General features: G+C 39.8%; 50 protein-coding genes and 1 pseudogene. 41 read left to right on the top strand and 10 right to left on the bottom strand.

The genetic code is table 11. The features are described 5' to 3' along the window. The 32 genes from PVV64_RS08260 to alaS form a co-directional block, all read left to right on the top strand. A partial coding sequence (locus tag PVV64_RS08260) for an elongation factor Tu (protein WP_208436598.1) occupies window positions 1-119 on the top strand: 119 nt, incomplete at its 5' end. Window positions 120-184: 65 nt separating this feature from the next. Further along, complete coding sequence (gene rpsJ / locus PVV64_RS08255; RefSeq protein ID WP_004855744.1) at window positions 185-493, top strand: 30S ribosomal protein S10; 309 nt, start codon at window positions 185-187, stop codon at window positions 491-493. Window positions 494-520: 27 nt separating this feature from the next. Next, on the top strand, window positions 521-1,261 hold the full coding sequence (gene rplC, locus PVV64_RS08250) for a 50S ribosomal protein L3 (RefSeq protein WP_273760569.1): 741 nt from the start codon (window positions 521-523) through the stop codon (window positions 1,259-1,261). Beyond that, entirely contained in the window at window positions 1,261-1,881 is a 621-nt protein-coding gene (gene rplD / locus PVV64_RS08245) for a 50S ribosomal protein L4 (protein ID WP_273760568.1), read from the top strand. The genes rplC and rplD overlap by 1 nt, the downstream gene beginning before the upstream one ends. After that, a complete protein-coding gene (locus tag PVV64_RS08240) occupies window positions 1,878-2,171 on the top strand; it encodes a 50S ribosomal protein L23 (protein WP_273760567.1) in 294 nt (97 codons plus the stop codon). The genes rplD and PVV64_RS08240 overlap by 4 nt, the downstream gene beginning before the upstream one ends. A 21-nt stretch (window positions 2,172-2,192) precedes the next feature. After that, window positions 2,193-3,026, top strand: coding sequence for a 50S ribosomal protein L2 (gene rplB / locus PVV64_RS08235; RefSeq protein ID WP_273760566.1), 834 nt, complete (start codon window positions 2,193-2,195; stop codon window positions 3,024-3,026). Window positions 3,027-3,041: 15 nt separating this feature from the next. Next, window positions 3,042-3,320, top strand: coding sequence for a 30S ribosomal protein S19 (rpsS, locus tag PVV64_RS08230; RefSeq protein WP_004855734.1), 279 nt, complete (start codon window positions 3,042-3,044; stop codon window positions 3,318-3,320). A 3-nt stretch (window positions 3,321-3,323) separates the two neighbouring features. Then, window positions 3,324-3,713 carry a 50S ribosomal protein L22 gene (gene rplV, locus PVV64_RS08225; RefSeq protein WP_273760565.1) on the top strand — a complete coding sequence of 130 codons (390 nt, stop codon included), beginning with the start codon at window positions 3,324-3,326 and terminating at the stop codon, window positions 3,711-3,713. Then, window positions 3,713-4,423 (top strand): 30S ribosomal protein S3, encoded by a 711-nt coding sequence (rpsC, locus tag PVV64_RS08220; RefSeq protein WP_208441847.1) that lies wholly within the window; start codon window positions 3,713-3,715, stop codon window positions 4,421-4,423. Before rplV ends, rpsC begins: the two co-directional genes overlap by 1 nt. A gap of 36 nt (window positions 4,424-4,459) precedes the next feature. Further along, on the top strand, window positions 4,460-4,873 hold the full coding sequence (gene rplP / locus PVV64_RS08215; protein ID WP_273760564.1) for a 50S ribosomal protein L16: 414 nt from the start codon (window positions 4,460-4,462) through the stop codon (window positions 4,871-4,873). Window positions 4,874-4,885: 12 nt separating this feature from the next. After that, window positions 4,886-5,086, top strand: a complete 201-nt coding sequence (gene rpmC, locus PVV64_RS08210; protein WP_010705113.1) for a 50S ribosomal protein L29 — start codon at window positions 4,886-4,888, stop codon at window positions 5,084-5,086. Between the two features lie 11 nt (window positions 5,087-5,097). Beyond that, window positions 5,098-5,337, top strand: coding sequence for a 30S ribosomal protein S17 (gene rpsQ, locus PVV64_RS08205; RefSeq protein ID WP_273760563.1), 240 nt, complete (start codon window positions 5,098-5,100; stop codon window positions 5,335-5,337). A 145-nt stretch (window positions 5,338-5,482) separates the two neighbouring features. After that, complete coding sequence (gene rplN / locus PVV64_RS08200) at window positions 5,483-5,851, top strand: 50S ribosomal protein L14 (protein ID WP_004859184.1); 369 nt, start codon at window positions 5,483-5,485, stop codon at window positions 5,849-5,851. 12 nt (window positions 5,852-5,863) lie between these two features. After that, entirely contained in the window at window positions 5,864-6,178 is a 315-nt protein-coding gene (gene rplX, locus PVV64_RS08195) for a 50S ribosomal protein L24 (protein WP_273760562.1), read from the top strand. Beyond that, window positions 6,171-6,728, top strand: coding sequence for a 50S ribosomal protein L5 (gene rplE / locus PVV64_RS08190; protein ID WP_273760561.1), 558 nt, complete (start codon window positions 6,171-6,173; stop codon window positions 6,726-6,728). Before rplX ends, rplE begins: the two co-directional genes overlap by 8 nt. Before the next feature lie 24 nt (window positions 6,729-6,752). Continuing rightward, entirely contained in the window at window positions 6,753-7,058 is a 306-nt protein-coding gene (gene rpsN / locus PVV64_RS08185) for a 30S ribosomal protein S14 (RefSeq protein WP_273720861.1), read from the top strand. A gap of 14 nt (window positions 7,059-7,072) precedes the next feature. Then, on the top strand, window positions 7,073-7,471 hold the full coding sequence (gene rpsH / locus PVV64_RS08180; protein ID WP_273760560.1) for a 30S ribosomal protein S8: 399 nt from the start codon (window positions 7,073-7,075) through the stop codon (window positions 7,469-7,471). A 39-nt stretch (window positions 7,472-7,510) separates the two neighbouring features. Further along, entirely contained in the window at window positions 7,511-8,044 is a 534-nt protein-coding gene (gene rplF / locus PVV64_RS08175; RefSeq protein ID WP_273760559.1) for a 50S ribosomal protein L6, read from the top strand. A gap of 12 nt (window positions 8,045-8,056) precedes the next feature. Beyond that, window positions 8,057-8,419: a 50S ribosomal protein L18 gene (gene rplR / locus PVV64_RS08170; RefSeq protein WP_273760558.1), complete on the top strand. Its 363-nt coding sequence runs from the start codon at window positions 8,057-8,059 to the stop codon at window positions 8,417-8,419. A 114-nt stretch (window positions 8,420-8,533) separates the two neighbouring features. Beyond that, window positions 8,534-9,082 carry a 30S ribosomal protein S5 gene (gene rpsE / locus PVV64_RS08165; protein WP_273756814.1) on the top strand — a complete coding sequence of 183 codons (549 nt, stop codon included), beginning with the start codon at window positions 8,534-8,536 and terminating at the stop codon, window positions 9,080-9,082. A gap of 32 nt (window positions 9,083-9,114) precedes the next feature. Further along, window positions 9,115-9,321 carry a 50S ribosomal protein L30 gene (gene rpmD / locus PVV64_RS08160; RefSeq protein WP_208441836.1) on the top strand — a complete coding sequence of 69 codons (207 nt, stop codon included), beginning with the start codon at window positions 9,115-9,117 and terminating at the stop codon, window positions 9,319-9,321. A 20-nt stretch (window positions 9,322-9,341) separates the two neighbouring features. Beyond that, window positions 9,342-9,809: a 50S ribosomal protein L15 gene (rplO, locus tag PVV64_RS08155; RefSeq protein WP_273760557.1), complete on the top strand. Its 468-nt coding sequence runs from the start codon at window positions 9,342-9,344 to the stop codon at window positions 9,807-9,809. Between the two features lie 158 nt (window positions 9,810-9,967). After that, the gene (gene secY, locus PVV64_RS08150; protein ID WP_273760556.1) at window positions 9,968-11,314 is read left to right on the top strand and encodes a preprotein translocase subunit SecY; all 1,347 of its coding nucleotides are present in this window, start codon (window positions 9,968-9,970) and stop codon (window positions 11,312-11,314) included. Then, a complete protein-coding gene (locus PVV64_RS08145) occupies window positions 11,311-11,889 on the top strand; it encodes an adenylate kinase (RefSeq protein WP_273760555.1) in 579 nt (192 codons plus the stop codon). The genes secY and PVV64_RS08145 overlap by 4 nt, the downstream gene beginning before the upstream one ends. A gap of 181 nt (window positions 11,890-12,070) precedes the next feature. Then, the gene (rpsM, locus tag PVV64_RS08140) at window positions 12,071-12,439 is read left to right on the top strand and encodes a 30S ribosomal protein S13 (protein WP_273760554.1); all 369 of its coding nucleotides are present in this window, start codon (window positions 12,071-12,073) and stop codon (window positions 12,437-12,439) included. A 118-nt stretch (window positions 12,440-12,557) separates the two neighbouring features. After that, window positions 12,558-12,947: a 30S ribosomal protein S11 gene (gene rpsK / locus PVV64_RS08135; RefSeq protein WP_005865097.1), complete on the top strand. Its 390-nt coding sequence runs from the start codon at window positions 12,558-12,560 to the stop codon at window positions 12,945-12,947. A 94-nt stretch (window positions 12,948-13,041) separates the two neighbouring features. Beyond that, the gene (locus tag PVV64_RS08130; protein ID WP_273760553.1) at window positions 13,042-14,055 is read left to right on the top strand and encodes a DNA-directed RNA polymerase subunit alpha; all 1,014 of its coding nucleotides are present in this window, start codon (window positions 13,042-13,044) and stop codon (window positions 14,053-14,055) included. An 18-nt stretch (window positions 14,056-14,073) separates the two neighbouring features. After that, entirely contained in the window at window positions 14,074-14,502 is a 429-nt protein-coding gene (gene rplQ, locus PVV64_RS08125) for a 50S ribosomal protein L17 (RefSeq protein WP_273760552.1), read from the top strand. Window positions 14,503-14,776: 274 nt separating this feature from the next. Continuing rightward, window positions 14,777-16,171 carry a DegQ family serine endoprotease gene (locus PVV64_RS08120; RefSeq protein WP_273760551.1) on the top strand — a complete coding sequence of 465 codons (1,395 nt, stop codon included), beginning with the start codon at window positions 14,777-14,779 and terminating at the stop codon, window positions 16,169-16,171. 8 nt (window positions 16,172-16,179) lie between these two features. Beyond that, entirely contained in the window at window positions 16,180-17,499 is a 1,320-nt protein-coding gene (locus PVV64_RS08115; protein WP_273760550.1) for a replication-associated recombination protein A, read from the top strand. Window positions 17,500-18,113: 614 nt separating this feature from the next. After that, window positions 18,114-19,157: a recombinase RecA gene (gene recA, locus PVV64_RS08110; RefSeq protein WP_273760549.1), complete on the top strand. Its 1,044-nt coding sequence runs from the start codon at window positions 18,114-18,116 to the stop codon at window positions 19,155-19,157. 206 nt (window positions 19,158-19,363) lie between these two features. After that, a complete protein-coding gene (gene alaS, locus PVV64_RS08105; RefSeq protein ID WP_273760548.1) occupies window positions 19,364-22,027 on the top strand; it encodes an alanine--tRNA ligase in 2,664 nt (887 codons plus the stop codon). 90 nt (window positions 22,028-22,117) lie between these two features. On the opposite strand, the gene PVV64_RS08100 is transcribed toward alaS, so the two are convergent. Next, window positions 22,118-23,905 carry a glucan ABC transporter ATP-binding protein/ permease gene (locus PVV64_RS08100; protein ID WP_273760547.1) on the bottom strand — a complete coding sequence of 596 codons (1,788 nt, stop codon included), beginning with the start codon at window positions 23,903-23,905 and terminating at the stop codon, window positions 22,118-22,120. A 230-nt stretch (window positions 23,906-24,135) separates the two neighbouring features. Between PVV64_RS08100 and PVV64_RS08095 the strand changes: the two genes are divergently transcribed. Beyond that, window positions 24,136-25,119 (top strand): RluA family pseudouridine synthase, encoded by a 984-nt coding sequence (locus tag PVV64_RS08095; protein ID WP_273760546.1) that lies wholly within the window; start codon window positions 24,136-24,138, stop codon window positions 25,117-25,119. Window positions 25,120-25,808: 689 nt separating this feature from the next. Next, complete coding sequence (locus PVV64_RS08090; protein WP_273760545.1) at window positions 25,809-26,591, top strand: ATP12 family chaperone protein; 783 nt, start codon at window positions 25,809-25,811, stop codon at window positions 26,589-26,591. 38 nt (window positions 26,592-26,629) lie between these two features. Here PVV64_RS08090 and PVV64_RS08085 read toward each other — a convergent pair whose 3' ends face one another. From PVV64_RS08085 to uvrA, 4 genes and pseudogenes are all read right to left on the bottom strand, one after another. Next, window positions 26,630-27,175: a hypothetical protein gene (locus tag PVV64_RS08085; RefSeq protein WP_273760544.1), complete on the bottom strand. Its 546-nt coding sequence runs from the start codon at window positions 27,173-27,175 to the stop codon at window positions 26,630-26,632. A gap of 155 nt (window positions 27,176-27,330) precedes the next feature. Then, a complete protein-coding gene (gene glnA, locus PVV64_RS08080; RefSeq protein ID WP_273760543.1) occupies window positions 27,331-28,740 on the bottom strand; it encodes a type I glutamate--ammonia ligase in 1,410 nt (469 codons plus the stop codon). Window positions 28,741-28,792: 52 nt separating this feature from the next. Beyond that, a pseudogene (locus tag PVV64_RS08075) lies at window positions 28,793-29,019 on the bottom strand (P-II family nitrogen regulator); the annotation flags it as partial. 292 nt (window positions 29,020-29,311) lie between these two features. Beyond that, window positions 29,312-32,224 (bottom strand): excinuclease ABC subunit UvrA, encoded by a 2,913-nt coding sequence (uvrA, locus tag PVV64_RS08070; protein WP_273760541.1) that lies wholly within the window; start codon window positions 32,222-32,224, stop codon window positions 29,312-29,314. Between the two features lie 331 nt (window positions 32,225-32,555). On the opposite strand from uvrA, the gene ssb reads away from it, so the two are divergent. From ssb to PVV64_RS08035, 7 genes are all read left to right on the top strand, one after another. Beyond that, window positions 32,556-33,068 carry a single-stranded DNA-binding protein gene (gene ssb / locus PVV64_RS08065; RefSeq protein WP_273760540.1) on the top strand — a complete coding sequence of 171 codons (513 nt, stop codon included), beginning with the start codon at window positions 32,556-32,558 and terminating at the stop codon, window positions 33,066-33,068. Window positions 33,069-33,298: 230 nt separating this feature from the next. Further along, window positions 33,299-36,085 carry a DNA gyrase subunit A gene (gene gyrA, locus PVV64_RS08060; protein WP_273760539.1) on the top strand — a complete coding sequence of 929 codons (2,787 nt, stop codon included), beginning with the start codon at window positions 33,299-33,301 and terminating at the stop codon, window positions 36,083-36,085. Window positions 36,086-36,106: 21 nt separating this feature from the next. Beyond that, window positions 36,107-36,628, top strand: coding sequence for a pantetheine-phosphate adenylyltransferase (gene coaD, locus PVV64_RS08055; RefSeq protein WP_273760538.1), 522 nt, complete (start codon window positions 36,107-36,109; stop codon window positions 36,626-36,628). Then, window positions 36,618-37,211, top strand: a complete 594-nt coding sequence (locus PVV64_RS08050; protein ID WP_273760570.1) for a peptidylprolyl isomerase — start codon at window positions 36,618-36,620, stop codon at window positions 37,209-37,211. The genes coaD and PVV64_RS08050 overlap by 11 nt, the downstream gene beginning before the upstream one ends. 17 nt (window positions 37,212-37,228) lie before the next feature. After that, the gene (locus PVV64_RS08045; protein WP_273760537.1) at window positions 37,229-37,741 is read left to right on the top strand and encodes a peptidylprolyl isomerase; all 513 of its coding nucleotides are present in this window, start codon (window positions 37,229-37,231) and stop codon (window positions 37,739-37,741) included. 1,145 nt (window positions 37,742-38,886) lie between these two features. Then, on the top strand, window positions 38,887-40,005 hold the full coding sequence (gene tgt / locus PVV64_RS08040) for a tRNA guanosine(34) transglycosylase Tgt (protein ID WP_273760535.1): 1,119 nt from the start codon (window positions 38,887-38,889) through the stop codon (window positions 40,003-40,005). 701 nt (window positions 40,006-40,706) lie between these two features. After that, window positions 40,707-41,915, top strand: a complete 1,209-nt coding sequence (locus PVV64_RS08035; RefSeq protein WP_273760533.1) for an MFS transporter — start codon at window positions 40,707-40,709, stop codon at window positions 41,913-41,915. A gap of 14 nt (window positions 41,916-41,929) precedes the next feature. On the opposite strand, the gene PVV64_RS08030 is transcribed toward PVV64_RS08035, so the two are convergent. The 5 genes from PVV64_RS08030 to PVV64_RS08010 form a co-directional block, all read right to left on the bottom strand. Next, window positions 41,930-43,357 carry an MFS transporter gene (locus tag PVV64_RS08030; RefSeq protein WP_273760532.1) on the bottom strand — a complete coding sequence of 476 codons (1,428 nt, stop codon included), beginning with the start codon at window positions 43,355-43,357 and terminating at the stop codon, window positions 41,930-41,932. Between the two features lie 121 nt (window positions 43,358-43,478). Further along, window positions 43,479-44,693 (bottom strand): NADP-dependent isocitrate dehydrogenase, encoded by a 1,215-nt coding sequence (locus PVV64_RS08025; RefSeq protein WP_273760531.1) that lies wholly within the window; start codon window positions 44,691-44,693, stop codon window positions 43,479-43,481. A gap of 934 nt (window positions 44,694-45,627) precedes the next feature. Further along, window positions 45,628-46,665 (bottom strand): tyrosine-type recombinase/integrase, encoded by a 1,038-nt coding sequence (locus tag PVV64_RS08020; RefSeq protein WP_273760530.1) that lies wholly within the window; start codon window positions 46,663-46,665, stop codon window positions 45,628-45,630. Window positions 46,666-46,673: 8 nt separating this feature from the next. Then, on the bottom strand, window positions 46,674-46,880 hold the full coding sequence (locus PVV64_RS08015) for a hypothetical protein (RefSeq protein ID WP_273760529.1): 207 nt from the start codon (window positions 46,878-46,880) through the stop codon (window positions 46,674-46,676). Between the two features lie 121 nt (window positions 46,881-47,001). Next, window positions 47,002-47,618 (bottom strand): lambda exonuclease family protein (locus PVV64_RS08010; protein WP_273760528.1); only part of this gene is annotated, 617 nt, incomplete at its 5' end.

Here is a 47,618-nt window from a genome sequence, read left to right as displayed (position 1 = left end):
ATGTTGCGATGGATGTTTCATTGATTGTGCCTATTGCCATGGAAGAGAAACTTCGCTTTGCTATTCGTGAAGGTGGTCGTACTGTTGGTGCCGGTATCGTTTCTAAGATCATTGAGTAAGGATTGGTTATTGAAAAACGCCTTTATTGTTAAAGGCGTTTTGCGTGACAGGGAAATAAAAGAGCATGAACAGTCAAAATATCCGCATTCGCTTGAAAGCATTTGATCACAGAATTCTTGATGCATCGACACGTGAGATTGTGTCGACTGCTAAGCGTACTGGTGCGAATGTCCGTGGTCCTATTCCGCTTCCAACGCGGATTGAGAAGTTTACGGTCAATCGTGGACCGCACATCGATAAGAAGAGTCGTGAGCAATTTGAAATGCGTACACATAAGCGTCTTCTTGATATTGTTGATCCAACACCGCAAACAGTAGATGCTCTTATGAAGCTCGATCTTTCTGCTGGTGTGGATGTAGAGATTAAGCTCTGAGGTTTGAGGACAGAAGGAACAGACCCGATGCGTTCAGGTGTAATAGCACAGAAGCTGGGCATGACCCGTATTTATAATGAAGCTGGTGAACATGTGCCGGTAACGGTGCTTCGTTTGGAGAATTGTCAAGTCGTGGCTCAGCGTACAATTGAGAAGAATGGTTATACTGCTGTTCAATTAGGTGTAGGCTTTGCCAAGGTAAAAAATACTTCGCGGGCTCTTCGTGGGCATTTTGCTAAGGCTTCTGTTGAGCCTAAAGCTAAAATAGCAGAATTTCGTGTGAGCCCCGATAATCTTCTTGAGGTCGGCACTGAAATTACCGTGGAACATTTTGTTCCAGGACAAAGAGTTGATGTGACAGGTACGAGTATTGGTAAAGGCTTTGCCGGTGTTATGAAACGTCATAATTTTGGTGGGCATCGTGCTTCGCATGGTAACTCAATTACGCATCGTGCGCATGGTTCAACAGGACAGTGTCAAGATCCTGGTAAAGTGTTTAAAGGTAAAAAAATGGCTGGCCATATGGGGCAGGTCCGTGTAACAACGCAGAATATAGAGGTTGTTTCTACAGATATTGAGCGTGGCTTGATTTTAGTGCGCGGTGCTGTTTCTGGCTGTAAAGGTGCTTGGATTTTGGTTCGAGATGCTGTAAAGAAACCTCTTCCTGATAATGTGCCAAAGCCTGCTGGTATTCGTCGTCTTGCGAAGGAGAAAACGGAAATGGTTACTCCGGTGGTGGAAACCTCTGAAGTTGAGGGAGCCGAATAATGGATCTTGTAATGAAAACCCTTGATGGGGATGAAGCTGGTAAGTTAAAAGTTTCTGAGGCTATTTTTGGTCTTGTTCCACGGGAAGATATTTTACAGCGCGTTGTTCGTTGGCAGTTGGCGCGTCGCCAACAGGGGACACATCAAGCACAAGGGCGCTCTGATGTGTCACGAACAGGGGCAAAGATGTTTAAACAAAAAGGAACTGGACGTGCTCGACACTCGTCGGCTCGTGCGCCGCAGTTTCGTGGTGGTGGTAAAGCGCATGGTCCGGTGGTTCGTAGTCATGCGCATGATCTTCCTAAAAAAATTCGTGCGCTTGGATTGCGACTTGCTCTCTCAGCAAAATTAAAAGCAAAAGATTTAATTGTTGTTGATGAGATGAGTGTTAAAGATGCTAAAACCAAGATGCTTATTTCTCGTTTTTCCAAGCTTGGGTTAGATAATGCCCTTTTAATTGGCGGCAAAGAGATTGATATTCAATTTTCTCGGGCAGCATCTAATATTCCTAATATTGATATTTTACCAATTCAGGGAATTAATGTTTACGATATTTTGCGTCGCAGCAAACTTGTTTTATCAAAAGCAGCTGTCGAGGCTCTTGAGGAGCGTTTTAAATGACAGATCTTCGCCATTATGATATAATTGTTAGTCCAGTTATTACTGAAAAGTCGACTATGATTTCTGAATATAATCAAGTTGCTTTTAATGTTGCGCCGAAAGCGACAAAGTCTGAAATTAAAGCTGCTGTGGAAGCACTTTTTAACGTAAAAGTGAAAGCAGTTAACACGATAGTCCGTAAGGGCAAAGTGAAGCGTTTTAAAGGCATTGTTGGTCGGCAGAGTGATGTCAAAAAAGCGATCGTGACACTGACTGCTGGTCAGTCTATCGACGTTTCGACAGGTCTTTAAAGAGGCTCGGAGATAAAGATAATGGCACTTAAGCAGTTTAATCCTACTACGCCCGGGCAGCGTCAACTTGTTATTGTAGATCGTTCTTGTCTTTATAAGGGTAAGGCTGTAAAGACGCTGACCGAAGGTTTATCGTCAAAAGGTGGTCGTAATAACCGTGGTCGTGTTACAGCTCGTTTTCAGGGTGGTGGTCATAAGCGTAGCTATCGGTTTGTTGATTTTAAGCGTCTTAAACGCGATATTTCTGCTAAAGTTGAGCGTTTAGAGTATGATCCAAATCGCACGGCTTTTATTGCACTTATTCGCTATGAAGATGGACAATTAAGTTATATCCTTGCACCACAGCGTCTTGGTGTTGGTGATTCTATTATTGCTGGTTCGAATGTTGATGTTAAGCCCGGTAATGCTATGCCGCTTGGTAATATGCCAGTGGGAACAATTATTCATAATGTTGAGATGAAGCCTGGAAAAGGTGGTCAGATCGCGCGTTCGGCAGGAACTTATGCGCAGCTTGTTGGGCGAGACCAAGGAATGGCTATTCTTCGTCTTAATTCTGGAGAGCAGCGTTTGGTATCTAGCAGTTGTTTTGCGACCGTTGGTGCTGTTTCTAATCCCGATCATGGGAATATTAATGATGGCAAGGCAGGTCGGTCACGTTGGCGTGGTAAACGTCCACATGTTCGTGGTGTTGCTATGAACCCCGTTGATCATCCGCATGGTGGTGGTGAAGGACGTACATCAGGGGGGCGTCATCCGGTGTCTCCTTGGGGTAAGCCTACAAAGGGTAAGCGTACGCGCTCCAATAAGTCCACCGATAAGTTTATTATGCGTACGCGTCATCAGCGCAAGAAATGAGAAAGGTAGTCTGAAGTGGTTCGTTCAGTTTGGAAAGGTCCGTTTGTTGACGGCTATCTTCTTGGAAAAGCAGAGAAGGTTCGTGCGAGTGGACGCAATGAAGTTATTAAAATATGGAGTCGTCGCTCTACTATTTTACCACAATTTGTTGGTTTGACTTTTGGTGTTTACAACGGCAATAAGCATATTCCTGTTTCTGTTTCTGAAGAGATGGTTGGGCATAAGTTTGGTGAATTCGCTCCCACCCGGACTTATTATGGGCATGGTGCAGATAAGAAAGCGAAGAGGAAATAGGTGATGGGAAAAGCTAAAGTTCCGCGCCAGCTTAAAGAAAATGAAGCGAAAGCTGTCGCTCGGACAATTCGTGTTAGTCCGCAAAAACTTAATTTGGTTGCTGCGATGATTCGTGGTAAGAGAGTTAATGTGGCACTTGCTGATTTGACGTTTTCACGTAAACGTATTGCTGGAACTGTGAAAAAAACTCTTGAATCAGCTATTGCAAATGCAGAAAATAACCATGATCTTGATATTGATTCGCTCATTGTTGCAGAAGCCTATGTCGGTAAGTCGATAGTGATGAAGCGTTTTCATGTTCGCGGTCGGGGGCGTGCTAGTCGGATTGAACGTCCGTTTTCGCATCTTACTATTATTGTTCGTGAAGTTACCGAAAAAGTGGAGGCTGCATAATGGGTCAGAAGATCAATCCAATAGGACTTCGTCTTGGAGTTAATCGGACTTGGGATTCCCGTTGGTATGCTGATAGTGGTGAATATGGTCGTCTTCTCCATGAGGATTTAAAAATCCGTTTATATGTGTTGGAAGAGTTGAAGCAAGCGGCTATTTCTAAAGTTGTTATTGAGCGTCCCCATAAGAAATGTCGTGTAACGATTCATTCGGCCCGTCCTGGTCTCATTATTGGTAAAAAAGGTGCTGATATCGAAAAGCTTCGTCGTAAGCTTTCAGAAATGACAAATGCTGAGACTTCATTAAATATTGTGGAGATTCGTAAACCAGAAACTGATGCTACAATTATTGCGCAATCAATTGCTCAGCAGTTAGAACGTCGTGTTGCTTTTCGGCGTGCCATGAAACGTGCGGTTCAGTCAGCTATGCGTCTTGGAGCAGAAGGGATTCGTATCAATTGTTCGGGTCGTCTTGGTGGTGCTGAAATTGCTCGTATGGAATGGTATCGTGAGGGGCGTGTTCCACTTCATACCTTGCGTTCTGATGTTGATTACGGTACAGCAGAAGCTAAGACTGCTTATGGTATTTGTGGTGTTAAAGTTTGGGTCTTTAAGGGTGAGATTCTTGAGCATGATCCAATGGCTTCGGAGCGTCGTGCTACGGAGGCTGATCACTCTGGTTCTTCATCGAATCGTCGCCGCGAAAATGCTTAGTTTTTGTGATTGAACTAGAATTTGGAGTAGAGAGCAATGTTGCAGCCAAAGCGCACAAAGTTCCGTAAGCAGTTCAAGGGCCGTATTCACGGTGTTTCGAAGGGTGGTACGGATTTGAATTTCGGTGCTTACGGTCTGAAGGCTGTTGAGCCAGAGCGGATTACTGCGCGCCAAATTGAAGCGGCGCGTCGTGCGATTACACGTTATATGAAGCGTTCTGGTCGTGTGTGGATTCGTATTTTTCCGGATCTTCCAGTTACGTCTAAGCCTACAGAAGTTCGTATGGGTAAGGGTAAGGGAAGTGTAGATTATTGGGCTGTGCGTGTTGCGCCGGGGCGTATCATGTTTGAGCTTGATGGGATTCCTGAAGATGTGGCACGTGAAGCACTGAGACTTGGTGCTGCAAAGTTGCCTATAAAGACGCGTTTCATCCAGCGTATTGCTGAATAAAGAGGTTAAGCGATGAGAGCCACAGAACTACGGGCGCAAACGCTCGACCAAATGAAAGATGAATTGGCTAAGTTAAAGAAAGAGCAGTTTAATTTGCGCTTTCAAAAGGCTACAGGTCAATTGGAAAAGACTGCACGTGTTAGGCAGGTTCGCCGTGATATTGCGCGTGTTAAAACTTTTCTTCGTCAGAAGATAAACGAAAGTAAGGTTTAAGGAAATTAGAGATGCCTAAACGCATTTTGCAGGGTGTTGTCGTTAGTGACAAAAGTGATAAGACTGTGGTCGTGAAAGTGGAGCGTCGTTACTCTCATCCACTTCTTAAAAAGACCGTTCGGCAGTCTAAAAAATATAAGGCGCATGACGAGAACAACCAGTTTAAGATTGGGGATCAAATTTCGATTCAGGAATCTAGACCAATTTCGAAAGATAAACGTTGGATTGTTGTTAAAGGCAATGTAGCGTAGTGAGTTGAGTTCATTGTTTTAAAGTTAACAGTGGTTTGGTTTCCATTGGTGGATTTAAGGCAATAACTTTATCGTTATTTGGCAGGCAAATCCGGATGTGTTAAAAACACGACCGGATATAAATGTTAAGAGAAGGTGGCCAGTCATGATTCAGATGCAAACAAACCTCGACGTTGCCGACAATTCCGGTGCTCGTCGTGTCATGTGCATCAAGGTGTTAGGCGGTTCAAAGCGGAAATATGCTTCGGTCGGTGACATTATTGTTGTTTCGGTCAAGGATGCTATTCCTCGTGGCCGTGTTAAAAAAGGTGATGTGATGAAAGCTGTGGTGGTTCGCACTGCTAAGGATATTCGTCGCGCAGACGGTAGTGTTATTCGTTTTGATGGTAATGCTGCTGTTTTAGTGGATAATAAAAAAGAGCCGATCGGTACACGTATCTTTGGACCAGTTCCCCGCGAACTTCGTGGTAGGAATCATATGAAGATCATCTCGCTCGCTCCTGAAGTGTTATAAGGAGTGAATATTATGCAAAAGATTCGAAAAGGTGATAAAGTTGTTGTTTTATCCGGTAAGGATAAAGGATGTAGTGGTGAAGTCATTAAGGTGAATCCTAAGGACAATAAAGCTTTTGTGCGTGGTGTTAATATGATTAAACGTCACCAACGTCAGACACAAAAGCAAGAGGCAGGAATTATTTCTAAAGAAGCTCCGATTCATCTATCTAATTTGGCAATTGCTGATCCTAAGGATGGTAAGCCTACACGTGTAGGTTTTCGTATGAATGCAGATGGTAATAAGGTTCGTTTTGCCAAGCGTTCGGGAGAGTTGATTAATGGCTGAAGAAAAACAAACACCGCGCATGAAGACTCATTATTTTGAAGTGGTTCGTAAAGCGCTTCAAGAGAAGTTTCATTACAAAAATGCGATGCAAATTCCGCGGGTTGATAAAATTGTAATTAATATGGGGATTGGTGAGGCTACTGCTGATTCCAAGAAACCATCTCTTGCTGCTGAGGATTTAGGGCTCATAACCGGTCAAAAGGCTGTTGTTACTCGTGCGCGTAATTCTATTGCAACCTTTAAGGTTCGTGAAGGAATGCCACTTGGGGCTAAAGTCACATTGCGTAAAGATCGTATGTTTGAGTTTTTAGATCGTCTTGTTACGATCGCGCTTCCGCGGGTTCGTGACTTTCGTGGTTTAAACCCAAAAAGCTTTGATGGCCGTGGTAATTTTGCTATGGGTATTAAAGAGCACATTGTGTTTCCAGAAATCAACTATGATAAAGTTGATCAAATTTGGGGCATGGATATTATCGTTTGTACGACAGCGAAAACGGATGATGAGGCACGTGAATTGTTGCGTGCTTTTAATTTTCCTTTTCGTTCGTAACGGCAAATGTAGCGAGGTAAGATTATGGCCAAAGTAAGTGCCGTTGAGAAAAATAAACGTCGTGAGGTGATGGTAAAGCGTTATGCTGCACGTCGTGCGCGTTTGAAAGCAATTGTTATGGATCAGAAGATTTCTCTTGAAGAGCGTTTTAAGGCTTCTGTTCAATTGGCAGGATTGCCACGTAATTCTGCAAAAGTTCGTGTTCGTAATCGCTGTGAGGTTTCGGGGCGTCCGCGAGCTTATTATCGTAAATTAAAAATGTCGCGGATTGCATTGCGGGAACTTGGTTCTATCGGGCATATTCCCGGCATTGTTAAATCTAGTTGGTAAGAGGAGATTGTTCTATGTCTATGTCGGATCCTCTTGGTGATATGTTAACGCGCATTCGTAATGCGCTTGGTCGTAAAAAGGGCAAAGTGGTTACGCCTGCTTCCAAACTTCGTGCGCGTGTTCTCGATGTTCTCCAGTCGGAAGGCTATATTCGCGGGTATAATCAGATCGACTCAGGTGATGGAAAGTCTGAAATTGAAATCGAATTAAAATATTTTGAAGGCTTGGCAGCTATTCGTGAGATTTCACGTGTTTCAAAACCTGGTCGTCGTGTATATGTTTCTGCTAAATCACTTCCTCAAGTGGCAAATGGTCTTGGTATTTCTATTTTATCAACTCCTAAAGGGGTAATGGCCGATCATGAGGCACGTGAGCAGAATGTCGGTGGAGAGCTCCTTTGTCGTGTTTTCTAAGTTATGTCCAAGAAAACAGAAAAAAAGTAGGTTAGAACAATGTCTCGTATTGGAAAAAAGCCCATTTCAATTCCTTCTGGAGTTACCGCAACTGTTGAAGGACAGCTAGTTAAAGCAAAAGGTCCGAAAGGTGAACTGAGTTACGTCGTGAATGATGAAGTCTTAGTAACACTTGAGGATAATGTTATATCGGTTTCCCCACGGGATCAATCAAAGGATGCGCGTTCTAAATGGGGGATGTCTCGTTCAATGATTGAGAATATTTTTTGTGGCGTGAAGGATGGTTTTGAAAAGAGATTGGAAATCAATGGTGTTGGTTATCGTGCTGCTTTGCAGGGTAAGGATGTTCAATTATCACTAGGCTTTTCACATGATGTGGTTTATAAAGTACCGTCAGGTGTGACTGTAACGGTTCCTAAGCCTACAGAAATTGTTATTTCTGGAATTGATAAACAGCAAGTTGGACAAGTTGCAGCTGAAATTCGTGAATATCGTAGACCTGAGCCTTATAAAGGTAAAGGTGTTAAGCATGCAGATGAGCGTATCTTCCGCAAAGAAGGTAAAAAGAAGTAAGGATTTTGTATTATGGCGTCATCTAAGGATATTATCCAGCGTCGTGCTCAGCGTGTTCGTCGTAGAATTAAAATGGTTTCTAGCGATCGTCCACGGCTTAGTGTTTACCGTTCAAATCAGAATATCTATGCTCAAATTATCGATGATTTGCGTGGGTGTACGCTTGTTTCGGCATCTACCCTTGATAATGATTTAAAGAAATCATTGAAAAGTGGTGCTGATAAAGAAGCAGCTTTTGCTGTTGGTAAGTTAATTGCTGAACGAGCAAAGAAAGCTGGTGTTCATGAGGTGGTTTTTGATCGTGGAGCTTATGTTTACCATGGTAGAGTAAAAGCTTTGGCTGAGGCAGCACGTGAGGGTGGTTTAAGCTTTTAAAGTGTTTTGTTTGAAGGTTATGGTAAGAAAGTTTTAGGGTGTTTCGTGTGAGTTCCTCTCGTTTTGTGATGGAACTTTGTTAGCGTGCTTCCGGAAAAGAAAAAGGAATGAGGAATGGCACAGAAAGAACGTGGTGAGCGCGATGAACGTGAGAATGAATTTGTCGATAGACTTGTTCATATCAATCGTGTTGCTAAAGTTGTAAAGGGTGGTCGGCGTTTTGGTTTTGCTGCTCTTGTTGTTGTTGGAGATCAGAAAGGGCGTGTAGGCTTTGGTCATGGTAAAGCACGTGAAGTGCCAGAAGCTGTTCGGAAAGCTACAGAAGCTGCAAAGCGGGGAATGATTTATGTCCCACTTCGCTCTGGGCGTACATTGCATCATGATCTTGAAGGTCGTCATGGAGCTGGTCGTGTTTTGTTACGTTCTGCTTCTGCTGGTACGGGTATTATTGCTGGTGGACCAATGCGTGCGATTTTTGAAACTCTTGGTATGCAGGATGTGGTGGCAAAGTCATTGGGATCATCTAATCCTTATAATATGGTTCGTGCAACGTTTGATGCGTTAAAACGTCAGATGCATCCTAGGGATATAGCAGCTCAACGTGGTATTAAATATTCGACTTTGCAAGCGCGTCGTCGGCATTTAGTTGATGCAGAAGGATAGTTTTCTGAGATTGTCAGAAAAGGAATTAGGAAATGGTTCAGAAAAAATCTCAGAGTGGTAAAACTGTGACGGTAGAACAAATTGGAAGTCCAATTCGGAATTCACAGATTCAGCGTGCAACCTTGAAAGGGCTTGGATTAAATAAAATGCGGAGACGTCGCGTTTTAGAAGATACCCTTTGTGTACGGGGTATGATCGCTAAGGTTCGTCATCTTGTTCGTATTGTAGATGAAGGTTAAAGATTGCGGGAGTATGAAATATGAAACTCAATGAACTACGTGATCGTGAAGGCGCAACAAGAAATCGTAAACGTGTTGGCCGTGGTATTGGTTCTGGTATCGGTAAAACTGGTGGTCGTGGTGTAAAAGGACAAAGATCACGTTCTGGTGTTTCGCTTAATGGTTTTGAAGGTGGGCAGATGCCTATTTATCGCCGCTTACCAAAGCGTGGATTTAGAAACTTTTTTTCTAAAACGTATAATGAAGTTTCGCTGGGACGTATTCAGTTGGCAGTTGATGCGGGTAAGTTGAATACTGAAAAGCCTATTGATATTATTGCTCTGAAAGAGGCTGGTATTATTCGTCGTGTGAAGGATGGAGTGCGTCTTCTTTCTGGTGGTGAATTAAAAGCGAAGATTGTCGTTCACGTTTCTGGTGCTTCTAAAGCTGCTTGTGTTAAAGTTGAAAAAGTAGGTGGTCAGGTTGTTTTTCCTGAGCCAGTCCATTAATTTGGGGATATAAATGATAATTCTATGGGGGGATTCATTTAAGGAAATCTTCGGTGGAGGATTATTTAGGTTTTGCATTTATTTGTGTATAACGATGTGAATTTTTAGAATTATGCTTCTGTGATTTTAAGAACTGGAGTGTGGACTGGAGACTTTTTATGGCATCAGCAGCAGAGCAATTTGCTTCCAATATGAACTTTGGTACTTTTTCACGTGCAACCGAATTGAAAAGGCGCATTTGGTTTACTCTATCTGCGCTTCTTGTTTATCGCTTTGGTACTTATATCTCTCTTCCTGGTATTAATATTGATGCTTTGCGCCAGACATTTGAACATCATGCCTCTGGTGTTTTGGGATTATTTAATATGTTTGCTGGGGGGGCTGTCGGGCGTATGGCAATTTTTGCCTTAGGAATCATGCCTTATATATCAGCATCAATTATTGTGCAGTTGCTTACCTCAGTTATTCCTTCTTTGGAGACTCTAAAAAAAGAGGGTGAAGTAGGTCGTAAGGTTATTAATCAGTATACTCGATACGTAACAGTTATATTGGCGATTCTACAAGCGTTTGGTATCGCAGTTGCACTTGAAACTGGTATAGGGTCAGGGTTGCAGATTGTTGTAGAACCTGGGCTGATGTTCCGTATTTCTTCCGTTATTACCCTTGTTGGTGGGACGATGTTTCTCATGTGGCTTGGTGAGCAAATTACGTCACGTGGTGTGGGGAATGGGGTCTCACTCATTATTTTTACAGGTATTGTGGCTAATCTCCCTTCCACTTTTGCTCAACTTTTAACTGCTCATAGTCAAGCTGATTTATCAACTTTTTTGTTAATAGGAATCGTGCTTATTGCGATTTGTGTGATAGCTGTTATTGTTTTTATAGAGCGTGCGCAGCGAAGAATTCTTATTCAATATCCAAAACGTCAAGTTGGTAATCAGATTTTTCAAGGCGATATGTCACATCTTCCTTTAAAGTTGAATACTGCAGGTGTTATTCCACCTATTTTCGCTTCGTCTTTGTTATTATTGCCTGCAACGATCAATAACTTTTCTGACAAAATGCCACAATGGATGCAGACTGTTTCTTATTCTCTTAGCCATGGACAGCCACTTTATATGATTGTTTATGCACTTTTGATGGCGTTTTTTTGCTTTTTTTATACGGCTATTGTGTTTAATCCAAGTGATACGGCAGATCAGTTGAAAAAACATTCTGGTTTTATTCCAGGAATTCGTCCTGGAGAACGTACGGCTGAATATATTGATTATGTTTTAACACGTATTACTGTTGTGGGGGCAATTTATATTATTTTAGTTTGTTTGCTCCCTGAATTTATGATATCCACTCTACAGGTTCCTTTCTATCTTGGCGGAACTTCTTTGTTGATTGTTGTTACTGTTACGCTTGACACGGTTGCTCAAATTCAGGGACATCTCATTGCGCACCAATATGAAGGGTTGATTAAAAAGTCAAAACTTCGTGGAGGAAAAAAGAATCGATGAGAGTTATTCTTTTAGGTCCTCCTGGAGCTGGCAAAGGTACACAAGCTAAAATGCTGACTGAAACGTATAATATCCCTCAATTATCGACGGGTGATATGTTGCGTGAGGTTATTTCTAAAGAGACAGAAATTGGTAAAAAAGCTAAAGCGGTCATGAGCTCTGGTGCTTTGGTGTCTGATGCTATTGTTAATCAAATTGTCTCGGAACGAATTGATGAAAGTGATTGTGTAAACGGTTTTGTTTTGGACGGGTATCCACGGACTGTAGGGCAGGCAGAAGCATTGCAACAGATTTTGCAATCAAAAAATATGCAACTTGATGCTGTTATCGAACTGCGTGTTGATGAAGATGCGTTGATTGAGCGAATGAAAAGACGCGTTGAAGAAACAATAGCTGCCGGTGGGCTGGTTCGTTCAGATGATAATCCTGTTGCTTTTGCAAAGCGATTAGTAGAGTATCGTGAAAAAACAACTCCTCTTTCGAAATTTTATTTAGAAAAGGGATTGTTGAAAGTGGTTGATGGAATGGTGGATATCGCCAAGGTATCATGTATCATTAGAGGTTTTCTACAATAAAGAGTTTTTTATGAGAAATAAATGAAAAGTGTTGACTTTTTTAGTGAAATCTATCAAAAACAATATTAATTTATTTCAAATAAAATAACGGGATTCGGGGTATATTTATGCCGGATCTTTTTTCTATAAGGTACTTCGAGTATTTTATGATTAATTGTTAACATAATTAAGGAGAGTAGGCGTGGCTCGTATTGCTGGCGTCAATATCCCGACAAATAAGCGTGTCATTATTGCGCTTCAGTATATCCACGGGATTGGACCAAAATTTGCTCAAGAAATTACTAAAAAGGTTGGTATTCCTGTCGGGCGTCGTGTGCATGAGCTTTCGGATGCAGAAGTGTTGCAAATTCGTGAGGCAATAGATCAGGGCTATCAGGTTGAAGGTGATCTTCGCCGTGAGGTTGCTATGAATGTTAAACGTTTGATGGACCTTGGTTGTTACCGTGGTTTGCGTCATCGTCGTTCTTTGCCTGTTCGTGGGCAACGTACACATACAAATGCGCGTACGCGTAAAGGTCCGGCTAAGGCAATTGCTGGTAAGAAAAAGTAGCTTTCTTTTTTAAGAGTTTACTTTTTTATATTCTGTTTCTTGTTGAGTTTTTTAACAAGAGCGAGGTGGGTGGAGCTGCTGGTGTTACGGCAGTGAAGAGATCATTGAAAGGAAGACTATGGCCAAAGAAGCCACGCGTGTTCGTCGCCGCGAACGCAAAAATATATCATCAGGTGTTGTGCATATCAATTCAACATTTAACAATACAATGATTACCATTACGGATGCTCAAGGAAATACAATCGCTTGGTCATCTGCTGGGGCTCAAGGGTTTAAGGGTTCGCGAAAATCTACGCCTTTTGCTGCTCAGGTTGCCGCAGAAGATTGTGCTAGAAAAGCCCAAGAACATGGTATGCGTTCGTTGGAAGTTGAGGTTTGTGGTCCTGGGTCAGGTCGTGAATCTGCTTTACGTGCGTTGCAGTCTGTTGGTTTTGTCATTACATCCATTCGTGATGTAACACCAATTCCTCATAATGGATGTCGTCCGCGAAAAAGACGGCGCGTTTAATTGGGTGTTGTTTTTTGTTGTCAGAGGCTTCTCTGATGTTCACATTGACCGTTACGATTGAATGGTAGCGGAAGTAGAGAACGGGAATAAAAATATGATCCAGAAAAACTGGCAGGAACTGATTAAACCCAATAAGGTTGAGTTTTATGCGCATGATACTCCAAATGTTTGGAGTTTGGTGGCTGAACCTCTTGAGCGTGGTTTTGGCTTAACGTTGGGGAATGCGCTTCGTCGCGTATTATTATCATCGCTTCGTGGTGCCGCAATTACTGCTGTACAGATTGATGGTGTGTTACACGAATTTTCATCAATTCCAGGTGTTCGTGAAGATGTTACAGATATTATTCTTAACATTAAAGAAATTGCCCTTCGTATGGAAGAGGAGGGGCCTAAACGGGTCGTCATTTGTAAAGAAGGTCCTGGTATCGTGAAAGCTGGTGATATCAGCACCGTTGGGGATATGGAAATTCTTAATCCAGAGCATGTTATTTGCACTCTTGATGAGGATGCTGAGATTCGTATGGAGTTTATCGTCAATACAGGGAAGGGCTATGTTCCCTCTGATCGCAATTGTGCTGATGATGGGCGAATTGGTCTTATTCCAGTTGACAGTCTTTATTCACCAATTCGTAAAGTCTCTTATAAGGTAGAGAATACACGTGAGGGTCAAGTTCTGGATTATGATAAATTAACACTCACAATTGAAACAAATGGTGCTGTTAATGGGGAGGATGCTGTTGCTTTTGCCGCGCGTATTCTTCAGGATCAATTATCATTGTTTGTTAATTTTGAAGAGCCACAAAAGGAAACTGTTGAAGAATCTGATTCAGAGCTTGCTTTTAATCCTGCTCTTCTCAAGAAAGTGGATGAGTTAGAACTTTCAGTTCGTTCGGCAAATTGTCTTAAGAATGATAATATTGTCTATATTGGTGATCTTATCCAGAAGACAGAAGCGGAAATGCTTCGGACACCGAACTTTGGACGCAAGTCGTTAAATGAAATTAAAGAAGTTTTGGCATGTATGGGGTTGCATCTTGGTATGGAAGTTTCTGCATGGCCACCTGAAAACATTGATGATCTTGCAAAACGCTATGAAGATCAATATTAGAATTTAAGGAGAAGGTTCATGCGCCATAGTAAGTCAGGTCGTAAGTTGAATCGGACGGCTAGTCACCGTAAAGCGATGTTTGCTAATATGGCGGTTTCGCTCATCGAGCATGAGCAAATTGTGACAACGCTTCCAAAGGCTAAAGAAATTCGTCCTATCGTTGAGAAATTAGTGACGCTTGGTAAACGTGGAGGTTTGCACGCACGTCGACAAGCAATTTCAGCACTTCGTGATGCGGGGAAAGTTGCTAAGTTATTTGATACGCTTGCACCCCGTTATGCAGCACGCAATGGTGGGTATTTGCGCATTATGAAAGCGGGCTTTCGTACCGGTGATAATGCTCCCATGGCTGTTATAGAGTTTGTTGATCGTGATATTGATGCGAAGGGGGCTGTAGATCGTATGCGTACAGAGGATACTGCAAATCAGAAAGAGACTTCTTCATAAAGATAGAGTATTTTCTTTTATTGGATTGTCAGAAGACCGCCTTTTCTAGGCGGTTTTTTTTATGAGCATTTGCGAGTTAATTTCGTTTAATAGATCAATATGAGAGAGCGTTACAACATATTGAATTGGTTGTTTTTTATAATATTTATGACTCAAATAGTTGTTTTTCTTTTTCATTATAAATATTAATAAAGAAATCTCGAGTTTATGGAGGATGAGAAAGTGTCTTATCCTATTAATATTTAAAGAGTGAATTATTTTTTAGGAGTGAATAATGAGGTATTCTCTTTTCGCGTGGCTTTTTTTTGTTATTATAACACAATTATCATTTCATTGTGCTTATGCTCAAATTCCACAAACACAAAAAGAAATTACACTTTCGTTTGCTCCTTTAGTAAAAAAAACGATTCCATCTGTCGTCAATATTTATGCAGCTCGACAAATCAGAGCACGTTCACCTTTTGCCGGTGATCCATTTTTTGAGCAATTTTTTAGTCGTTTTCAAAATAATCTGCCTGTACGTAAGCAATCTTCGTTAGGATCTGGAGTGATTGTTGATGCACGCGGTTTGATCGTTACGAATTACCATGTCATTAAGGATGCAAGTGAAATTAAAGTTGCTCTTTCTGATGGACGGGAATTTGAAAGTAAGGTTATGTTAAAAGATGAAGCAACGGATATTGCTGTGCTTGAAATTGATGCAAAGAATGCACAATTTCCTGTTCTTTCTTTGGGAGATTCTGATGCAGTTGAAGTTGGCGATCTTGTTTTAGCAATTGGTAATCCTTTTGGTGTTGGTCAGACGGTTACAAGTGGTATTGTTTCAGCACAAGCGCGTACGCGTGTTGGTATTTCTGATTTTGATTTTTTTATTCAAACGGATGCTGCCATTAATCCAGGGAATTCTGGTGGAGCGCTGATTGATATGAAAGGGCAGTTAATTGGGATTAATACGGCTATTTATTCGCGTTCTGGTGGTTCTGTGGGGATTGGTTTTGCTATTCCAGTAAATCTTGTAAAAGTGATGCTTGATACTGTTAAACGTGGCGGGAAGTATTTTGTGCCACCTTATATTGGTGCATCTTTTCAAAATGTTACAGCTGATATTGCTGGTGGTTTAGGTTTGGAGCGTCCTTATGGTGCTCTTGTTATCGAAGTTTTCAAAGATAGTCCTGCTGCAAAAGCTGGTTTAAAAGTCGGTGATGTTATTTTGAATGTGCAAGGGATGCGCGTTGAAAGTCCAGATGCTCTTGGATATCGTTTAATGACATCTGGTATTGGGCATAGTCTTGTTTTAGAATATTTGCGAAGTGGAAAAATCTTGAAGACACAAATAATTGTTTCATCAATACCGGAAACTGCATTTTCAAAATCTGAAAAGATTACGGGTGATGGTCCTTTGTCTGGTGCTGAAGTCTTAGATTTAACACCGCAAAATAGTCGACATTTTCGTCTTCCTCTCTCTGCAAAAGGTGTTGTGATTACCAATCTTGATGAGGCGAGTAATGCTGCTGGAATTTTTCGTCAAGGAGATATCATACGTGCTGTTAATGGTCATAAAATTCAAACGGTTAGTCAGTTGAAAAAAATTCTGATGCAAAGTCGCGCTAATATGTGGCAATTGGAATATGAACGTGATGGTATGTATATTCGTCAATTTATTCGCTGAGGTTTTTTTTGAATAAAGATTTTTTTACTCCATCTTCTCATCTTCAAGTTCATAAAAATCGGCCGCTTGCAGAAAGAATGCGTCCGCGTTCTCTTAAGGATGTCGTAGGACAAAATCATTTACTTGGAGAGAAGGGAGTACTGTCACGTATGGTGGCAGCCGGTTCCATGAGTTCGATGATTTTTTTTGGGCCTCCAGGGACAGGGAAGACAACGGTTGCACGTTTGTTAGCACTTGAAACAAATTTCGCTTTTGAGCAGGTTTCTGCTATTTTTACTGGAGTTTCGGAGCTTAAGAAAATTTTTGAAGTTGCACAGACGCGTTTTATGTCCGGATGTCAAACACTTCTTTTTGTTGATGAGATTCATCGGTTTAATCGTGCACAGCAGGATAGTTTTCTTCCTGTTATGGAAGATGGTACTGTCATTCTTATAGGGGCAACCACACAGAATCCTTCCTTTGAACTGAATGCTGCTCTTCTTTCCCGTGCTCGTGTTTTGACATTTCTTGCACATGATCATGAAACTTTGGGCATGCTTTTAAAACGTGCTGAAGAGGTGGAAGGAAAGCTTCTTCCTGTGAGCGATGATGCGAGGGATATTTTGATAAGAATGTCTGATGGTGATGCACGAGCAGCTCTCACATTGGCGGAGGAAGTTTGGTCTGTTGGACGAGAGGGGGAGATATTTGATGCTGTTGCTTTGCAAGAAATGATTCAGCGTCGTGCACCGATTTATGATAAAGGGCAAGAAGGACACTATAATCTCATTTCAGCATTGCACAAATCCGTTCGTGGATCTGATCCTGATGCTGCACTTTATTATTTAGCACGTATGTTTGATGCCGGTGAAGATCCTCTCTATATTGGGCGCAGATTGGTTCGTATGGCTGTAGAAGATGTTGGTTTGGCGGATCCACAAGCTCTTGTCATTTGTAATGCAGCAAAAGATGCTTATGATTATCTAGGTTCACCAGAGGGAGAGCTCGCTTTAGCGCAAGCATGTCTTTATGTTGCAACTGCACCAAAATCAAATGCAACATATCTTGCTTATAAAGCAGCGATGCAGTGTGCACGCAAAAATGGTTCTTTGCCTCCCCCTAAATATATCCTTAATGCGCCTACAAAATTTATGAAGGAAGAAGGATATGGGCGTGGTTATCGTTATGATCATGATGAACCAGATGCTTTTTCAGGACAGGAGTATTTTCCTGAAAAACTTGGGCGCCAGAGCTATTATCACCCCGTTGAGCGTGGTTTTGAGCGTGAGATTGCTAAGCGTCTTGAATGGTGGAAGAAATTGCGTCAAAAACGAGCAGATCAAAAATGAAATTTTATTTGAGATAGGGGCTTTACGACGAGTGGGTTTATTTATATTCGTGATGTAATGCTCATTCTATTAACAGTTGAGATTATGCTTTAAACAGTTATTATTTTTTCAAACGAGAGTAAAAACTTTCTTTTTTGGATAAAAATTCATATACGCTTAGAACTTAAGTTTAAGAAATATTTTATCTCGCTTTCATTCATGAGTTGTTTTGTATTGAGAATTTCAGTGATATGGATATACAGCTGTTTTGATCGATCATGCATTTTCTAGTTGTTAGAGTGGAAAATTGGTGAAGAGGCATGGTCTTTTGAAGTGTTTGTATAAGAAGCATGAGAGTGGCTGTGTATACGCACTGTCTTTAAATTTTTTCTTTTCTCTTAGAGAAGATATAAATCTACTGGGTTTTGCTCCTTTATGGGAGGTATTTTATTGGAGAGTATTTTGTGTCATAAGATAAGGGATAGCAAATTTTTTCATGTTGGTCATGGGATGTTGTCGATACAATGTGGGGAGTGGAATGAAATAGTCTGTGAACATCTAAACTCAAGACTTTAGTTAAGTTAAAATAACAGTGTACACTTTTTGGGTTATTATGAATCGTCAAGGATATAATCGTGGATAAAACAAAAGCTCTCGATGCTGCTCTCGCTCAAATTGAACGTTCTTTCGGTAAAGGCTCCATTATGCGTCTTGGGCAAAAGGAGCAGGTTGTTGAAATTGAAACAATCCCAACGGGTTCTTTGTCCTTGGATATTGCTTTAGGAGTTGGTGGATTACCGAAAGGGCGTATTGTTGAGATTTATGGACCAGAAAGTTCTGGAAAAACAACATTGGCTCTTCATGCTATTGCTGAGGCACAAAAAATTGGTGGAATTTGTGCTTTTATTGATGCGGAGCACGCTCTTGATCCTATTTATGCACGCAAGCTTGGCGTTGATTTAGAAAACTTGTTTATTTCTCAGCCTGATACGGGTGAACAGGCGTTGGAAATTACAGAAACATTGGTACGTTCTGGCGCTGTTGATGTGCTTGTCGTTGATTCTGTGGCAGCTTTAACACCACGTGCAGAAATTGATGGTGAAATGGGTGATGCTTTACCTGGATTGCAAGCTCGCTTAATGAGTAAAGCTTTGCGGAAACTTACAGCGTCAATTTTCCGCTCTAACTGTATGGTGATCTTTATTAATCAAATTCGCATGAAAATTGGTGTGATGTTTGGCTCTCCTGAAACAACAACAGGTGGGAATGCCTTAAAGTTTTATGCTTCTGTTCGTTTGGATATTCGCCGTATTGGTTCCATTAAAGATAGAGATGTGATTGTTGGCAATCAAACCCGTGTTAAAGTGGTCAAAAATAAATTGGCACCTCCATTCAAACAAGTTGAGTTTGATATTATTTATGGTGAAGGTATTTCTAAATTAGGTGAGTTGATTGATTTAGGAGTTAAAGTTGGTATTGTAGAGAAATCTGGTTCGTGGTTCTCTTATAATTCTCAGCGTTTAGGACAGGGACGAGAAAATGCGAAGCAGTTTTTGCGTGAGAACGTGGAAATCGCTGCAGAAATTGAGACAGCTTTGCGTCAAAATGCTGGTTTGATTGCCATTGAATTGCTAGAAAATGCAGGGTCAGATACGACAGAAAGCGATGAAGTCATTTGATGGGGCGTTTTTTTACTGTCATTGCTTCATTTTAAATTTTTCTATTTTTATTTGTTCAAGTTTTTAACTATAAGATCGCTTATTTCTCATTTTTTAAGCAAATATTTCACTCTTTGATTAAATTGACTCCAAGCTTGGCAAAGAGGATATTTAATAAGGGTGCTTTTTGCTTTTAGTATTTTGTGCTGTATTTTGCAGGTGTTGATATGAATAGCGTTAAGAACATACGATCAACTTTCTTAGATTATTTTCGTCTTCAAGGGCATGAGGTTCTTTCTTCTAGCCCACTTGTTCCACGGAATGATCCCACACTTATGTTTACAAATGCAGGAATGGTACAGTTTAAGAATGTTTTTACTGGACTTGAACAGCGTTCTTATAAAAAAGCAGCAACGGCGCAAAAATGTGTTCGTGCGGGTGGAAAGCATAATGATCTTGATAATGTTGGCTATACAGCACGCCATCATACATTTTTTGAGATGCTGGGCAATTTTTCTTTTGGTGATTATTTCAAAGAAGAGGCCATTTTTTTATCATGGAATCTTTTAACAAGAGAATTTTGTCTTCCCAAAGATAAATTGTTGGTGACCGTTTATCAGAGTGATGATGTTGCGGCACAGTTATGGCGTAAAATCTCCGGTCTTCCAGACAAAAAAATTATCCGTATTGCAACGGCAGATAATTTTTGGTCGATGGGCGAAACTGGTCCCTGTGGTCCTTGTTCAGAGATTTTTTATGATCATGGTGATGAAATTTGGGGAGGTCCTCCTGGAAGTGCAAGTGAAGAGGGGGATCGCTTTATTGAGATTTGGAATCTTGTCTTTATGCAATATGAACAGCTTGACAAGGAACAGCGTATTGAATTGCCTCATCCTTCTATTGATACAGGTATGGGATTAGAACGTATCGCTGCTGTTTTACAGGGGGTGCATGATAATTATGATATTGACCTTTTTCGTGCATTGATTGCTGCATCAGTGGAAATTACAGGAGTTGAGGAAACGGGTGACTTTATGGTGAGCCACCGTGTTATTGCGGATCATCTGCGTTCATGCGCATTTTTGATTGCCGATGGTGTTCTTCCTTCCAATGAGGGAAGGGGATATGTTTTACGGCGTATTATGCGTCGTGCTATGCGGCATGCGCATCTTCTTGGTGCTAAAGAGCCCTTAATGTGGCGTCTTTTGCCTGCTTTAATTCGTGAAATGGGACAAGCTTATCCTGAGTTGGTGCGTGCTGAATCTTTGATTTCGGAAACTTTGAAATTAGAAGAAATGCGCTTTCGTAAGACTCTTGAACGAGGACTTGGATTGTTAAATGAAGCAAGTACCCATCTTAAAGAAGGAGATGATTTAAATGGTGAAGTTGCTTTCAAACTTTATGATACCTATGGTTTTCCACTAGATTTGACGCAAGATGTTCTTCGGCGTCGTGGAATATCTGTTGATGTTGAAGCCTTTGATAAAGCGATGGAACGCCAGAAAGAGGAAGCGCGTGCCAATTGGTCTGGTTCTGGTGAAGCTCAAACAGAGGCAATTTGGTTTTCTGTTCGTGATCAGGTAGGAGCGACAGAATTTTTGGGTTATGAAACAGAAAAAGCCAAAGGTATTGTTACGGCTCTTGTGCGTGATGGTAAGATTGTTGATGATATTTCTGCAGGACAGAAGGCTATTCTTGTTGTGAATCAGACACCTTTTTATGGTGAAGCTGGTGGGCAGATCGGTGATAGTGGTATCATTGCTGGTGAGAACTTTGTTTTTGAAGTGCATGATACCCAGAAAAAGGCTGATGGGGTTGTTATCCATATTGGAGAGGTTCAAACTGGTCAGGCGGTGCGGTCTGATTGTGTAGATTTAACCGTTGATGGTGTTCGGCGTAAAAAAATCCGTGCGAATCATTCTGCTACTCATTTATTGCACGAAGCTTTACGTCAAGTATTGGGATCTCATGTGACCCAGAAGGGCTCTCTTGTTTCGCCGGAGCGGTTGCGTTTTGATTTTTCTCATCCAAAATCTGTTTCTGCAGAAGAATTAAAAAAAATAGAAGATTTAGCAAATGACATTGTTTTGCAAAATAGCGAGGTCACAACCCGCCTCATGCTGGTGGATGATGCAATTTCTGAAGGGGCAATGGCACTGTTTGGTGAGAAATATGGTGATGAAGTGCGTGTTGTTGCTATGGGAAACCAGTGTGAGCAGGGAAAATTAAAAAACAATTGGTCCATTGAACTTTGTGGAGGGACACATGTGGAGAGAACAGGGGATATTGGTTTAATTCATATTGTTTCTGAAAGTTCTGTAGCATCCGGAGTGCGTCGTATTGAAGCTTTGACAGGTACCGCAGCGCGTCTTTATCTGAGCCGCCAAGATGCGCGTCTCCATGAAATGGCTGATCTTTTAAAAACTTCTGCTATTGGAGTGGAAGAGCGGATACAAATCTTGCTTGAAGATCGTCGTAAACTTGAAAAAGAATTGAATAATGTGCGCAAAAAAATGCTGCTGAGTGGTGCGACAAGACAAGGTGGTCAAGAAGATGTTGCTGTCATCAATGGTATTCCTTTTATGGGACGTGTTGTGAACAAGATTTCACCACGAGATCTTAAGGCGCTCGTTGATTCTGGTAAAAAACAGATTGGATCAGGGGTTGTTGCTTTTATTGCTGTTTCAGAGGATGGCAAGGGGAGTGCTGTTGTTGGCGTTACGGATAATTTGACGGATAAGTTAAATGCTGTTGATTTGGTGCGTATTCTTTCAGCTGTCCTTGGTGGACAAGGTGGTGGGGGGCGTCCTGATATGGCACAAGCTGGCGGTCCTGAGGGAAGCAAGGCTGAGGAGGCACTTGCGGCATTAAAAGCTGCTCTGGAAGGATAACTCTTCTCCTTTGTGTTGCTTCGTTTTGCGATCTGTTAGAAGTACCTTGTGTTTTAGATACGCTTCTTTCTTAAAGCTGGAGATGTTGTTTTATGATGCCATGGCTTCGTGCAAAGGAAATATGGTTTCATCCTTTTCTTCTATTTTGGGTTGATTGATTGACAAGCCACTGGCTTTTAAGAGTTCATAAAAACGACCTCTTTTATTGATCAATTCTTGAAAGCTTCCTTTTTCAATTAAATGCCCTTGTTCTAGAAAAAGCACAACATCCGCATTGCGTATTGTTGAGAGACGATGAGCTATAATAAAAGTGGTGCGGTTGTAGCTTATACAGTCAAGAGCATCCTTGACGCGCGCTTCCGTTTCAACATCAAGAGCACTGGTTGCTTCATCGAGTATGAGAATGGGCGCATCTTTTAAAACAGCGCGTGCGATTGCTAATCGTTGTTTTTCTCCACCTGACAATTGAGAACCTTGCTCGCCGATTATTGTGTTGTAACAATCCGCTTTTTTGAGAATAAAATCATGCGCAGCGGCTATTTTTGCTGCTTCATAAAGCTCTTTATATGTTGCAGTTTCTTTTCCTATCGCAATGTTGTCGTGAATAGTACGGTTGAAAAGACCAGCATCTTGAAATACTGTTGCTAGAGATTTTCGTAAGGATTCACGATTCACAGAGCGTATATTGATTCCATCAATGGAGATATGCCCAAAGGTAGGTTCATATATGCGCTGTAAGAGATTCATTAATGTTGTCTTACCAGCACCTGTTGGTCCTACAATCGCAACGGTTTGTCCTTTTTTAATTTCAAAAGAGATATTAAAAACACCTTGAGAAGAATTGGGAAACTTATAGGTTACCTGATGAAATTGTATCGCCCCCTTAACATTTTTCAGAGAGGGGAGATTTTCAGGTTCTTTGCTCTGAAGGGTTGAGTCTTCCATTGCAAAAAATTCCTGTAGTTTTGCTTGTGAGGAGACGGTTAAATTAATAAAACCGCTCATTTGATCAAGACGACCAATCATTAATTGTGCGAATCCGACAAAAGCAACGACTTCACCGACACGTAATTGATCTGTTATGACAAAAAAAGCTCCAAGCAAAAGGACACAAACGATTGAAATGGTTGAAGCCATTCGATTTAAGCCACTGGCAAGAGCCCACCAATTGAGAACAGGATTTTGTGCTTTAAGAAGCTCTCGCGTATGCTGATGCAATATGGAAGTTTCTTCCTTTATTCGGTTATAGCTTTGTACGATGGAAACGTTAGTGATTGAATCCGTGACATGTTGAAAAAGGTTATGATGATAACGCTCGACAGCGGCTTGCCCATCTTTTGTTTTTTGCATTACTAAACGTGCAATCAAGACATAAATGATAGCAAGCACAACCAAGACTGTTGAGAGACGCCAATTCATGTTAAATGCTATGGGAAGGAGAATGAATAATGCGACAAGAGTTGAGAGATGTTGACGCATAAAATCAAGCCATATGGTTGACATGGAGTCTACAGCACGCAAAAGTGTATGAAGAGCGTTAGAGGTTCCACGCTGTTGATGCCAGATGAGAGGCATAGCGATAATACGTTCGAAAGATTCTGTTAAAACAGCTAAGCGGCGTCTATGTGCTAAGCGGTCCGCACTGCGTGCAACAAGTACATAAGCGATAATATGAAAAAGACCAAAGCATACCCAAATTGTAAGGGTAACAATAATATCTGTTTTTTCTGTAATAGCGTCAATGACGCGTCCAAATAAAATAGGTTCCGCAATGGTGATAAGAGCCAACATAACATTAGCACTACAGATTAAAAAAGATGAATTTTTTTCTCTGTTTAAATAAGTGAGGACACGCACATAGGTTTTGAATAATGACATAGGTGATGATCTCCACTCGCTACCGCAAGCATAAAGCTTATCGATTCTTATAAGCACTCGATCTTGAGCTAATAAAATTTGCCCGTGAAGAAAAGGCAATTTTAGATACTTACTGTAATATGGTGTGATAAAGTGGCTCTATGGGATAGAGATTTTTGCGTTTATACAAGCCGAGGCGTAAAACGGGTTAATCAAATTATTGGGAAAAATTACTTGGTAAGGGAACTTTCATGGCAGGCGTAGAAATAAAAAAAGTTGAAGCAGAAGAAAATGGAATGCGCTTAGATCGTTGGTTTAAGGTACATTATCCAGGACTTGGATTTGGGCATTTACAAAAATTGCTGCGTTCTGGCCAGATACGCATTGATGGTGGGCGTGTGAAAACCGATACGCGCCTTCTCATGGGGCAATCTGTTCGTGTGCCGCCTTTGTCTGTTGATAACAAGGAAAGCTTTTCTGTAACGGATAAAACAATTCGGGGACGGGATGATGGAGCTGTTTTGAAAAAAATGTTGCTTTATGAAGATCCAAAGATTTTTGTTTTTAATAAACCCGCTGGTCTAGCCGTACAGGGTGGTTCTGGTTTGACACGTCATGTGGATAGTATGCTTGAGGCATGGCGTAATAAAAAAGGTGAAAAACCGCGGTTGGTTCATCGTCTTGATCGTGAGACATCAGGGGTGCTTGTCGTTGCGCGATCAAGGGGGGCGGCACAGGCTTTAACGGCAGCTTTTCGAACACGCGAAACGAAAAAGACTTATTGGGCATTGGTTCGCGGTGTGCCTAAAAAAAAGCAAGATAAGATTTCAACTTGGATGGTTAAAGATAGTATTTCCCAAGGGGATAAAATGCGCGTTTGTGAACATGGGGAGCCAGACTCTTATCATGCGGTTTCCTATTATCGTGTTTTAGATACGCGAGGGCGTACTCTTTCATGGCTTGAAATGGAACCTTATACGGGGAGAACACACCAGTTGCGTGTTCATGCTGCTTATATGGATCATCCTATTATCGGTGATGCAAAATATTTTTTTTCCGATAGTAATTGGGAGTTACCAGGGGGAATACAAAATCGCCTTCATCTCCATGCACGCCGAATTCGCATTCCTCATCCTTCAGGGGGGATATTGGATATTATCGCCCCCTTACCACCTCATATGATCCAAAGCTTTAATCTTTTGGCTTTTAATGAGAATGATGGTGATAGAGAATAAAAAAAGAGAAGTTTTTGTTGTTTGTTTTTTCAGCTGTGCAGTTTTTAGCAGATTTGATGAGACCTCTCTTACTTATTCTGAAGAGAGGTCAAGTCATTGTTATAAAATAGTTTATTTTTCGTACTGAATTTGTAGGTATTGTTTACAGATTTTTGTCTACATTTTTCTTTATCCTATTGTGTCCTAAAATATTGTTTTTTAGGGCGGGAATATAAGGCAGGGAGAATTTTACGCGAGAGGGGGATGAGTTGGATATGTGAAACGAGATGGATGCGGGAAGCTGTTAAGCAAGATGGATGAAAAGTAAAACGCACTGCTCTCTATTTGGGGAAATGTGCGTTTTTCTGCTTTAAAATTTTGTGAGAAACATTTTAAAAGCTGCAGTGTAGATGTCCTCTTGTAGATAAATAATTTGCAAGGTGATGAATGCACTTTCTTCAGCAAATTCAGAACGTTTAGGTTTTTAAATCAAGATAAATTCTTTTTGAAAATTATTCTAACGGTTGCTGCTAATATATGAATAAAACCATTGTCTTGTTTGTAAAAGAGATATGAAATATAGTTTTAATCAGATTGGGGCTGGTAAGATTTTTTCCTTCTTTAAAGACAGGAGGGAGATAGCCTCAAACCTTCATAAAGGGAATCTTAAAAAACAGTTGATTTTTTGAAAATATCAGAGGTGAAACAATATGCGCGAAATTTTGAATCATTTTGATAGATCATTAAATGAAAATCATGCTGTTCAGGAGATTCAAAATCTTTCTCGCCAACCACTACCACAACGATTTTATAAGGAAGTCAAGGTTGTTTGTGAGGAGGGGGGATTTTCTCTGTTGTTGGATGGACGTCCAGTTAAAACACCGGCAAAGCGCCATTTCCTTGTACCAACGGAAGTGTTTGCTGCATTTGTGGCGAAGGAATTTGAAAAGCAAAAGCAAGTTATTGATCCAGCAAAAATGCCAATGACGCGTCTTGTGAATACTGTGATTGATGGCATTGCTGATGATATGCAGGTTGTTTTTGAAGATTTATTGCGTTTTGTTGCATGCGATATGGTCTTTTATCGTGCACAAACACCAAAAGAGCTCGTACAACGGCAATGTGAACAGTGGGATCCTTTATTAGATTGGGCAGAAGAAAAACTTGGTGCTCGTTTTCATATAACAGAAGGGCTTATCCATGTTGAACAATCAGGCGAAGCTGTTCAAGCAGTAAGCAATTATCTGCGTAAAGTTGAGTCTCTTTATATGCTTGCTGCACTGCATATGATGACAACTTTAACAGGGTCAGCACTTATTGCTCTTGCTGTTGCGGCGAGGAAAATGGATGCAGATCATGCTTGGAATATCGCCCATTTAGATGAAGATTGGATGATAGAACAATGGGGGGCGGATAAAGAAGCAATGGCGCGCCGCGCTCATAAAAAAATTGAATTTTATGCTGCTGCTACAGTCATCACTACTTGTTTGTAAGAAAAAATTTTTAGTTATCCCCCCCCTTTGTTTTTTCATCAGAGTATTTTTGTGATTTTCTGAGGATTGACTTTTATTTTTTCAAGACCAGGAAATGCTTCACTGGTGATGTTTAAGATTGCTTCATCATTCCCACGGATAAAATACCACTTGTCATTATCAAGAATGGCAATAAGCTCGGTTTGAATAGAGCATTTTTTTCCAGTATTTGTTATGGTGACAAATTCTACCGGTATAACAAAATAAGGAATACCATTATCAAGTTTGCCTTCACGTTTTTGTTTTTGGTCAATGTGGATACTCTCGATTTTATAATTTTCGGCCAACTGTTCTATTTGGCTTTTCATGATTAGTTGAAATTGTGATTTACTGAATTTTTTCTTAGTCGTTAAGCTGTCGATAATCTGGGGGGGAATAGCATTTAAGATAGCATTTGCATCGGCATTTTGAATTGCTTTGCTGTAAGCAAATGCTGCTTGTTCAAGGTCTATAAGTTTTTGATCTGTAATTGTAAAAGATTGAGTTGTCGATATCATAAAGGCAATGCATAAAAGAATGAGAAATAAAGAACGAATTCGTAGCATTAGAAACCTTATTAATTGATGTGAATGGATTCCAAGAAATTATAAAGGAAAAGCATATTTGCCAAAAGCCACTTGTGCTTTGTGATGAGAAGAATATCCACAAAAATGGAGACTTTATTCTCCATTTTAAAATAAAAGGAATAATTCATTATGCTTTAAACAGAATAGTACATATCAAATTCAACAGGATGGGGCGTCGTTTCGTAACGTAAAACTTCTTGCATTTTTATTTGAATGAAAGAATTAATTTGGTCATCATCGAAAACGTCCCCAGCTTTAAGAAAGCTGCGATCTTTATCAAGTGCTTCAAGTGCTTCGCGCAGACTTGCTGAGACTGTAGGGATTTCTTTAAGTTCTTTTAAGGGAAGATCATAAAGATCTTTATCCATCGCCTGCCCAGGATGAATTTTATTTTTGATGCCATCAAGACCAGCCATTAAAAGTGCAGAAAAGGCTAAATAAGGATTTGCTGCCGGATCTGGGAAACGTATTTCTACGCGTTTTGAATTTGGTGAACGACTCATTGGAATACGGCAAGATGCAGAACGATTGCGTGCGGAATACGCAAGAAGGACAGGCGCTTCATAACCAGGCACTAAACGCTTATAAGAGTTTGTCGAGGGATTGGTGAAGGCGTTGATTGCTTTTGCGTGTTTAATGATCCCACCGATAAAGAATAAGCAAGTTTCTGATAGTCCAGCATACTCACTGCCGGCAAAGATTGGTTTGCCATCTTTCCAAATAGACATGTGAACATGCATGCCTGAGCCGTTGTCACCAAATACTGGTTTTGGCATAAAAGTTGCTGTTTTCCCATAGCTATTGGCTATTTGGTGCACAACATATTTAAAAATTTGCATCTTATCAGCTTCGCGAACGAGTGTATCAAAGCGAATACCCAGTTCATGCTGTCCTGCTGCTACTTCATGATGATGTTTCTCTACACGGACTCCCATATCTTTGAGTGCTGTGAGCATTTCAGAGCGCATATCTTGGCAGGAATCAATTGGGGGAACGGGAAGATAACCGCCCTTCATTCGTGGGCGATGACCAAGATTGCCCGTTTCATATTCTGTATCATCATTGGATGGTAGTTCACTTGAATCAAGTTGAAAGTTTGTGTGGTAAGGGGTCGTTTTATAGCGTACATCATCAAAGATAAAAAATTCTGCTTCTGGACCTATGTTGATTGTATCACCTATACCTAAAGATTTCATATAAGCTTCAGCTCTTTTAGCGATAGAACGAGGATCTCTACGATAAAATTCTTCCGATACAGGCTCAAGTACGTCACAGAATATGGCTAAAGTTGATTGCGCAAAAAAAGGATCAATATGTGCTGTTTCTGGGTCTGGTATCAAAATCATGTCCGATTCATGAATTGTTTTCCACCCAGCGATTGAAGAACCATCAAACATAACGCCATCGCTAAATGCATCTTCATTGATTTCTGAAATATCCATTGTGACATGATGTAATTTTCCTTGCGGATCAGTAAAACGTAAATCGACAAAACGGATCTCGTTGTCTGCAATCTGTTTGATAATATCTGAAGCGGTTGTCATATTGAATTTCCTTATATGAGATTGAGATGGATAAAAGTTTTGTCATTATTTGTCAAAGGGCATCTCTTCCAGAATCGCTAGTGCCTATAGGGACAGTATCATCAATGGAAAAAACAATATTTTTCCATCTCCTCTATGTTTTGTTTGGGCTGCTTTACGTATTGTATTAACGGCTTGTTTTAGCTTTTCATTGGCAATAACAATTCCAATCTTTATTTTAGGTAGAAAATGAACAACAGATTCAGCATCGTGATCGAGCTCTGTATGGTCTTTTTTTTTCATGCTGAAATTATCTCCAACGTTATTTGGTCTTTTTAGACTGCATCACATTACATTGACAACTATAAGATGTCCAACAGATAGCTTGTACACAATTTACACATAGAAAGTCGAAAATTATATTGCTTAAGAGGTTTTTAGGAGAGCGTTTTACTTATAGCATAAAGTAAAATATTCTTATTTTTTCTAAAAAAATATATTTCCAAGGTTTATCAAGGAGAAAATAACATAATAAGAAAATGTGTACTTTTTCTTCATTGTACCATATCCCCATTTTATAATAGAAACCTCTTTAAGAGTTGGGATTATATGGCCGGCGCAGCAAAATTTCTTTCAGAAATTTTCCCGTATAGGAGGCAGGAACATGAATAATATCTTCAGGACGTCCAACGGCAACGATTTCACCTCCACGATCTCCACCTTCTGGTCCTAGATCTATAATCCAGTCAGCTGTTTTTATAACTTCAAGATTATGTTCAATGACGAGAACTGTATTGCCTTGCTCGACGAGTTCATGGAGTACTTCGAGGAGTTTAGAAATATCATGGAAATGGAGACCTGTGGTTGGTTCATCCAAAATGTAGAGGGTACGTCCTGTTGTTTTGCGTGAGAGTTCTTTAGCAAGTTTTACACGTTGGGCTTCACCACCTGAAAGCGTTGTGGCTTGTTGCCCTACTTTTATATAACCGAGACCTACTTTAATAAGTGTTTTCAGTTTATTATGAATGCTAGGCACAGCCTGAAAAAATTCCTCAGCTTTTTCGATAGTCATATCCAAAATATCAGCGATAGATTGCTCTTTAAATTTTACTTCTAGTGTTTCTCGATTATAGCGTTTTCCTTTGCAAACATCGCAAGTAACATAAACATCAGGTAAAAAATGCATTTCAATTTTGATAACACCATCACCTTGACATGCTTCACAGCGTCCTCCTTTAACATTGAATGAAAAACGCCCAGCTTGATAACCGCGCGCTTTTGATTCTGGAAGTTCGGCAAACCACTCACGAATCGGGGTAAATGCACCTGTATAGGTTGCAGGATTAGAGCGTGGTGTGCGCCCAATAGGTGATTGGTTGATATCAATAACCTTATCGAGAAATTCTAATCCCTCAATTTTGTCATAGATTGCGGGGCTTTGATGAGAGCCCATGATCTGATGTGATGCTGCTTTGAAAAGTGTTTCAATGAGAAATGTTGATTTTCCGCCACCTGAAACACCTGTTATGCATGTAAAGGTACCAAGAGGGATATTTGTGCTGATATTTTTAAGATTATTTCCACGCGCTCCAATGATTTTAAGTGTTTTTGATTTTGATATTTTACGTCGTTTGGCAGGGACACTCACAGCCATTTTTCCTGAAAGATATTGCCCTGTTAGAGAGGATGGATTTTCTATAATTTCTTGCGGTGTGCCTTGTGCGATGATTTCTCCACCATGAACACCAGCGGCAGGGCCCATATCAACCACATGGTCTGCTGTGCGAATGGCATCTTCATCATGTTCAACAACGATAACTGTATTGCCAAGATCACGCAGATGGTGCAGCATTGTCAGAAGGCGTTCATTATCGCGTTGGTGTAAACCAATGGATGGTTCATCTAAAATATAAAGAACACCTGTCAGACCAGAGCCAATCTGGGATGCTAACCGAATCCGTTGACTTTCTCCTCCTGAAAGGGAACCAGAACTTCGAGAGAGGGTGAGATATTCAAGTCCTACATGGTTTAAAAAAGCAAGGCGTTCACGAATTTCTTTTAAAATACGGATTGCAATATTTCGTTGTTTTTCAGTAAGGTATTGATGAATGTTGGAAAACCAATCATCCGCTTTTAGGATAGAAAGTTCTGATATTTGCCCAATATGCATGCCGTGGATTTTGACAGCGAGCGCTTCTGGTTTTAAGCGGTAACCATGACAAGCTGAGCAGGGGGAAGAAGACATATAACGCTCGATTTCTTCACGTGAAAACGCTGAATCGGTTTCTTTCCAGCGCCGCTCCATATTGGGGATGATTCCTTCAAAATATTGAATCATTTTATGCGTGCTTGAATTATTGCTATAAAGAAAGGAGATTTCTTTGCCTTTTGTACCATAAAGGATAGCTTGTTGTGCTTCATCTGAGAGGACACACCATTTATCGGTAAGTTTAAATCCATAAACTTTTCCTAACGCTTCTAAGGTTTGGTTGTAGTATGGTGAAGTTGATTTCGACCAAGGGGCAATTGCTCCGTTCTTTAAAGTAAGATTTTTGTTTGGGACAATTTTTTGGGGATCCATTGCCTTTTTAATGCCAAGTCCGTCACAAAGAGGGCAAGCGCCAAAAGGATTATTGAATGAAAAAAGACGTGGCTCAATTTCAGGAATAGAAAATCCAGAGATTGGACAAGAAAACTTTTCTGAAAAGATAAGCCGTTTGTGCGTTTCATTTTTTGACTTATGTGCCGATGCCTTTGTGGTTTCTTTTTGTGCTAAAGGTTGGTCTGCCATTTCAGCAATGGCAATGCCATTTGCTAGCTTTAAACAGGTTTCGATACTATCTGCTAAACGAGAGGCAATGTCATTGTTTACAACAATACGATCTACCACCACATCTATGTCATGTTTATATTTTTTATCAAGAGAAGGAATATCAGGAATTTCATAGAATTTTCCGTCAACTTTAGCGCGTTGAAAGCCTTTTTTTAAAAGCTCTGCGAGTTCTTTTTTGTATTCTCCTTTTCGTCCTCGCACTAAAGGAGCCATAATAAAAATTCGTGTCCCTTCTGGTAAGTTCATAATTTGATCAACCATTTGGCTGACTGTCTGGCTTTCAATAGGAAGTCCTGTTGCGGGTGAATGAGGAATACCAATGCGTGCAAAGAGAAGTCGCATATAGTCATAGATTTCAGTGACAGTTCCAACCGTTGAACGAGGGTTACGGCTGGTAGTCTTTTGTTCAATAGAGATAGCGGGAGAAAGACCATCTATGCGGTCAACATCGGGTTTTTGCATCACTTCGAGAAATTGGCGAGCATAAGCTGAAAGGCTTTCAACATAACGGCGTTGACCTTCGGCGTAAATTGTATCAAAAGCTAAGGATGATTTGCCTGATCCAGAAAGTCCTGTGATAACGATGAGTTTATCACGAGGGAGATCGAGATCAATATTTTTAAGATTATGTTCACGTGCGCCGCGAATGGAGATGTATTTTTGGTGAACCATATTCTGTCCTTGGCATGTATAACAAAAATCGAGCATCCCAAATAGGATAAAACTGTTTTTTAGAATTACAATGTGTTCAATTGCTCAAAGGGGATAAAGAGTGTAAGTTCTGTGGAAAGAAAAACCTAGAAAACAGCTTTTTATTCTCTGGTGATGGAATAAACTATGCGTTGTTATCATCTTTTGTTATAATTACACGATACGATATTTTAGAAAGGTTAACAAAATCCACATTGAAGGTCAATTGCAGATGTGCAGATGACAAGGTCAAGAGGGTAATGACCGCTATATAAAAAGATTATTTGCAAATTAAAATTTTGGAGTTTATGCGATGGCTGGTAGCCTTAATAAAGTTATTTTGATTGGTAATCTTGGTGCAGATCCTGAAATCCGCCGTTTGACTTCTGGTGATCAAGTAGCAAATTTACGGATTGCTACTTCAGAGAGTTGGCGTGATCGTAATACAAATGAACGAAAAGAGCGAACCGAGTGGCATAGTATCGTTATTTTTAACGAAAATCTTATCAAAGTTGTAGAACAATATTTAAAAAAAGGCAGCAAAATTTACATTGAAGGTCAGTTGCAAACGCGAAAGTGGCAAGATCAAAATGGGAATGACCGTTATACAACAGAGATCGTTTTGCAAAAATACCGTGGTGAATTGCAAATGCTTGATGGACGTGGGGGGGCTGGTGGGGAGCAAATGCAAGGGGCAAATCAGATGAGTTATGGCAGTGGTGGTTTTGCTGATAGTCGTCCAAATCAGAAAAATGCTTTTGGTCATCACGAAAACCAACCAGAAGAAAGTTTTTCACATAAATTAGATGATGACGTGCCTTTTTAATTATTTTTAGAGTACGGTATTATTACTGCTTTTTGTTGTTTGTTTTAAGATTGTTAATGTCTGGGGAGATTTAAGTCTTGGATATTTTATCTATGGTTTTAAATACAAATAAATAACATGTTGAAAATTATTGTTAAATTTCCTTTCTCGTGAGGGAGAGAAATTAGCATTTTTTTGCATTTTTCGATATAAACAAAGTGAAATGATTCTTTTTTGAAAGTTTTGAAGCTGTGAGCGATCTTACTCCACATCCAGAACGTGATATGCTGAACGGTATTGAACCGATCAGTATTATTGATGAAATGCAACGCTCTTATCTCGATTATGCGATGAGCGTGATTGTTTCGCGTGCACTTCCTGATGTACGTGATGGTCTCAAACCTGTTCATCGGCGTATTCTTCATGCCATGAATGAAATGGGACTTTCTTTTAATAAGCCTTATCGTAAGTCTGCAGGGGTTGTTGGTGAGGTTATGGGGAAGTTCCATCCCCATGGTGATGCTTCAATTTATGATGCTTTGGTGCGTATGGCACAGGACTTCTCTTTGAGAAATCCCTTGATCGATGGTCAAGGAAATTTTGGTTCTGTTGATGGTGATCCGCCGGCAGCAATGCGTTATACAGAATGTCGCTTAGAAAAAGTTTCACAAGAGCTATTAGCAGATATTGATAAAGAAACGGTTGATTTTCAGGATAATTATGATGGGCGTGAGCGTGAACCGGTCGTCTTACCAGCACGTTTCCCTAATCTTTTGGTTAACGGATCAGGTGGTATTGCTGTAGGAATGGCAACCAATATTCCTCCCCATAATCTTGGTGAAGTTGTGAATGGTTGTATTGCCTTGATTGATGATCCCAATATCACACTTGATAAAATTATTGAAATTATTCCGGGTCCTGATTTCCCTACAGGTGGTATCATCCTTGGCCATTCTGGTGTTCGTGCGGCTTATGAAACAGGGCGTGGTTCCATTATTATGCGCGCTAAAGTTGATATCGAAGAAATTCGCAGTGGTCGGCAGGCAATTATTGTGAGTGAAATTCCTTATCAAGTTAATAAAGCAACGATGATCGAGAAAATGGCTGAATTGGTGCGCGATAAACGCATTGAAGGAATTGCTGATTTGCGTGATGAATCTGATCGTGATGGATATCGCGTTGTTATTGAACTCAAAAAAGATGCTGTTGCAGAAATTGTTTTGAACCAATTGTATCGTTATACGCCACTGCAAACTTCTTTTGGTTGTAATATGGTGGCATTAAACGGTGGAAAACCTGAACAGATGACGTTGCTTGATATGCTTCGTGCATTCGTTTCTTTCCGTGAAGAGGTTGTCAGCCGGCGGACAAAATATCTTTTGCGTAAAGCACGCGAGCGTGCCCATGTTTTGGTTGGTCTTGCTCTTGCTGTTGCCAATATTGATGAAATTATAGCGCTTATTCGTAAAGCTCCTGATCCACAGACAGCGCGTGCGCAATTAATGGAACGACGCTGGCCGGCTGCTGATGTCGCGCCTTTGATTAAACTTATTGATGATCCCCGTCATATTATCCACGGGGACAATACTTATAATCTTTCAGAAGAGCAGGCGCGCGCTATTTTAGAATTGCGCTTGCAAAGATTGACAGCACTGGGGCGGGATGAAATTGCTGATGAATTAAATAAGATCGGCGTGGATATTGCTGATTACTTAGGGATTTTGGCATCGCGTTCACGTATCATGGGCATTGTGAAAGATGAATTGAATGCTCTTCGTGAAGAATTCGCTACGCCTCGACGTACTGTGTTTGGTTTTGGTAGCGCTGAGATGGAGAGCGAAGATCTGATCGCGCCAGAGGATATGGTGGTTACGGTAAGCCATAGTGGTTATATTAAGCGCGTTCCTCTCAATACATACCGTGCGCAGCGCCGTGGTGGAAAGGGGCGTTCTGGTATGTCTACAAAGGATGAGGATTTTGTTACGCGATTATTTGTGGCGAATACACATACACCGGTTCTTTTCTTTTCATCACGTGGGATTGTGTATAAAGAAAAAGTTTGGCGTTTGCCTCTTGGTACACCGCAGTCGCGCGGGCGTGCTTTGATTAATCTGCTTCCCCTACAGCAAGGTGAGCGCATAACAACGATTATGCCCTTGCCAGAGGATGAAGCACGTTGGAGTGCTTTGGATGTTATGTTTGCAACGACTCGTGGAACGGTGCGTCGTAATAAATTATCAGATTTTGTTCAGGTAAATCGTAATGGCAAAATTGCCATGAAACTTGATGAAGAAGGAGATGAAATTCTTTCGGTTGAAACTTGTACGGAACATGATGATGTCGTGCTTATAACGGCTAATGGACAGTGTATTCGTTTTCCAGTCGTTGAGGTTCGTGTTTTTGCAGGGCGTAATTCAGTTGGAGTGCGTGGTATTAATTTGGCTAATGGTGATAAAGTCATTTCGATGACACTCTTAGAGCATGTTGAAGCCACATCGGTTGAGCGTTCTGCTTACGTCAAACGTATGATTAATGAGCGCCGTGCTGTGGGGGCTGAGGCCGAGACAGATGATATTGTCACTTTTGATGAAGAAGAGGGAGGGGCAGAAACAGAGTTGACAGAGGAGCGCTATGCAGAACTTCATGCACGCGAACAGATGCTTTTAACAGTGAGTGAGTTTGGTTATGGGAAACGATCATCATCTTATGAATTCCGTATTTCGGGACGTGGCGGAAAAGGAATTCGTGCAACAGATCTCTCTAAAACGGCTGAAATCGGCAAATTAGTGGCGGCTTTTCCGGTGAATGCGCAAGACCAAATTATGTTGGTATCAGATGGAGGGCAGCTTATTCGTGTTCCTGTTGAGGGTATTCGTATAGCGGGGCGTTCAACTAAGGGCGTGACGATTTTTAATACAGCAGAAGGCGAAAAAGTCGTATCCGTTGAACGTATTTCTGAAGCCGAAGATGATGATAACCAATTAGATGATGAGGCAGGAAAACATTCTGATACGGTTGATGTGAGCGAGAAGAGATAATGTTGAAAAGTGTAGAGTGAAATGGAAAAAATTGCTCTTTATGCAGGTTCCTTCGATCCTTTTACAAATGGTCATCTTGATATTTTACAAGCCAGTTTTGCTTTAGCTGATAAGGTGATCGTGGCTATAGGGGTACAGGCTAAAAAAGAACCACTTTTTAGTTTTGAAGAGCGTGTTGCTTTAATTATTGAGGCAGGAAAAGAGTTGTTAGGTGTAGATCCTGACCGCTTACGAGTTATTTCATTTGATACTCTTTTGATTGATAAGGCGCGTGAAATTGGTGCTTCCTTTCTTATTCGCGGGTTGCGTGATGGCACTGATTTTGATTATGAAATGCAAATGGCGGCGATGAACAGTATCATGGCTCCTGAATTACAAACGGTTTTTTTGCCAGCGAGTGTTTCTGGGCGGGGCATAACTTCTACATTGGTACGCCAGATCGCTTCTATGGGAGGTGATGTGACGTCCTTTGTGCCTGCAAATATTGCCAGAGCTTTGGGCTTAAAATTTCAATTTTCAGGAGAGAATGATGATGTATCTTAGGTTTTTTGCTGTTTTGACATGTCTTTTTTGTTTTTTTTCATTGAGCGCTGTGGCAAATAATTCTAACGCGACTGATAACTCTAACGTGCTTGTTTTATCCCTCAAAAATGGTGATGTGGTGATACGTCTTCGTCCTGATCTCGCGCCAAAACATGTTGCACAAATCAAAAAATTAACAAGAGAAGGTGCTTATAACAATGTTGTCTTTCACCGTGTTATCCCAGACTTTATGGCACAGACTGGTGATGTAAAGTTTGGAAAAAAGGGTGGGGTAGATTTTGATCTTAAACGTGTTGGTATGGGAGGTTCCAATTACCCCAATATACCAGCAGAGTTTTCAAAACAGCCATTTAAGCGTGGTACTGTTGGTATGGCACGCTCACAAGATCCAAATTCCGCTAATTCTCAATTCTTCATTTGTTTTGCTGATGCTGCTTTTTTAAATGGTCAGTATACGGTTGTTGGAGAAGTCATAAAGGGAATGGATGTTGTTGATCAAATTAAAAAAGGGTCTACAAGTAATAATGGATCTGTAACAAATCCTGATGTTATTAATGCTGCTGTTTTGCAAGCTGATAGATGAATTAAAGGAGATTAGCCATGGCCGAAATGAGAGATTTAGAAAATACTTTAATTCTTGAAACAACCAAGGGTAGGGTGACTGTTGGACTTTTTGCTGATTTAGCTCCTGGTCATGTTGCACGTATTAAAGAGCTTGTGCGTGAAGGGGCTTATGATAACGTCATTTTCCACCGTGTTATCGATGGTTTTATGGCGCAAACTGGTGATGTGCAATTTGGCAAAAAGGACGGTGAAAAATTTAATTTATCATGTGCGGGCATGGGTGGTTCAGAGAAACCTAATTTAACAGCAGAGTTTTCGAATCTCTCTCATAAACGTGGTACGGTTTCTATGGCACGCAGCCAGGATCCCAATTCTGCTAATTCACAGTTTTTTATTTGCTTTGCCGATGCTCCTTGGCTTGATCGTCAATATTCCATATGGGGACAGGTTCTTGAAGGTATGGAGAATATTGATCAAATTAAACGCGGTGAACCTGTTGTCGATCCTGACGCAATCATTAAAGCTACAATTGCTGCGGATATAGAATAGGTTTATTCCTTTCAGTTGTAAAAGCACTATGGAAGGTGATTTCATCTGATTGTTGTCGTGTGTATTGTGAAGAATAATTGTCCTAATTTTAATCCATAAGAGGATCTAGTGTATCTTTTCGCGCATTAAGCTTTGTTCCTTTTAGAGCTAATGAGCTCACGGCATGGTGTTTTTTAGTGTTGGTAAATATCATGCTGTAAGAGAGCATGCATAAGATTTAATGTTTGTGTGAAGCCACTTGCTTGTCATTTTGATAAGATTAACTTATTCAACAATAAATATTTAGAACTTATTGTTTTTATAGCCACTTTTATATTTCAGGTGCGTTGGTTGAAATGTATTTTTTTATGTAAGTGGAATTTTCTAAGCAATGACCGCATGTAATCATTTGCATTGGATACATTTGTTTGAACAAATGGTAATTTTGCTTTGTGTTTCTTGAAAGAGGACAAAAAAAGCTTTTCATTTTTGCATTTTTAGATGAACGCAAGCCTTCATCTAAATGATATACGGTAATTGGAGTATAGATCTGAGATATACTTTTCATATCAAAATAATGTGCTTTTTCAATGTAACATATTATTTTATTCATATCGTAATTATAGTGTGATGGAAGATTAAAATGATAGTATAAAGCTTTTTTATTTGTAAAAAATTGACAGGCTATTCTTTACGAGAATTTACATTTATGAGGCGATGACAGAGAAGCTTTAGGCTATTTACATTTATATATAGACGTTATTTTTCCTGTGAAACTAAAATCTATTCGAATCTCTGTGCAATATTTTAGAGGCTTTTTCTCTCAAGACAAAACTTTCTAGCTATTATCGGTAGTGAAAGTATGTGAAAGGGAGAATTGTTGTTGTTAAAAAAAATCTCACAACTCTCTAAAATTTATAGTAGGCGAGCATGGATATCTTGGCGTGTAATGTTGTTAGGTCATTCTGAGAAATGGAAATTATTACGTTGATTGTGATCATGACTTGGTCGTGAAGATTTCTTTATCTCGTTTCATTTTTTATGCTAGTGACATTGTTTAGCAAATCGAGAATCAATCCATAAAGTTTATGATGCTACCTCTGAAGAGAGGTATAGCTTTTCTTTCTATGGCAGTATGAAACTATGGAAGTAAAAAGACGAGAGTGATGATAAAAACATTTCATTATAGAAAGATTGCTCAAGATGGCTCTGCCCGTCGTGGTGAAATTATAACAGGTCGTGGGGCTATTCGTACACCTGCATTCATGCCAGTTGGGACGGCAGGAACTGTTAAAGCTATGTATATGGACCAGATACGTGCTCTTGGAGCAGATATTATTTTGGGCAATACATATCATTTAATGTTGCGTCCAGGAGCCGAGCGTGTTGCTCGTTTAGGAGGATTACATGAATTTTCACGCTGGTTTGGACCTATTTTAACTGATTCTGGTGGGTTTCAGGTTATGTCATTGGAGGGAATCCGCAAAATTACTGAACAAAGTGTGATATTTCGCTCATATATTAATGGAGCGTATTATGAAATGAGTCCAGAGCGTTCTATCGAAATTCAGGGGCTTCTTAATGCGGATATCCAGATGCAATTGGATCAATGTATTGCATTACCTGCAAGTGAAAAAGAAATAGAAGCTGCTATGGAACTTTCATTGCGGTGGGCACAGCGTTGTAAAACAGCTTTTGGTGATCAGCCAGAAAAAGCATTGTTTGGTATCGTTCAAGGTGGTGATAATATGAAATTGCGTGAACGTTCTGCCCAAGCATTAAAAGAGATGAACTTGAAAGGCTATGCTATTGGAGGGCTCGCTGTTGGTGAACCGCAGAATGTTATGACTGCTGTATTGGATGTTACTTGTCCGATTTTGCCAGAAGATAAGCCACGTTATCTCATGGGAGTTGGAACACCTGATGATATTTTACAAAGCGTTGCTCGTGGTATTGATATGTTTGATTGTGTTATGCCGACGCGTGCGGGGCGTCATGGTTTGGCATTTACACGTTTTGGAAGAATTAATTTACGTAATGCGCGTTATGCGGAAGATCCCCTTCCTCTTGATCCACAGTCCCTTTGTCCTGCGGCAAATGATTATAGTTGTGCTTATTTACATCATTTGATCAAATCTGGTGAATCTCTTGGTGGTATGTTGTTGACTTGGAATAATCTTTTTTACTATCAACAACTTATGCAAGGAATTCGTGATGCTATTGAGGAAGGGTGTTATGCTGATTTTTGTGCTGAAACCCGTGCTTTATGGGCGCAAGGACGCTAAAGAGTTAATCCCCATGCACATGGTATCTACTTTTTCATATTGTTCAATTTGTTTTGTATTAAAAGTTTTTACTAGAGAAAAGTGAAAGATGCTTTTTAAAAGCATAAAATTGCCTTTGAATAAAAGATGGATGCACAACTTTATCGAACTATATTCTTTTTGCAATTGTAATAGGAAACAGAAACTGTTACTCCGGTACGCGCTACCTGATCCGGAGAAAAACAGTTTATTTCTGTTTCTCATGATTGTTTAGAGCAACAATGTTAATGAGGGGTTAGCAAAGCCTTAAAGAAGTATGAAAATTGCGCTTTTATAGAGTTATTTTTGTGTTTTTTTATGAAAAAATGAAATTTTTAAAAAAGCTCTCTCCTTTAGAGGGGGATTATGAAGATGATTTCATTTAAATTGTACGTGAGAAAACTTTAAATAAATAATGAATATTTTTAAGTTCTTAGCTTATTTTTATAAGAATATTTGCATAATTGAAGTTCTGTATTCGTTACGAAAGATTGTATTTGTTCTATTGTTTAAAAACAAATTCTATTTATAGATACGCATTTTAAAGCTAAAGCTATTGTTATTTTCATTGTGGATGATGTTTTAATGATACGTTGGAAATCTTTACATGGAGATGTAAGAGGGTTCTGAGTTTATTTGTGCTACGTTACAGATATTTATAATTGAGATATCATGATATAGAAATGATGATAGTGAAAAATTCTCATAAACAAAACCTTCTTGCATCAGGGGTTGATTCTCATACACAGTGTTTGGTAATTTTAGCTCTTGCGGTGGGAAGTTTTGCTATTGGTACGGCAGAGTTTGTGGCAATGGGGTTACAGCCAGAGATGGCGCGAAGCTCATTGGTTGATATTCCTACAGCGGGCCAATATATTTCTGCTTATGCACTGGGTGTTGTGATTGGAGCTCCTCTTTTAGCTGTTGCAACAGCTCCTTTCTCACGTAAAACTGTTTTGGCAGGGTTGATGTTTTTTTATGCGCTGGCAAATATTGCCAGTGCTTTTTTTTCTGATTTTAGCATATTGGTAACCTTACGCTTTATCAGTGGTCTTCCCCATGGCATTTATTTTGGTCTTGCGACTCTGGTTGCAGCTTCAATGGTGGAAATGAATGAACGTTCCAAAGCTGTTGGCTATGTTATGCTTGGTTTAACAATTGCCACCGTTTTAGGAGCTCCAAGTGCAACTTGGATTGGTCAGCTTGTTGGTTGGCAGATTTCTTTTATTCTTGTCGGTGCTCTTGCTTTATTATGTTTTTTGCTTATTTGCAAGTTTTTGCCCTCTGATTTGCTTCTTTCAAAAACAAGCCCTCTGCGCGAACTTTCTGCATTAAAGCAAAAACAAGTATGGTTTCTTTTAACGATGGTTTCGATTGGAGCCTCAGGATTATTTTCTGTTTTTACTTATATTAAGTCAACATTAATGCATATTTCTGGTGTTCCGCTTGAGTGGGTACCATTTATTATGCCGTTAGTTGGATTTGGAATGGTGGTAGGGAATCTTTTAGGACCTAAATTTTCAGTTAAAGTTGGTCTTTCACCAATGATCTTTTTTTCTATGCTTTGGAGCACATTTGTTTTTTTTCTGTTTTTCTTTTTATCCCATGCTCCGTTAACGGCAGCATTAGGATGTTTTTTTGTTGGTACTTCTTTTGCTGCTATGCCTTCTATACAAACAAAAATCATGGATATTGCTCTTCATGGACAGATTTTGGCAGGAGCATTAATGCAATCTGCTTTTAATATCGCTAATGCTCTTGGAGCAGAATCTGGAGCATGGGTTTTAAAGTTGGGCTATAGTTACGAATATACCGCCATTGTTGGAAGTGTTTTAACGCTCTGTGGATTAGTGATTTTTTGCATTTCATGGTCTATGGAAAAGCGTGTTTAATATTTTTTATTTATTCAGCTTTTTGATTGTCCTGTTGGATTTTTCAATATGCTATAGGAAATACGTAGAGCAAAAGGAATACCAAGAAAAAATAAAAAACTAATGAGTGCCACAAGAAGGGTTTTTGCGGCTGAAATCATTCCTACTACTCCTCCAGGATTAAAAAGACCAGCAAGATTCGTAATTGTTCCTGCAAGTGCTGCACTTAAAGCAGCTGAAAAAAGCTGTACAGAGGTAAGGGATTCACTCGCACGTAAAGCATCTTCATCATTTGCACATTGTAAGATTCGTTTTAGCAAATGTGGCCATGCTATGCCAGCACTTATCCCGATAGTAAATAATGAACAGCAAATGATAAAAATATATTCAGATGGAGAAGTGTTTGTTGGAACGAGCCACAAAAGAATGCTTATGCCCAAAAGATTTAATAGAGGGGAATATATAATGAGGCTGCGAACTTTTTTTGTGGATATACCAGCGCTTGATAGAGAACCACATGTCCAACCAAGACTCATAAGTGATGCTATATAACCGGCAATCAGTGGAGATTGTCCATGAAGCTCTTGAAGAAAAAGTGGAAAATAAAGCTCGATACTATATACGGCTACAGTTGTAATAAGTATCAATGCATAGACAGGAAAAAACTCGGAAGAGAAAGAAAAAGAATTGCGCGGTAACATAGGATGAAGTGTCAATGTTTCGATCTTTGCTAGAACAAAGAGAAGACACAGTCCGATTACTAACCCGCAGATTTTTGCAATTGTAGCATTCATAGCTCCCCCAATGGAAATGATAAAAATCAACAAAGTGAGTGTGAGGAGTTGTGCGAGGGGAAATGGAGATTTTGGAATATCATTTTTATTTTCTTTCGGTAAAACTTTAAAGGCTATGATCCAGAAGATGATTGCTAATGCCGCAATGATCCAAAAGGACGCCCTCCATACACCATAATGTATGCAAATGCCACCAATAGCTGGTCCTAACAGGATTGATACTCCCCACATTCCGGAGATAACACTTAATGCATGTGACCATACAGATGGATTACAGAGGATACGTATCATAGAATAGGAAAGGGATAGTAAAGAGCCGCTTCCAAATCCTTGAATAAAGCGCCCTATCAAAAATAAAAGCATAGTAGACGCAAGACTACATATAAGGGTTCCTACGATAAAGATCAATCCAGAGATAATATAAGCTTTGCGAGGACCGATTTCCCCTAATATTTTTGTTACAAGTGAAGTCCCAAGAAGTGATGCTATAATAAAAACAGTTGCTACCCAAGAATAATAAAGATCACCGTTCATCTCACTTATGAGAGAGGGTAAAATAGTGACAACAATATAAATATTGGTGGCGTGTAACATCACACCACTTGTAAACGTCAAAAAGCGGATACCATTCTTCCCCCATAAGAGTGCAGACCAACCTTGTTTTTTCACTGTTGTTACTATTTATAAAAAAGCCAACTTTTCTTAATTTATAAAACAGCTCTTTGAATTTGCCAAGAGAGATTCAAAGCTCTTCTTGCACAGAGCTTTGAAATTTCTATGAGATTATAATTTAATACCCCATTACTTTTTTAAGATTTTCATTAATTTTATCAAGGAATCCTGTTGTAGAAAGCCATTTTTGTTTAGGTCCAACCAAAAGGGCAAGGTCTTTAGTCATAAAACCTTCTTCGACGGTTTTAATACAAACCTCTTCTAATGTTGTGGCAAAGTTTTTTAATTTTTCATTATTATCCAACTTGGCACGATGCGCTAGTCCACGTGTCCATGCAAAAATAGATGCAATAGAATTCGTTGATGTTTCTTCATTTCTTTGATACTGACGGTAATGGCGTGTTACTGTACCATGTGCGGCTTCTGCTTCAACAATTTTACCATCTGGTGTCATGAGAACGGAAGTCATGAGCCCAAGAGAACCAAAGCCTTGAGCAACGATATCTGATTGTACATCACCATCATAGTTTTTACATGCCCAGACATATCCACCTGACCATTTAAGTGCAGAAGCAACCATGTCATCAATAAGGCGATGTTCATAGTATAACTTACGATTTTCAAACTCAGTTTTAAATTCTATATCAAATATTTCTTGAAAGATGTCTTTAAAACGACCATCGTAAGCTTTTAGTATGGTGTTTTTTGTTGAAAGATAAACTGGAAGATTCCGCTGCAGTCCGTAATTGAAAGATGCTCGAGCAAAATCGCGGATGGATTCATCAAGGTTATACATAGCCATAGCAACCCCTGCGCTTGGAGCGTCAAAGACTTCATGTTCGATAACTTGATTGTCATCACCAACAAATTTAATACTTAATTTTCCTTTACTAGGAAATTTAAAATCCGTTGCTTTATACTGATCACCAAAGGCATGACGCCCAATAATAATTGGTTTTGTCCAGTTGGGTACGAGACGTGGGACATTCTTACAGATAATAGGTTCGCGAAAAATAACTCCCCCTAAGATATTACGAATTGTACCATTGGGTGATTTCCACATTTTTTTTAAGTTGAATTCTTTAACACGTGCTTCATCTGGTGTGATAGTTGCACATTTTATGCCAACTCCATATTTTTTGATAGCATTGGCAGAATCGATCGTTACCTGATCATTAGTTGCATCTCGATTCTCGATAGAAAGATCATAATATTTGAGATCAATGTCGAGATAAGGATGGATCAATTTGTCTTTGATATATTGCCAAATGATCCGGGTCATTTCATCCCCATCAAGTTCAACAACGGGGTTTTCTACTTTGATCTTTGCCATTAGAAGTCCTTTTTTGTTTAAGTAATATTATATTTTTTATAACACTTTCAGACTTGTTATGAAAAGTAAAAACAAGAATGATGAAGAATGCTTCGAATATGATATCAATTAAAGATATATCTTTCTAGAAAATGAAAATTTTATTGGGGAGTTCATGTGTTCGGTGGATATTACTTGCGGTAAGAGGCTTTATTTATTTTTTGTTGGTGAAATATTTATTTCATTGTTTGAGAAACATATCTTCATTTTATTGGTCGTTTTTTCAATTATTATATAAGCTTAGTAAAGGCACGATTTGTTGGTGTAAAAATCCCCTGTGATGAAGAGGGGATCATAAAGTCACTTTGAGGAAAAGAACGTATAAGGGCTGGAGCTAAGCTTTAAGCAAAAACTTACACAATATGTTGTATGTTCGTATAGCTTGTAAATTTTCTCTTAATACGAGATGGAATTACAAAGGGATTCTATTTTTGATTGAGTTCCCACTTTTAATTATTGATGTGTGAACTATAGCACCATCCTTGAAAAAGGAAGAAATTATAAAGCAATTTCTATGATTTTGTGTATGCAGATATACAAAATCATACTTCAAAATTGGATTCTTGAACTTTAAAAGAGTACGCAAAATCAATCTATTCTCTATAATAGAAAAGACTATGATAAATCTAGGAGGGTTTAGAATCATTTAAATCATTTTTATAAGTAATTTTCCAAGAACGCACTTTGTAGAGGCATATTGGAAAATCTTATTCCCTCACTTTTATTCTAGTGCTCCTCAAGCTAAAAAACATATGAGAAATCAATATGTTATTTAAGAGAAAAAGAAGTATGGTACGCCCAAGGGGCGAATAAAAAGTAAGTAAAATAAAATATTTATGTTTAATGTAAGGGAATAGTTGAGTCTTAATTCTATTATGTTTTTTTGCTTCTATCCCTAATTTTTTTGGAGCTTTTTTATAGCTTCAAGAGCTAGTCTTTTACGATCTGCGCTCTTGGTATAAAGAGATGCCATTTGGTCTTCTGTCCAGCCAAAAATTGCTTTGAGTTGTGATACTGTTGCGCCAGAGTTAGCTGCGCGGGTTGCTGCTAATTTTCGCAAACCGTGTGCTGATTTTTTAATTCCAGCCGCATTACAAGCGTCTCTAAATGTATTGCCAAAACTTTCTTTTGTGAACTTTTGATTAATTTTACTACAGATGAATGTTTCATCACCAATAGGACCAGCTTCAAAAGTTTTGGCTAGTTCTGGTAAAATAGGCAGAAAAACATCTGTTTGGAATTTGCTTTTCTCTGTTTTGAGGTGAATGATATTATCTTTAACGTCTTTCCAGCCAATGCGAACAGCATCACCACGACGTAAGCCCGTATATAAGAGGACATCAATCCATACGCGTTCATGCGTACCATGATGCCATTTTTGATAATATTTCTCAACATCTTCTTCTGTCCAAGCAGGAAAGCCTTCTTTGTTTTTGAGAGGAGGTCTCTTAACACCTACTGTTGGATTACTTTCCAAAAGACCTTGTTCAATCGCCCAATTAAAAAGTCCATTGAGTGCTTTCAAAAAATTCCTGGCTGTTGCTGGTGTATCTTTACGCCGTTCCACACCGGCTATAATATGCTTCTTATCAATTGCTTGGTATGGAATGTTTCCTATGCTATCACATACCTTCATAAGAATGAGTTCTTTTTGTCTTTTTGTAGCTTTAGCGAGGCTATGCCAATTAACACTATTAAAATACTGTTTAAGCAGCCACGCAAATGAACCTTCAGTAAGTTTACCGGTTTTAGGCTTTGGAGGGATTATGCCTTGTAATTCGGCAAGAGCGTTTTTGTAATTGTCAACAAACTCTTGCGTTCCATAGGTTCCATGTACTCTACGACGTGGTCCATGACCAATGCGTACATACCATATAATTCTACCATGACGTGTAACTTCTTTGACAAGATGAGGGGGGCATGGTTTTGGCATGGTGAACCCTATAAGACAATATCATAATCATTAGGTAACAAGTTCCATGATTTGTCAGAATGATTAGTTGAGTTTGGTAATGGGATATTGTCTTTAAGATAGATAAGCAGTTCGCCGGTAGGTTTGATTTCTATGAGTTCGCACCCTTGCTTTTTAGCTTCTCTTAAAGCCCGTGCAATGGTTGGCTGGGTTATGATAGCTGGTCGTGGCGCCATATCTTTTCTCCCTAATTTGAAGTGCAATTCACCCGTGGCATGAATCACGCATTGATTGAAATTTGTTATGAAAGGGCGGGGGTGCTAGGAGGCATGCAATGAACAAAGCACCCCCATGAGGTTAAGCAGCTTTGGTCAAGATCTTTTTCATGTCTTGTTCTATTTCTGCTAAAAAGCTTTCAACCGCTTGATTGATTTGTTCAATTTGTTTGTCATCACGGTGAATGCGTTTGATTTTCATACGAAAGAGAGATGAATTGCCCGTAAAACGTGGGTCATAACTGATAAAATCACACCATTTGCGCCTCGTACAAGCCATTTGGAATTGCATTTGTGCAAGATATTCCGGTTTGATCTCATTATCGATAATGAAACGCATATGATTAGTAGATCTAGGGCATTTGATTTCGATTAACCCATCTTCATCAATCAGTCCATCAGGGCTAGCCCCCGCCATTTGAATTGTAGGGTGTTGGATAAAGCCGCATTGAGTGACTTGTGTATCATAAATGAATGCATATTCTCTCAAGGCATCTTCTTCATTTTCAATGCCCCATCTCATATCTTCTGTTTCATAATAGGGGCTTGTTTGACCCGTTAGACGTTCTGTAATGAGTTTGATTTTGTAATCCTCATATTTGCTTGTGGGTGTTCCTTTAGCTGTTTTACTGAGTATGTTGTAAATGTTTGAAGCGGTGACTTTGCCTAACCGTGCTTGAAACCATTCTTCTGTTCTTT

This window comes from Bartonella sp. ML70XJBT.G (assembly GCF_028618575.1).
GTDB lineage: Bacteria > Pseudomonadota > Alphaproteobacteria > Rhizobiales > Rhizobiaceae > Bartonella.
The sequence above is the reverse complement of the archived record's forward strand: the minus strand, read 5'-3'. Positions and strand labels throughout refer to the sequence as shown.

Bases quoted from the DNA above. Each gene is read 5' to 3' on its own strand.
- rpsH (WP_273760560.1), top strand. From the start codon at position 7,073: ATGTCTATGTCGGATCCTCTTGGTGATATGTTAACGCGCATTCGTAAT.
- uvrA (WP_273760541.1), bottom strand. From the start codon at position 32,224: ATGGTTCACCAAAAATACATCTCCATTCGCGGCGCACGTGAACATAAT.
- rpsE (WP_273756814.1), top strand. From the start codon at position 8,534: ATGGCACAGAAAGAACGTGGTGAGCGCGATGAACGTGAGAATGAATTT.
- glnA (WP_273760543.1), bottom strand. From the start codon at position 28,740: ATGACAACCGCTTCAGATATTATCAAACAGATTGCAGACAACGAGATC.
- rplC (WP_273760569.1), top strand. From the start codon at position 521: ATGCGTTCAGGTGTAATAGCACAGAAGCTGGGCATGACCCGTATTTAT.
- rplX (WP_273760562.1), top strand. From the start codon at position 5,864: ATGCAAAAGATTCGAAAAGGTGATAAAGTTGTTGTTTTATCCGGTAAG.
- rpsJ (WP_004855744.1), top strand. From the start codon at position 185: ATGAACAGTCAAAATATCCGCATTCGCTTGAAAGCATTTGATCACAGA.
- rpsQ (WP_273760563.1), top strand. From the start codon at position 5,098: ATGCCTAAACGCATTTTGCAGGGTGTTGTCGTTAGTGACAAAAGTGAT.
- rplN (WP_004859184.1), top strand. From the start codon at position 5,483: ATGATTCAGATGCAAACAAACCTCGACGTTGCCGACAATTCCGGTGCT.
- alaS (WP_273760548.1), top strand. From the start codon at position 19,364: ATGAATAGCGTTAAGAACATACGATCAACTTTCTTAGATTATTTTCGT.
- PVV64_RS08095 (WP_273760546.1), top strand. From the start codon at position 24,136: ATGGCAGGCGTAGAAATAAAAAAAGTTGAAGCAGAAGAAAATGGAATG.
- rplP (WP_273760564.1), top strand. From the start codon at position 4,460: ATGTTGCAGCCAAAGCGCACAAAGTTCCGTAAGCAGTTCAAGGGCCGT.
- coaD (WP_273760538.1), top strand. From the start codon at position 36,107: ATGGAAAAAATTGCTCTTTATGCAGGTTCCTTCGATCCTTTTACAAAT.
- PVV64_RS08085 (WP_273760544.1), bottom strand. From the start codon at position 27,175: ATGCTACGAATTCGTTCTTTATTTCTCATTCTTTTATGCATTGCCTTT.
- rpmD (WP_208441836.1), top strand. From the start codon at position 9,115: ATGGTTCAGAAAAAATCTCAGAGTGGTAAAACTGTGACGGTAGAACAA.
- PVV64_RS08045 (WP_273760537.1), top strand. From the start codon at position 37,229: ATGGCCGAAATGAGAGATTTAGAAAATACTTTAATTCTTGAAACAACC.
- tgt (WP_273760535.1), top strand. From the start codon at position 38,887: ATGATAAAAACATTTCATTATAGAAAGATTGCTCAAGATGGCTCTGCC.
- rpsK (WP_005865097.1), top strand. From the start codon at position 12,558: ATGGCCAAAGAAGCCACGCGTGTTCGTCGCCGCGAACGCAAAAATATA.
- PVV64_RS08050 (WP_273760570.1), top strand. From the start codon at position 36,618: ATGTATCTTAGGTTTTTTGCTGTTTTGACATGTCTTTTTTGTTTTTTT.
- PVV64_RS08020 (WP_273760530.1), bottom strand. From the start codon at position 46,665: ATGCCAAAACCATGCCCCCCTCATCTTGTCAAAGAAGTTACACGTCAT.
- ssb (WP_273760540.1), top strand. From the start codon at position 32,556: ATGGCTGGTAGCCTTAATAAAGTTATTTTGATTGGTAATCTTGGTGCA.
- PVV64_RS08120 (WP_273760551.1), top strand. From the start codon at position 14,777: ATGAGGTATTCTCTTTTCGCGTGGCTTTTTTTTGTTATTATAACACAA.
- PVV64_RS08015 (WP_273760529.1), bottom strand. From the start codon at position 46,880: ATGGCGCCACGACCAGCTATCATAACCCAGCCAACCATTGCACGGGCT.
- PVV64_RS08025 (WP_273760531.1), bottom strand. From the start codon at position 44,693: ATGGCAAAGATCAAAGTAGAAAACCCCGTTGTTGAACTTGATGGGGAT.
- rplO (WP_273760557.1), top strand. From the start codon at position 9,342: ATGAAACTCAATGAACTACGTGATCGTGAAGGCGCAACAAGAAATCGT.
- PVV64_RS08240 (WP_273760567.1), top strand. From the start codon at position 1,878: ATGACAGATCTTCGCCATTATGATATAATTGTTAGTCCAGTTATTACT.
- rplB (WP_273760566.1), top strand. From the start codon at position 2,193: ATGGCACTTAAGCAGTTTAATCCTACTACGCCCGGGCAGCGTCAACTT.
- PVV64_RS08035 (WP_273760533.1), top strand. From the start codon at position 40,707: ATGATGATAGTGAAAAATTCTCATAAACAAAACCTTCTTGCATCAGGG.
- rpsN (WP_273720861.1), top strand. From the start codon at position 6,753: ATGGCCAAAGTAAGTGCCGTTGAGAAAAATAAACGTCGTGAGGTGATG.
- PVV64_RS08090 (WP_273760545.1), top strand. From the start codon at position 25,809: ATGCGCGAAATTTTGAATCATTTTGATAGATCATTAAATGAAAATCAT.
- secY (WP_273760556.1), top strand. From the start codon at position 9,968: ATGGCATCAGCAGCAGAGCAATTTGCTTCCAATATGAACTTTGGTACT.
- rplV (WP_273760565.1), top strand. From the start codon at position 3,324: ATGGGAAAAGCTAAAGTTCCGCGCCAGCTTAAAGAAAATGAAGCGAAA.
- rplF (WP_273760559.1), top strand. From the start codon at position 7,511: ATGTCTCGTATTGGAAAAAAGCCCATTTCAATTCCTTCTGGAGTTACC.
- rpsC (WP_208441847.1), top strand. From the start codon at position 3,713: ATGGGTCAGAAGATCAATCCAATAGGACTTCGTCTTGGAGTTAATCGG.
- PVV64_RS08130 (WP_273760553.1), top strand. From the start codon at position 13,042: ATGATCCAGAAAAACTGGCAGGAACTGATTAAACCCAATAAGGTTGAG.
- rpmC (WP_010705113.1), top strand. From the start codon at position 4,886: ATGAGAGCCACAGAACTACGGGCGCAAACGCTCGACCAAATGAAAGAT.
- PVV64_RS08145 (WP_273760555.1), top strand. From the start codon at position 11,311: ATGAGAGTTATTCTTTTAGGTCCTCCTGGAGCTGGCAAAGGTACACAA.
- rplE (WP_273760561.1), top strand. From the start codon at position 6,171: ATGGCTGAAGAAAAACAAACACCGCGCATGAAGACTCATTATTTTGAA.
- rplR (WP_273760558.1), top strand. From the start codon at position 8,057: ATGGCGTCATCTAAGGATATTATCCAGCGTCGTGCTCAGCGTGTTCGT.
- PVV64_RS08100 (WP_273760547.1), bottom strand. From the start codon at position 23,905: ATGTCATTATTCAAAACCTATGTGCGTGTCCTCACTTATTTAAACAGA.
- rplD (WP_273760568.1), top strand. From the start codon at position 1,261: ATGGATCTTGTAATGAAAACCCTTGATGGGGATGAAGCTGGTAAGTTA.
- rplQ (WP_273760552.1), top strand. From the start codon at position 14,074: ATGCGCCATAGTAAGTCAGGTCGTAAGTTGAATCGGACGGCTAGTCAC.